Raw genomic sequence first — 41,267 nt, forward strand, 5'->3', positions numbered from 1 at the left:
CGCAAGATCGTCGATCCGCCCGCGCAGCGTGTCCGCCTTCCTGACCTCGGCCTGGAGGTGGGAAAGCTTGCTGGTGATCTTCTGCGCCTCGTCCGGGTTGTCCCACAGGGACGGCGCCGCCGCCTGCTCCTCGAGCACGGCGATATCTGCCCTCAGCTTGTCGAGGTCCAGGACGGCCTCGATCGACTCCATGGTCGAGGAGAGGGACTTCAGCTCTTCGGAAACATCGACGACTGCCACGTACCCCAGCGTAACGGCTCCGCCGGAAGACCCGCGCCGGGCGTGCAGCCCCGGTCTGCCCGGGGGCGGCGGGCACCTGCGGGCTGCGCCCCGGACCCCCCTTCGGCCCTGAAGGGGCCTTGCCCTCAGACGCCGGACGGGCTGGTGGTCGAGGGCGAGGAGGAAGGGAGGAAGAGAAGAGGGGCGTAGGGGAGGGGAGGGTCAAGGGGTCGCGGGGGCCGAGTGCTCGGTGTCGCCCGGGGTCGCGTCGCTGTCGGCGGTGGCCAGCCACGTACCGACACCCACCGCCGCGACCACCGCCACGGCCGCCGCGCCCAGGGCGACCCGGCGGCGGCGCGTGGCGACCCGGTTGCGCGCGGAACCCGGCCGGGGCGCACCCGGCGCCCTGGGCACCCGTGCCGTACCGTGCGCGCCCCCCGCCAGTTCGTCGGGCGCCGGTACCCGCATCGAGGTGTGGGTGTCCCGGTTGGAGTCCGGCTTGGCGCCGGGGACCAGTGGTACGGAGCCCCGGCGCTCGCGCGCGACCGGCGCCGGCCGCTCCCCCGCCGGGTCGGGCGCGGGCGGCTCCTCCGCCTCGGCGTCCGGCTCGTCCACGTCCAGCGGCGGCAGTCCCGCCAGCGAGGGCAGCTGTTCGTGCAACCGCGCCGCCAGCTCCGAGGCGCGCAGCCGGGACGCCGGGGCCTTCGCCAGGCACTGGACGATCAGCTGCCACAGCTCCTCGGGGATCCCCGGAAGCGGAACGACCGTTTCCGTGACGTGCCGGCGCAGCACCGCGCCGGGGTGGCCGCCGCCGAACGGGGTGAAGCCCGCCAGCAGCTCGTACAGGACGGTCGCGAGGGCGTAGATGTCGACGGCCGCGCGCGGCGGCAGGCCCTCGACGATCTCCGGGGCGAGATAGTCCGGCGTGCCGATGATCTTCGTAGCGCGGGTGCGGCGCGGGGTGTCGATCAGCTTGGCGACGCCGAAGTCGGTCAGCAGCGCGCGGTGCGAGCCGCCGGGGCCGAGCGGTCCCTGCATGTCCAGCAGGACGTTCTCGGGCTTGACGTCACGGTGGACGACGCCTGAGGCGTGCGCCGCCGCGAGTCCCTCCGCGACGTCCGCGACGATCGCGACGGCCGCCACGGGGGCCAGCCGCCGCTCGCGCTCCAGCCGGGTGCGCAGATCGGTGCCGCGGACCAGGTCCATGACCAGCGCGAGATCGTTGCCGTCGACCACGAGGTCCCGTACCGAGACGATGTTCGGGTGCTCCAGACCGAGCAGCGCGGTGCGCTCCTGGACGAAGCGCCCGACAAGCTCCTGGTCGGAGGCGAGATCCTCGCGGAGCATCTTGATGGCGACGGGTCCCTCGGGTCCCTCGCCCAGCCACACCGTGCCGGCGCTGCCCCGCCCCAGGATCTGGTTCGCGGTGTACCGGCTGCCGATCTTCCGTGCCAAGACTGCTCCTACGGACGCGGGTTGTCGCCCAAAACTACGCGTCCGACGCGCCGACCTTCACCGCGGAGGCGGAAATCACCCACCAGATGTCGACAAAGAGATGGACTCGTGTGTGTTCGAAGCGTGGCGGGGGCGGGGCCCCGGCTGGGGCCGGTGGCGTGACGTCAGGGCCTTCGCCGGCCGCCCTGGGGTCTGTCGCATCCCCCTCAGGCCCCAGAGCCCGAGCTGCCGCCGCCCAGGTCGCCGATCCAGCCCGTCACCGCGGTGAACCAGTCCGTGAGCTGGTCCCAGTAACCCTTGCCGGTGCCGATCCAGTCCTGCAACGGGCTCAGTTCCCAGACCAGCCAGCCGGCCACGAAGAGGATGACGAGGGTGAAGAGGCAGCCCTTGAGGCAGCCCAGGCCGGGGATCCGCATCGGGCTGGAGCTGCGCTGGCGCGGCTCGCGCGGCGGGCGGGTCTGCTGCGGCGGCGACGGCGGGGCGTACCGCTGCGGCTGGGGCTGCTGTGGCTGAGGGGGCGCGGGCGCGTACTGCTGGGGCGGGTGCTGCGGCTGGTGCTGGGGCAGATGTTGCTGCTGGGGCTGGTGCTGCTGGGGATAGCCGTATCCGGGCGGCGGGGCCTGCTGCGGCCGGGGCTGCGGCTGATGGGGCTGCTGGTGGGGCTGGGGCTGGTGAGGTTGTGGCTGGTGGGGCTGCTGCTGCGGGCGGGCGACCTGTCGCTGGGGGCGGCGGCGCAGCGGGTCCTGGCTGGGGTCGAGGTACTGGACCTGCGTCTGTTCGTTGCGGTCCCGCGCGGCGCGCATCTGGTTCTGCCAGGGGTGCGGCTGATCGCCCTGCGGCGGGGTGCCGGGCTGGTTCGGCGGCATCGGCGGCATGACGGCCGTCGGGTCGGCCGCACCGGTGCTCGGGAGTACGGCGGTGGGGTCGGCGGCGCCGGACGGCCCGCCGGTGTGCGGCAGCACGCTGGTCGCGGCGGCGGGGTCGTAGGCGCCCGCCGGGCTGTGCGGCAGCACCTGGGTGGGGTCGGCCGCGCCGGGCGTGCCGGGCACGGCCGCCGGGGACGGGTCGGGGGCGAGCAGCGCGGCGACGCCCTCGGCGGCGGCGATCTGCGCCGAGTTCGCGTGCACCCCGATGCCGTCGGCGACCGCGCGCAGCCCGCGCGCGAGGCTCACGGCGCTGGGCCGTTCGTCGGGGTTCTTGCGCAGGCAGCGCTCTATGACCGTCCACAGCGGTTCGGGGACGGTCGAGGGGCGGCGCGGCTCGGCGCTGAGGTGCTGGTGCAGTACTTCGAGCGCGCTGCCGCCGGAGAACGGCGGACGGCCCGTGACCAGCTCGTACAGCAGGATCCCGGCGCCGTAGATGTCGACGGCGGAGGTCTGCGGGCGGCCCTCGGCCGACTCCGGCGCCACATACGCGGGCGTGCCGACGAATTCATGGGTGCGGGTCAGGCCGGGCGAGTCGGCCAGCCGGGCGATGCCGAAGTCGGTCAGCATCGGGTGCATCTGGGCGTCGTACTGCTTGAGCAGTACGTTGGCCGGCTTCAGGTCGCGGTGGACCACGCCGTCGGTGTGGCTGGCGGCGAGCGCGTCGGCGATCTGGGCGGTCATCAGGGACGCGGCGACCGGTGTCAGCGGGCCGTTCTCCCGCAGGTAGCGGTGCAGGTCGGGGCCGTCGACGAGGTCCATGACCAGGGCCAGGAGATCGCCCTCGACGACCAGGTCGCGCACCCGGACGATGTTCGGGTGGGTGAGCCGGAGCAGCACGGAACGCTCCCTGAGGAAGCGCATCACCACGTCCGGGTCGCCGGCCAGCTCCTCCTTGAGGACCTTGATCGCGACGGTCTCCCCGGGCTGGCCGGGCACGGCCGCCTCGGCACCCGCTGTCTCACGCTGGCGGGCGCGCCAGACGGTGCCCGTGGCGCCGCGTCCGAGCGGCTCCTCCAGGAGGTACTTGCTGCCTACCGGCCGCACGTCATGCGCTCCCTGCTGCTTGCTGGCTGCTACTTGCCTGCTTGCCTGGTCCGTACACCGTGGTGGGGTGTGCTACGGGTGTTCCGACCCACTGTAGTGCCGCGCTGCCCGCCGCCGGGGTGCCGTGTGTGGTCTGGCCGGTCGGCCTGGGGGTGGGTCAGGTCGGCGTCCTGTGGTGGTCAGGTCGTCCTGTGGTCGTCTGATTCGGTCGTCATTCGGTCGTCATTCGGTCGCCATGGGGGCTCGGAGCGGTTTCGAGGCTGTGCTCGGAGCGGGGTGGAGGCTGTGTTCCGAGCGGATGGAGGCTGTGCTCGGAACGGTTCGAGGGTGTGGTGCTCGGAACGGTTCGCGGGGCCCGACGGAGATTTCCGGTCAGGGACAGAGATTCCCGCTCGTGTTCGACGGAAAGACGCTCGGGTCGGTCGCTTGGTTGCCGAAGGCGGACGTGACCGATCTCAAGTCGGTCCCAAGCCGACCTCAATCGGTCCAGGGCCGAGCATGGGTCAGGCACTTTTGCGGGCAGAGCCGACCAATCAAGATCACTTGACGGTGGGCGGCGGGCGCGTTGTCAGTGGCAGGTGCGAGGATGCGGGTCAGTACTGGCCGACGTGCTCGTGCGGTGGGGGGAAGTCCGCGGTGGGGGACCGCGGTTCGGCCCGACCCGTCCCGTGGGCGCCCGCGCAGAAGGGACCGCTGACGGCGATGCAGATCCGGCTGACCGTCGTAGACCCGCTCGGCCCGCCCTCCGAGGCCCGTGGCCGCGCCGCGCGCTGCGACGTGCTGGTCACCGCACCGGCCGGGACGGCCCTGTCGGCGGTCGCCTCGGCCCTGGCGTCGGCGGTCGCGGGGGAGGCGGGCGCCGATCGCGGGCCGGTGGTCCTCTTCGCGGGCGCGGAGCGACTGGACGCCCAGCGCTGCACCCTGGGCGAGCCGCCGCTGGTCGACGGCTCCGTGCTGTCCGTGGGCGCCCCGGCCGACCCCGAGCCGCATCCCGAGCTGGCCGACGCCCCGGCCCGCCTGGACGTCATCGCGGGCCCGGACGCGGGCGGCGTCCATCTGCTGCACGGCGGGCAGGTCACCGTCGGCCGCTCCGCCGACGCCGACGTGCCCCTCGACGACCCGGACGTCTCCCGGCTGCACTGCGCGGTGACCCTCGCCGCCGACGGCCGCGCGGCGGTGGCCGACCTGGACTCCACGAACGGCACGGCGCTGGACGGCCGCCGGGTCGGCACGCGCGCGGTGCGTTTCGCGCCGGGCGCGCTGCTGCGGATAGGCGAGTCGGCCCTGCGGATCGCTCCGCCGGGCGGGCCGGGCGCGCGGCTGCGCACGGAGCCGGACGGGGAGGGGTACGTGCGCGTGTCGCCCGCGACGGGGACCCCGGACCCCGGGGCTCCGACCACGGACCCCGTGGGCAGCGCACCGCGGGTCGCCGGGGCGGGCTCCCCGGGCGGTGACACGCCGGTGGCGCACACCACGGCCGGGTGGGACTCCCCCGGCGCCCAGGAGCACGCGCCCGTGGCACCGCCGATCGTGCCGGGGCAGAGCGGGGCACCTCGGATCGAGAACGGCCGACGGGGTGGGCATGGGGGCGGGGGCGGGGCTGCGGACGGTTCTACGGGCGGGTCTGCGGGCGGTTCCACGGGGGGATCCGCGGGTGGGCTCCTGGGCGGGGCCTCTGGCGGTCAGCCCGGGTACCGCGCTGGTGAGCGCCCCGGTGAACGCGCTGGTGAACGCCCTGGTGGCCCTTCCGGCGGAAGCGAGGGCGACACGCACGGGGCGGGGCTGGGGATGGGCACGCGCGCGGGGGCGCCGGGCTATGGCGGCGGTGGCGGGAGTCCGGTGCGGGACGGGCGCGGGGACTTCACCGCGACGTACGACGCCGCCGCTACGGGATACGCGGGCGAGTACGGCCCCGCGACGGGCGGAACCGGACCCGGTCCGGGCCCAGTCGACGGCCCTGTGGACGGCCCCGTAGGCGGACGCCGGAACACGCCGCTCCGCGACACCGACGCCCCCGCACCGGGCGTACGCAGGCGCGGCGGCCTCTCCGCGTGGGCGCGGCGGCTGGCCGGGGGCAAGGGCGAGCCGCAGCCGGGCGGGACCGACGGCATCGATCCGTACGGCGACGAGGCGCCCCACGCGCGCGGGACATCCCCGTACGCCGCCACCGCCACCCACGCCTCCGCCGCCACCGTCGCTTTCCCGTCGCCGGAGACCTGGCCGGACCCGGCGGCGCTGCTGCTCACCGCGCTGGGACCGGGCCCGCGCCTGTGGGAGCGTTCACCGGGCCACCCCGAGGCGCTCACGGTCCGGCTGGGCACGACCGACCGGGCCGCGCCGGACGGCTCCGGCCTGCTGCCCGCCGTACCCGTGACCGCCGATCTGCGCGAGGCGGGCGCGCTGGGCCTGGCCGGACCGCGCCCCCGGCTGGCCGGGCTGGCCCGCGCGGTGCTGGCCCAGCTGGCCGCGCTGCACTCGCCGGACGGCCTGGAGATCGTCCTGATCAGCGCGGACCGCGCGCGCCCGGTGCACGACCGTATCGCCGAGTGGTCCTGGCTCGGCTGGCTCCCCCACGTCCGCCCGCGCCACGGCCAGGACTGCCGGCTGCTCCTCGCCTACGACCGCGAACAGGCGACCGCGCGGACGGAGGAGTTGCTCCGGCGACTGGAGGACCGGCTCGCGGACGGCACGCTCCGGTACGACGTCCCCGCGCGCGAAGGCGACGGAAACGGTGGTCCGGGTGCGGCCAACCGGCCTTCCTGGGCGAGGGACACGCCGGACGCCGTCGGGGGCGGTGTTCCGGGGCCGTACACGGTCGTCGTGGTGGACGGCGATCCCGGCGGCTCCGGGATCCAGGAGGCGCTCGCGCGGCTGTCGGTGGAGGGGCCCCGGGCCGGTGTCCATGTCCTGTGCCTGGCGGAGACGGCGGCGGCGGCACCTTCGTCGCCGGTGACGGAGACGTTCGAGGCGGCGTGCGCGATGGTGCCGCTGTTCCGGGAGTGCGGGGCGGTGGCGCTGCTCGGCGGGGATGTGGCGACGGCGTTGCGGCTGCTGCGGGTGGCGTCGGGCGGCCAGGGGCGCGGTCCGGTGGGACAGGGCACGCTGGGCGCGGTGGACGCGGTGTCCCCGGCCTGGTCGGAGCGGTTCGCGCGGGCGCTGGCACCACTGCGGCCGGAGGGCACGGGCGGCGAGCGGCACGCGCGCGTGTCGGCTCCGCTGCCGCAGACGGCACGGCTGCTGGACGAGCTGGGGCTGGCGCGGGCCACCCCGGCGTCCCTGATGGCCCGCTGGGCGGACGCGGCCGACGACCGGCAGGCGGTCGGTGGGCGCGCGTGGGCGGTGCTGGGGGCGGGGCCGCGCGGGCCGGTCGGCGTGGACCTGGTGGCCGAGGGCCCGCATCTGCTGATCGAGGGGCCGGCGGGCAGCGGTCGTACGGAGCTGCTGCGGGCGGTCGTGGCCTCGCTGGCGGCGGCCGAGCGCCCCGACCGGCTCGGCATGATCCTGATAGACGGACGGGACGGCGTGGGGGCGGGCGAGGGACTCGGCGACGGTCTGCGGGTCTGCACCGAGTTGCCGCATGTCACGACCCATCTGACGGCCAACGACCCGGTCCGCATGCGGGAGTTCGCCCAGTCGCTGTCGGCGGAGCTGAAGCGGCGGGCGGAACTGGTGGGCCGTACGGACTTCACGGGCTGGCACGCGGGTGAGCCGGGGCAGGGCGGGCGGGCCGGGCACGCGATGCCGGGCCGGATCGTGCCCCAGCGCACCCCGGAGAGCGGCGACGCGGGGTCGGGCTCCTTGTCCGCGCCGGGGCCTGCGTACGGATCCTCGCCGGGGTCCGATTCCGGATCCTTGCCGGGCTCCGGGTCATTGTCGGGCTCTGGGTTCTTGTCGGGGTCCGGGTCCTCGCTGGGGTCCGGATCTTTGTCGGGTTCCGGATCTCTGTCGGGGTCCGGGGACATCGACACGCCGCCCAGCAGGACGCTGCGGCTGCGGCCCGCGGCGGCGCGCAGACAGTCGGAGCCCTCGCCGCCGCTCCCCCGGCTGGTGGTCGTGGTCGACGATCTGGACGCGCTCGTGTCCCCCGCGCTGGGCTCACCCGGCCGCCCGGCGGCGGGCTCGGTGATGCGCGCGCTGGAGGCGGTGGCGCGGGAGGGCGAGCGGCTGGGGGTGCACCTGGTGACGGCGGCGCACCCGGGCGGCCGTACGGCGGAGACCGAGCCGGTCCGGCGGGCGGCCCTGCGAGTGGAGCTTGAGGCACCCGTGGCGGGCCCCGAGGAGCCCGCGCCGGGGCGGGGCGGCCTCACGGCGGGCGACGGCCGGGTCACCGCCTTCCAGGGCGGCCGGGTGACGGGCCGTATCCCGCGCACGGCGACCCTGCGCCCGACGGTCGTGCCGGTGGAGTGGGAGCGGGCGGGCGACCCGCCGACCCGCCGCCCGGTCCGGGAGTTGGGGAACGGGCCGACGGATCTGGCCCTGCTGGCCAGCGCGTTGGAGCGGGCGGCACGGGAGGTGTCGGCGCCGGAGGTGCCTTCGCTGCTGTAGGGGCGGTGGGTTCGAGGTGACGGTGACTGCCCTCGTCGGTCGGGTGCGGCGGGGCGGCCCACGCCGCAGGGGCGGTCGCGCATGGCCGGAGACGCCTGTCCACGGTGCGGGCCATCGCCCTCGCAGGGCCTCGATACGCCGCCCCCGCGGGCGAGCTGTCCCCACCCCGTCAGAACCCGCCAGACCCCATCACCCCCACCGTCAAGCCCCGTAGCCCGCACAGTCACGACGCGGTCACGATCGTGCTCTTGACACTGCGCCCGCTCTTGCCGACCCCTGGCGCCCGGCGTAAACCAAACCGCACGTAGCGAACGTTCGACGAGATCCGAAGAACGGGGCCGTGATGCACAGCAGGAGCGACACCATCCGCCACCTACGGACGTCCCGCACACGCACTGCCGCCCGTCTCTGCGCCGCCTCCCTCGCGGCGGCGCTCGCCCTCTCGCTGACCGCCTGCGGTGGCGACGACGACCCGGAGGCCGGCGACGAGAACTCCGGCGGCGGGGAGACGGCAGCCTCCGTCACCCTCCCCCAGCTCGACGGCCAGAGCCTCGAAGTCGCCGCCGTCTGGACCGGCCCCGAGCAGGCCAACTTCAAGAAGGTGCTGGAGGAGTTCGAGAAGCGCACGGGCGCCTCCGTCACCTTCGTGCCAGCGCAGGACCCGATCATCAACTTCCTCGGCTCGAAGATCGCGGGCGGCGCCCCGCCGGACGTGGCGATGCTGCCGCAGGTCGGGGCGATCGAGCAGGCCGTGGAGAAGGGCTGGGCCAAGCCCCTCGGACCGGAGGCCCAGGAGCAGCTCACCAAGAACTACTCCCAGGGCTGGCAGGACCTCGGCAAGGTCGACGGCGAGCAGTACGGCGTCTTCTACAAGGCGGCCAACAAATCCCTGATCTGGTACAACAACCAGGTTTTCGAGAACGCGGGCGCCACTGAGCCGCAGACCTGGGACGAACTGCTCACCGCCGCGCAGACCGTCTACGACTCCGGCGTCACCCCGTTCTCGGTCGCGGGCGCGGACGGCTGGACACTGACCGACTGGTTCGAGAACGTCTATCTGTCGCAGGCCGGTCCGCAGAAGTACGACCAGCTCGCGGCGCACGAGATCCCGTGGACCGACCCGTCGGTCACCGACGCGCTGACCACGCTCGCCGAGATCTGGGGCAAGGAGGACTACATAGCGGGCGGCGCCGACGGCGCGCTCCAGACCGAATTCCCGGCCTCCGTGACGCAAACGTTCACCGGGGGCGATCAACCGAAGGCCGGCATGGTCTTCGAGGGCGATTTTGTTCAGGTGAACATCGCGGAGACGGACGCTCAGGTCGGGACGGACGCCAAGGTGTTCCCGTTCCCGGCGGTCGGCGACACCGCGCCCGTGGTGTCCGGCGGCGACGCGGCCGTGATCCTGGAGGACTCCGAGGCTGCGCAGGCGCTGGCCACCTTCCTGGCCTCCCCGGACGCGGCGACCGTACAGGCGAAGCTCGGCGGCTATCTGTCGCCGAACAAGAACGTCGACTCCTCGGCGTACCCGAACGACGTGCAGCGCAAGACGGCCGAGGCGCTCGTCGCGGCCGGTGACGACTTCCGCTTCGACATGTCCGACCAGGCCCCGCAGGCCTTCGGCGGCACGCCCGGCAAGGGCGAGTGGAAGATCCTCCAGGACTTCCTGACGGACCCCACCGACATCGCGGGGACACAGGAGCAACTGGAGGCGGAAGCGGCCAAGGCGTACGGGAACTGAGCGGCGATGAAATCGCCGGCGGTGGCGGGGGGCGGCGCGCCTCCTGCCGCTCCCCGTGGTCGAAAGAGCGTGACCGGGACCCGTACGACGGTGGTGGCGCTGTTCCTGCTGCCCGCCGTGGTGCTGCTCGGGGCGCTCGTGGTCTACCCGATCGGGTACTCGGTCATCCGCAGCTTCTACGACCAGTCCGGCGACGGTTTCGCCGGATTCGACAACTACCGGGCGCTCTTCACGGACGACGGCATCCGCACGGCGCTGAAGAACAACATCATCTGGATCGTGTTCGCACCGACGGTCGCGACCGCGCTCGGACTGGTCTTCGCCGTGCTGACCGAACGCGTCCGCTGGGGCACCGCGTTCAAGCTGATCGTTTTCATGCCGATGGTGATCTCGATGCTCGCGGCGGGGATCATCTTCCGGCTGGTGTACGACCAGGATCCGGACAAGGGCGTGGCGAACGCGATCTGGGTGGGCGTGCACGACACGTTCGCCGAGTCGTCGGCGTTCCCCAAGGCGCATCCGGGGCGGGAGTCGCCGCTGATCGCCGATCCCGCGTCCGAGGGCGCTTTCCTCACGCGTGAGCCGGTCCGGGCGGGCGAAGTGATCAGTCTGCCCCTGGTCGGAGTCGCCCCCGACCAGCTGCCCGACGCCGCGGCCCCCGCGGCGACGGCACGGGCGGAACCGGGCAAGGTGACCGGCACGGCTTGGCAGGACTTCACCCGCGGCGAGGGCGTCGGCACCCTGGGCGCCCCCGATCCCGCCGAACTCGGCTACGCCGGCATGACGGTCGAGGCGGTCAAGGACGGCCGGGTGGTGGCCTCCACCGAGGCCGGCGACGACGGCACGTTCACGCTGCCGGAAGCGGCCGACGGCGCTCATTTGCGGTTGCCCGCCGACAACTTCAAGGAGCCGTACAACGGCCTGGACTGGCTCGGCCCGTCCCTGGTCACCCCGGCGATCATCGGCTCGTACATCTGGATGTGGGCCGGTTTCGCGATGGTGCTGATCGCGGCGGGGCTCGCGAGTGTGCCGCGCGAACTGATGGAGGCGGCGCGGGTCGACGGGGCCGATGAGTGGCAAGTGTTCCGGCGGATCACGGTGCCGTTGCTCGCGCCGGTGCTCGCGGTGGTGACCGTCACCCTGATGATCAATGTGCTCAAGGTGTTCGACCTGGTCTTCATCATCGCGCCGGGCTCGTCGCAGGACGACGCGAACGTGCTCGCGCTGGAGCTGTACCGCAAGGGCTTCTCCGAGGACCAGCCGGGCATCGCGAGCGCGATCGCGGTGTTCCTGCTGCTTCTGGTGATCCCGGTGATGTGGTTCAACGTCCGGCGGCTGCGGCGGGAGGGCAGGCGATGACCGTTCAGTCTGAGCGAGTGAACAAAGCGTCACCCGCGCGGACGGTGGCCCGGCCGTCCCTGGGCGCACGGATCGTGGGGCGGCTGAGCGGCGGCGTGGTCAGGGTGTTCCTGATCGTCGTCGGTCTGTTCTGGCTGGTGCCGACGTTCGGGCTGCTGCTGTCCTCGCTGCGCTCCCCGCAGGACATGGCGGCGAACGGCTGGTGGAACGTGTTCACCGAGCCGTCCCAGCTCACCCTCCAGTCGTACGAGACGCTGCTGAGGAACGACGACATCACCGGCTCACTGCTGAACACCATCACCATCACGGTCCCGGCGACCGTGCTGGTCGTGGTGATCGGTTCGCTCGCGGGCTACGCGTTCGCCTGGATGGAGTTCCCCGGCCGCGACTGGTGGTTCCTCGCCGTGGTCGGGCTGCTGGTGGTGCCGGTGCAGGTGGCGCTGATCCCGATCGCCGAACTCTTCGGCGGGATCGGTCTGTTCGGATCGATCCTGGGCGTGATCCTCTTCCACGTCGGTTTCGGGCTGCCGTTCGCGGTGTTCCTGCTGCGGAACTTCTTCGCCGAGATCCCCAAGGAACTGCTGGAGGCGGCGCGGCTGGACGGCGCCGGAGAGCTGCGGCTGTTCGCCACCGTGGTGATGCCGCTCGGCGGGCCGGCGATCGCGAGCCTGGGCATCTTCCAGTTCCTGTGGGTGTGGAACGACATGCTGGTCGCGCTCGTCTTCACGGACGCCGACAGCCAGCCGATCACGGTGGCGCTCCAGACGCAGGTGCGGCAGTTCGGCAACAACATCGATGTGCTGGCGCCGGGTGCGTTCATCTCCCTGGTGATCCCGCTGGTGGTGTTCTTCGCGTTCCAGCGGCAGTTCGTGTCGGGGGTGATGGCGGGCGCGGTCAAGTGATCACTGAAAGTTGATCGAATGATCGGCGAATTCGGGAGCGGAGCGGCCGGATCGACGGTCGATCGATCACCGAAGCCGTGATCGATCCGAGCGGCCACGGGCCGAGTGATCACCTGCCCGATGATCAAGTGACCACCGGCTGAACGTCGTTGGGGCGGGTCGAAAACGGCCCGCTCCTGTCCCTCGATTGCCGTACTCCGCGTAACTCCCGTGCCCCGCGGGCCGTTGCCGGGCAGAACGCCCGCGACGACCCATGGATGCCCCCTTGCCCAGGTTCAGTGTCATCGTCCCCGCGTACCAGGTCCAGGCGTACCTGCACGAATGCCTGGAGTCGGTGCTCTCCCAGTCGTACAGCGATCTCGAAGTGATCGCGGTGGACGACGGTTCGCCGGATGTCTGCGGCGAGATCGTCGAAGAGTTCGCGGCCCGCGACGCGCGCGTGCGTGCCGTCCGGCTGCCCGAACACTCCGGCCGCGCCCGTACCGCCGGCCTGGAGCGGGCGACCGGTGACTATCTGCTCTTCCTCGACGGCGCCGACACCCTCGCTCCGCACGCGCTGCGCACGATCGCCGACCGGCTGAAGGAGACCGACGAGCCGGACGTCCTGATCCACGCGCACGCCCGTCTCGACCGCACGGGCGAGCCGCTCCCGGCCGCGGGTCCTTCCGTTCTCGGTGAGCGCGGCCCGGCGCCCTTCGCGCTCACCGACCGCCCCGAACTGCTCGGAACACCGGCCTGGAGCGGGGCGTACCGCCGCGAGTTCAGCGAAGCGCTCACGAAAACGCTCACCGGTCCCGCGCCCGCCGATCTGCCCTTCGTCTGGTCGTACGCGACACTCCTCAGCGCCGGGAGCCTCGCCACACTCGATCAGGTCTGCGTGCACCACAGGCGGCCCCGCCCCGCCGACACGCCCGGCCGGACGAGCATCTTCGATCAGTACGATCGCGTCTTCGCGTTCCTCGAACAGCACCCCGAACTCTCGTCCTGGCGACCGGCGTTGTACCGCCGCATGCTCGCCCACCTCACGGCGGAGTCCGCCCGTCTCCCGCGCCGCGCGCACACCGACTTCCTGCGCCGCGCCCGCGCCTGCTGCCGCCGCCACCGCGCCCGCGGTGCCCGGGTCGCCCCTCGTCACCTCCTGCTCCGCCTCGGCGCGCACCGCACCCGGCGCACCCTGCGCCGGATCACCGACGGCACCCGCCGCGCGGCGAGGCTCACCGCCCGCCTGACCCGCGCCCTGCGCACCAGTGCCCTGCGGCTGCACTACGGCATCCAGCGCCGCCTGCCGCTGCGCGCGGACCGGGCGGTGTTCACCGCGGAGGCGGGGTACGGGTGCGAGCCGGGCGCGCTGGAAGCCGCGTTCCGTTCGCTGGCCCCGCACATCCGGACCGCGTGGATCGCCCGCCCCGAACAGCAGCACACCGTGCCACCGGGCGCGCGCCGCCTCACCCCGGACACGGCCGCCTACTGGAGCGCGCTCGCCCGCTCGACCTACATCGTCACCAACACCGATCTCGACCCCCGACTGATCAAACGATCAGATCAGATCGTCGTGCAGACCGGCCAGGGCACCCCGCTCGGACATCTCGGCCTGGATCTCCTGGAGCACCCGGCCGCGGCCCACGGCACCGACTTCGGTCAGCTGCTCCGCGCGGTCGATCAATGGGACTACGTCGTCTCCGCGAACCGGCACTCCACGCTCACCTTCGAGCGGGTCTTCCCCGGCAGCTACCGGACACTGGAGTACGGCCGACCACGCAACGACGTCTTCCAGCAGACGGCCTCGGCGGACGTGGCCCGGCTGCGCGAGTCGCTCGGCGTCCCCGCGGACGCGGTGGCGCTCCTGTACGCGCCCGCCCACCGCGACTACCGCCGCGCCCAGGCCGCGCGGCTGGACCTGGAGGGCGTCCTGCGCCGCCTCGGCCCGCGTTTCGTCGTCCTGGCCCGCATGCCTGCGCACGGCCTCGGTGACCGATTGCCAGATCGATTGATCGACGTCAGTGATCACCCGAACATCCAGTCCCTGTGTCTGGCCTCGGACGCCCTGGTCACCGACTACGCGCCGCTGATGTTCGACTATGCGGGACTCGATCGGCCGATCGTGCTCCACATGGACGACTGGGCGGCGTACGACGCGGCCCGCGGCACCTACTTCGATCTGCGCGCCTTCCCGCCGGGCGCGATCGCCCGCGGCGAGGACGAACTGATCGACATCTTCGCCTCCGGCCACTGGTGCGGCTCCCGTTCGACGCAGTTGCGCGCGGCGTTCCGTGAACGTTTCTGCCCGTACGACGACGGACACGCCGCCGAACGGGTCGTACGGCAGGTGGTGCTGGGGCAGACGGGCGAGACGGCGGGGTGGCCGGTGGTGGTGCCGCCGCGGGACCGGCATCCTGTGCCCGCGGCGGTCTCGCTCACCCGGCTCCCGCCGACCACCGTGGCGCGGCTCTCGGCTGCGAGCACCACCGCCGCCGGCGACAGCCGCTGAACCGCCGATGTCCCACGCACTCCGGGAGTCCGTATGAGTACTTCGCGGCCCACGCCGAGCCGACCGTCCACCTGGCGACCGGCCGGACGCCCCGGCCGTCGGCGCACGGGCAAAGACGCCGCCGGCCCTCCCGAACGGGCTCGTCCATTGCGGTGACACGGGATCGGTCCCAGGGCCCGGCGGGAAGGTAGGGCCAGTGCCCCCGCCTCCGTCGCTCGCCCCGGCCGCCCGGTGAACGCCCGCGTCCTCGCCAGGCGATCCGTGCGCGGCGCGACCGCCCTGCGCGGTGGGTGTCCTCGGCGCCCGACGCCGTACCAGGTGTGCGGACTGCTCTTCTGGCTGGTGGTGTCGCTGGCGTTCTGGCGGATCCCGCTGTGCTGCGACGCCGGGCTGGACGCGGCGGTCGTCGAACGCCTCACGGCTGATCTGCTGCACCCGCGCCACCCCACGGCCGCGCTGCCGGGCGAGGGCAGCCTCTTCTACTCGCCGTACACGGTCGCGCAAGGGGTTTTCGCGCGCCTGACCGGACTGGGCGGCTGGGAGGTCGTACGGCTGGCCGGGCCGGTGAATCTGCTGGTGCTGCTGACGGGCCTGGGCCGTTTCGTGCGGATGCTGACTACGCGCCTCTGGGCTCCCGTCCTCGCGCTCGCCACGGCCACGCTGCTGTGGGGCACCGAGCCGGTGCCGGGCAGTGGATCGCCCGCTCTGCTGCCGCTGACCGGTGGTCTGGGGGACCCGTCGGTGTGCGCGATCGGGCTGACGTTCTGGGCCTGGGCGCTGACGGCGACGCGGGCGCGGAACGCCGCGCGGGTGCGGTTCGTCGGACCGAGCGGGCTGCCCGGTCCGTTCGGATACGCGACTCTGGGCGTGCTGTACGGCACGATCGTGCTGATCGACCCCGTGATCGGCGCCGGGGCCGGGGTCGGGGCGGTCGCACTGATCGCGGGAGGACGGGCCCGCGCGCTCCCGTGCTGGGGATGGGCGGTGGCGAGCGCGGGGGTGGTGATCTGGAGCTGGCCTTACTACGACGCGTTCGCCGACGGTTTCGATCACGCCGGCGTTGATCGGTTCGCCGGGGATCTGCTCGGCGTGTGCTGGCTGGCGCTGCTGACCGGGTTGCCCGCGGTGTGGCTGCGAGCGCGGCGCGGGTCGTGGCGGGATCCGCTGGTGCTGATGGCGGTGGCGGGGTGCGCGGTGGTCGCGTACGGCCTGCTGGGCCGTGCTCCGGTCGGCGGCGGAGTGCTCGCCCTCGCCCTGGTGGCGCCGCAGACCGCGCTCGCGGTGGAGCTCGCGGCGCCCCGGCCCTGGCCGTCCTGGCGGCGGGCGCTGGGGGCGGTGGCGGCGGGCGGGGCGTGCGCGGGATTGCTCACGGCTCAGGGTGGGGCGCTGATGCCGCGATCGTTCGATCAGATCGATTCTGCGCAGCCGCCGCGCGGTGTGTCGTACGCGTGGGCGGCGGCGCACATCGGGCGCGGTGAGGTGGCCCTCGCCGAGGGGCGCGACACCGTGCATGGTCTGGCCGGGTACGGGGTCGATGTGGCCGCTCCGGCCGTACCGGACCCGGCCTTGGACGAGGCCGCGCGAAACGATCGGCTGGCGGATGTTCGTACGTACCTCTCCCCCGGCTCGACCCGCGCCGAGCGCGCCGCCGTCGTGCACCGGCGGAATGTGCGCTGGGTGCTGCTGACGCGGTGGCGCACGGTGCCGGAGGGTGCGGTGGTGGTGGCGTGGAGCGAGCGGACGGGAGAGGTGCTGGCCCGGGTGCGCTGAGGCCGGCTCGGCGGGGGCGCCTGCCCAGTCCGGGTTACTCGACGACCAGTTCGACCGGGATGTTGCCGCGGGTGGCGTTGGAGTACGGGCACACCTGGTGGGCGGTCTCGACCAGCTTGCGGCCGGTGGCCTCGTCCACGGTGTCGGGCAGCTCGATGCGGAGCGTCACCTTGAGGGCGAAGCCCTCACCCTGCTTGCCGATGCCGACCTCGGCGGTGACGGCGGCGTCGCTGACGTCGACCTTGGCCTGGCGGCCGACCGCGCCGAGGGCGCTGCCGAAACAGGCGGCGTATCCGGCGGCGAAGAGCTGCTCGGGGTTGGTGCCCTGGCCGTCACCGCCCAGCTCGACGGGCGGGGCCAGCTTGACGTCGACCTTGCCGTCGGAGCTGACGGCCCGACCGTCGCGGCCGTGGGTGGCGGTGGCGACGGCGGTGTAGAGCGCGTCCATGGATGAACCATCCCTCTCGGAGTCTGTGCGATGCCGGGTTCGGCACCGGGCGACCTGCTCGGCCACCGACAGGAATAACCCAAGCACACAATTAAATTGTCCGCAACTCAATGATGGGCGAGAGGTATGCTGGCCGTATGACCCCGACGTCGACGCCGCCCCCAGCCACCACCACGCCAGTGACCGATGGGCCCGACCAGAATCTGCTCCTGCTCGAACGCCAGGTCTGTTTCTCCCTGCACGCGGCCTCGCGCGCGTTCAACGGCCTCTATCGCGTGATCCTCAAGGACCTCGGCCTCACCTACCCCCAGTACCTGGTGCTGCTCGTCCTCTGGGAGCACGGCGAGCTTCCCGTCAAACAGCTCGGCGAACATCTGCGCCTGGACTCCGGCACCCTCTCCCCCCTGCTCAAGCGCCTGGAGGCAGCCGGTCTGGTCCACCGGGAGCGCAGCGCCCGGGACGAGCGTTCGGTGGAGGTTCGACTGACGGAGCAGGGCCAGGCCCTGCGCGAACGCGCACTGGACGTGCCGCGCCGGATCGCCACCGCCACCGGCTGCGACATCGCCGAGATCCGCGACCTGAAGGCCAGGCTGGACGACCTGACGGCCCGGCTGGACGCGGCGGTGACGGACTGAGAACGACCAAGACGTGATCGATCGATCACGGAGCGAGCCATGACCGGTGCGCCCACTTCCGTCCCGACCTCCGCCCGACGTCTTCGCGCCACGTCCCCGGCGCACGGCCGTCCGCCGCCTGCTTCACTGTGTGGCGAGACCGACTGACGAGGGGATCGCGGCAGATGACCTGGCTGATCACCGGCGGCGCCGGATACATCGGGGCGCACGTGGTTCGCGCGCTGACCGAGGCGGGCGAGCGGACGGTGGTGTACGACGACCTGTCCACCGGCATCGCCGAGCGGCTGCCGGACGACGTACCCCTGGAGGTCGGTACGGTCCTGGACGGGGTCCGGCTCAGCAAAGTGATCGCCGGGCACGGGATCACCGGTGTCGTCCATCTGGCGGGGAAGAAGCGGGTCGGCGAGTCGGTGGACATGCCGCTGCACTACTACCGGGAGAACGTCGAGGGCCTGCGGGTGCTGCTGGAGGCGGTGACGGCGGCCGGGGTGACGTCCTTCGTGTTCTCCTCCTCCGCGGCCGTCTACGGCATGCCCGACGTCGAACTCGTGACGGAGGCGACACCCTGCGCGCCCCTGTCCCCGTACGGCGAGACAAAGCTGGCGGGCGAGTGGCTGGTCCGCGCGACCGGCCGGACAACGGGCCTGGCCACGGCCTCGCTGCGCTACTTCAACGTGGCCGGCGCGGCCCGCCCCGAACTGGCCGACCTGGGCGTCCACAACATCGTCCCGATGGTCTTCGAGAAGCTGACCGAGGACGCGCCCGCACAGATCTTCGGCGACGACTACCCGACCCCCGACGGCACCTGTGTACGGGACTACATCCACGTCGCCGATCTGGCCGACGCCCATGTGGCCACCGCCCGCGCGCTGGCCGCCTCCCCCGGCCGCGACCTCACCCTCAACATCGGCCGCGGCGAGGGCGTCTCCGTCCGCGAGATGATCGACCGCATCAACGCGATCACCGGCCACCACCGCACCCCCACCGTCGCCCCCCGTCGCCCCGGCGACCCGGCCCGCGTGGTGGCCTCCGCCGACCGCATCACCGCCGAACTGGGCTGGAAGGCCAAGCACGACGTCCAGGACATGATCACTTCGGCGTGGGAGGGATGGCTTCGGAGGTTCCCGGGGGCGGCGCGGCTCTGATCGAACGATCAGATCGGGTCTGATCGTTCGGGCGCACCCCAATCCCTGCGGTCTGATCGTTCGGGCGCACCTGGCACACCCGTAACCTGCTCGAATGACCTCACCGTCATCCCCAGGACGCCCCCGCCCTCCTGCCCCTCCTGCCCCTTCCACCCCTCCTGCCCCTCCGTCCCTCTCCCGCGCCACGGGAGCCGTGCTCGGTTCGGCGGTCGGCGACGCCCTGGGCGCCCCTTTCGAGTTCGGCCCCGAGGGCGCGTTCAGCGCCCGCTTCCCGGTCGCCGGGCACGGCGGGGAGATGTGCGGGGGCAGTGGCTGGGACCCGGGAGAGGCGACGGACGACACCCAGATGGCGGTCCTGGTCGCGGAGTCACTGCTGGAGCACGGGGGGCTGGAACTCCCCGACGTCTTCCGCCGGTTCCGGCGCTGGGCGGCGGCCGAACCGAAGGACATCGGCCTCCAGACCGAGGCAGTCCTCACCAGCGGCAACCCCTGGAACACGGCCGCTGGCGCCCACTTCCGGGTCAGTCAGCGCGCGGCGGGCAACGGTGCGCTGATGCGGGCCGCCCCCTCGGCCGTGTACTTCGCGCCCGAGGGCCGCGACGCCACCATGGCCGCCGCCCGCCGCCTGTCCGCCCTGACCCACGGAGACCCGGCGGCCTGGGAAGGCACGGCGATCCTCCATGAGTTGATACGCCTCGCCCTGGCCGACGCCGACCCGTTCACCGCGCTCCCGGCGACCCTGGCCGCCGTACACCCCGATCACCGCGCCCGCTATGCCAACGTCCTCGCTCCCGACTGGCATCCCGATCTCGCCACGGAGTTCAACGGAGCGGTCTGGCCCTGTCTCGGTTCGGCGGTCTGGGCGGTACGGACCACGTCCTCGTACGAACAGGCCCTCCGCGCGGCGATCGACCTGGGCGGTGACACCGACACCGTGGCGGCGGTGACAGGCGCTCTGGCCGGCGCGCTGTACGGCGCCGAAGCGATCCCCGCGCGCTGGACGCCCCCCTTGCACGTCCCCCTGCCAGGCTTCGACCGAATCCTGCGCGCACCGGACCTGACGACCTTGGCGAGAGAGCTGGCGTCCCGGCACCGCCCCTGAAGGGGGCGCGGGGAACTGCGCGCCCAGCCACACACAACCCGCACCGGCAAACGATCACGCGCCACCTGATCACCTGATCACCCCGACCGTCACCAACGCCCACAACGCCCCCACCGCCCAGGCGCACCAGCACCGGCACCGGCACCGCCTCACAGCGCCTGCAACGCCACCGCCGTCCCCCGGGCCAGCGCCCCCAGATAGCCCTTCGGCAGCTTCGGGCTGCGGATCACCACGGACCGCCAGTACAAGGGCCCGGAGATCAGATCGAGCGCCAGCTCGTGATCGAACCCGGCACGCAACTCCCCCCGCTTCGCCGCCGCCGCGATGATCGTGCTGGCCACGCCGTCCTGCCCCTCCCGCAGCGCCTTCCGCATGGCCTGGGCGATGTCGGGATTGCGCGCGGCCTCGGCCTGGAGGTCGGGAATGATCTGCGAGGCGATCGGATGCCGCAGCGCACGGGACATCACCTCGTACAGCAGCCGCAGATCGCCCTCCAGGGAGCCGGTGTCCGGCGCGGGCAGCCCCTGCACGGCGATCGCCGAGACGATGTCCAGCACCAGGTGCAGCTTGGAACGCCACCGCCGGTACACCGCCGTCTTGCCGACCCCCGCCCGCCGGGCGATGCCCTCGATCGACATGCGCGCGTAGCCGACGGCCGCGAGTTCCTCGAACACGGCCGCCCTGATCGCCTCCGTCACGTCCTCGCGCAGCACCGCCGCGCCCGCCGGAGGCCGGCGGCGCGGTCGCGACTGTGGTCCGTCGGCGTTGCTGGTCATGCCGTCCAGCATAGGGCGTTACGACGATACGGTTGCGTCCCGACGCCGAATGGCCCTACTCTCGCGTTACGACGATACGGTCCCGTCCCGACGTAAGAGAACGTGAAGAGACGCGTAAGAGAAGGCGCGTCGAGGAAGTCCGCGGAACGCACGCGCCCGAGCGACCTGCACGCGCCCGAGCGACCTGTACGCGCCGGAGCGCCGCGCGTACGGAGACGTCGAGGACCGGCCCGCGCACCCCCACCCCCGAGCGAAAGCAGCGGATGTGAGCCAGGTCCTCGACACACCGCCCCCGACGGCACAGGCCGCCACGGCCCCCACCTCCGTCAAAGCGACCCCCGCCGTCACCGCCACCCCCGCCGACATCGACCTCTCGGCGCTCGCCGCGCGTCATGGCCTCGCCGTCAGCGGCGCCCGCCCCACGCTGTCCGCATATGTGCGCGGTCTGTGGGCCCGCCGCCACTTCATCCGGGCCTTCTCCACCGCCAAGCTCACCGCGCAGTACAGCCAGGCGAAGCTCGGCCAGCTCTGGCAGGTCATGACCCCGCTGCTCAACGCGGCGGTGTACTACTTCATTTTCGGTGTCCTGCTCCAGACCAAGAAGGGCGTCCCGGACTACATCCCCTTCCTGGTCACGGGCGTGTTCATCTGGACATTCACGCAGAGTTCGATCCTCACGGGCACACGCGCGATCTCCGGCAACCTCGGTCTCGTCCGCGCCCTGCACTTCCCGCGCGCCGCGCTGCCGATCTCGTTCTGCCTCCAGCAGTTGCAGCAGTTGCTGTTCTCCATGGGCGCGCTCGTGGTGATCCTGCTCGCTTTCGGCGTGCCGCCGGCCGCGTCCTGGGTGCTGGCGATCCCGGCGCTGGTGCTCCAGTTCACCTTCAACGCCGGGATCTCCATGATCCTGGCCCGGATCGGCGCGAAGACCCCGGACATCGCACAGCTGATGCCGTTCGTGCTGCGCACCTGGATGTACGTTTCGGGCGTCATGTGGAGCATCGATCATCTGCTCGCCCAGCACGACAGCCTGCCGTCCTGGATCGGCACCGCACTCCAGGCCAACCCCGCCGCCATCTACATCGACCTGATGCGCTTCGCCCTGATCGACAGCTTCCACGCGAGCCAACTGCCCCCGCACGTATGGGCGATCGCGACGGGCTGGGCGCTGCTCGCCGGAGTCGGCGGCTTCATCTACTTCTGGAAGGCTGAGGAGACGTACGGCCGTGGCTGATCACCTGAACACCGACACCGACACCGACGAGCGCATCCCCACCGTCGTGGCCGACGGCGTCGACATCATCTACCGGGTCAACGGCACGGGCGCGGGCCGCGGTTCGGCCACCGCCGCTCTGAACCGCATCCTGCGCCGCAAGCAGGCCGAGAAGGCGTCCGGCGTGCGGACCGTGCACGCGGTGCGCGATGTCTCCTTCGTCGCCTACCGGGGCGAGGCCGTCGGCCTCATCGGCACCAATGGCTCCGGCAAGTCCACCCTGCTCAAGGCGGTCGCCGGACTGCTCCCCGTGGAGAACGGCCGGATCTACACCAACGGCCAGCCTTCTCTGCTCGGTGTCTCCGCCGCCCTCATGAGCGACCTCACCGGCGAGCGCAACGTCCACCTCGGCGGCCTCGCCATGGGCATGTCCCGCGAGCAGGTCAAGGAGCGCTACCAGGAGATCGTCGACTTCTCCGGCATCAACGAGAAGGGCGACTTCATCACCCTGCCCATGCGCACATACTCCTCCGGCATGGGCGCCCGCCTCCGTTTCGCCATCGCCGCCGCCAAGGACCACGACGTCCTGCTCATCGACGAGGCCCTGGCCACCGGCGACCGCTCCTTCCAGAAGCGCTCCGAGGCCCGCATCCGCGAACTGCGCAAGCACGCGGGCACGGTGTTCCTGGTCAGCCACAACAACCGGTCCATCCGCGACACCTGCGAACGTGTCCTGTGGCTGGAGCGCGGCGAACTACGCCTGGACGGCCCGACCGATGAGGTCATGAAGGAGTACGAGGCGTTCACGGGCGACAAGACGCCCAAGCCGAAGCCCAAGCCGGTGGCGAAACCGCAGCCCAAGCAGGCGGCGCCGACCCCACCGGAGGCGAAGCCCGACGCCCCGGCCACGGAAGCCACCCCGAAGCGGGTCACTCCCGCGAAGGGGGAAACCCCGGCGAAATCCGACGCCCCCGTGAAGGGTGAGACCCCGGCGAAACCTGACGCTCCCGCGAAGGGGGAAACCCCAGCGAAATCCGACGCCCCCGCGAAGACCGCCGCCCCCGCGAAGACCGAAACCCTCGCCAAGCCCAAGATCCCCGCCGAGCCCGACACCTCTACAAAGACCGACCCCCCGGCCAAGCCCATCCCTGCCGCCGGCCCGACTGCCCCGGCCGACCCCAAGGTCCCCCAGCCCTCCTGAGCCCCACCCCCAACCCAGTCAGCCAAGCACACCCCCCACACAAACAAAGGCGCCCCGAGCCAACCAGCCCGGGGCGCCTTCACCGTCGTACCACCACGTCAGGCCACCACGTCAGGCCACCACGTCAGACCCGCGCGTCAGACCCTCACGTCAGCCCCCACCGGCATCCGCGGAGCCCACCGCCCCGGCACGCACACGAGGGGCCACCCCGTGAACCCAACCCCACCTCAAGAATGCGTCCGCAACAACGTCCGCATCGTCCGCATCGCCACCGACAGATTCGCCAGATCGAACGTGTCCGACGACTGGATCTCCTCCAGCGTCGACCGCGCCCGCCCCAGAATCGCCAGGTTCTTCTGCTCCCAGAGCTTGAACCGCTGCTCGGGCGTCGAGGAACCATTGCCGACCGCGAGGACATCCGCGGCGACGGCCGCGTGGGCCGCGTACAGGTCCTCGCGGATGGCGGCGCGGGCCATGGACTGCCAGCGGTCCGCGCGGGGCAGTTCGATGATCCGGTCCATGAGGCGGGTGATCCGCAGCCGGTCGGCGAGGTCGTAGTACACCTCGGCGACGGCCAGCGGGTCCTTGCCCGTGCGGTCGGCCACCGACACGATGTCGAGCGCCGGGAAGGCGGAGGAGAACCCGGCGACCCGGGAGGCCACCTCGTCGGGGACGCCGGCGCCGGTCAGCTCGTCGTGGATCTGCTGCCACCACTCCAGGTCCGCGCCGCGCATCAGCTTCGGCAGCTGCTGCCAGACCTGCTCGACCCGCTCGACGAAGAACTCGACCGTCTCGGCCAGCTCCAGCGGCTGCGGCCGGTTGTTGAGCAGCCAGCGCGTGCCGCGCTCGACGAGCCGTCGCGAGTGCAGCCGGATCCGGGTCTGGACCTCGGCCGCGACCTGGTTGTCGAGGCCCTCCACGGCGTCCCACACCGGAGCGGAACGGAAGATCGCGCGCGCCGCGGTCTGCGCCCGCACGATCTCCTCCAGCGAGGCGCCGGTCTCCTCGCGCAGCCGGTGCAGATACGTTGTACCGCCCGTGTTGACCGTGTCGTTGACCAGCACGGTCGTGGTGATCTCGCGGCGCAGCGGGTGGTTGTCGATGTGCTCCGGGAACTTCTCGCGCAGCGCGCTCGGGAAGTACGCGTAGAGCAGCCCGCTCAGATAGGGGTCGTCGGGCAGCGAGGTGTGCAGCAGCTCCTCGGCGACCGTGATCTTCGTGTACGCCATCAGCACGGCCGTCTCCGGGCTGGTCAGGCCCTGGCCGGAGGTGAGGCGCTCGCGGATCTGGCGGTCGGTCGGCAGGAACTCCAGCGCCCGGTCGAGGTGCCCCTCGCGCACCAGGTGGCGCATGAAGCGCTGCTGGGCGTTGAGCATGTCCTTGGACTGGGCGAGGGCGTTGGCGATGGCGGTGTTCTGCGCGTAGTTGTTGCGCAGCACCAGTCGGCCGACCTCGTCGGTCATCGTGGCGAGCAGCTTGTTGCGCTGCTTGACGGTCATGTCGCCGTCGGTGACCAGGCCGTTGAGCAGGATCTTGATGTTCACCTCGTGGTCGGAGGTGTCCACGCCCGCGCTGTTGTCGATCGCATCGGTGTTGATCTTGCCGCCGTTGCGGGCGAACTCGATCCGGCCGAGCTGGGTCAGGCCCAGGTTGCCGCCCTCACCGACCACGCTGACCCGCAGATCCTCACCGTCGACCCGGATGGCGTCGTTGGCCTTGTCGCCGACGTCGGCGTGCGACTCGGTGGTGGCCTTGACGTACGTACCGATGCCGCCGTTCCACAGGAGGTCCACCGGGGCCTTGAGGATCGCCTTCATCAGATCGGCCGGGGTGACCTTGGCGATCTTCCCCTCGATGCCGAGGGCCTCGCGGATGTGCGCGTTGATCGGGATGGCCTTGGCGCTGCGCGGGAAGACGCCGCCGCCCGCCGAGAGCAACTGCGTGTCGTAGTCGGCCCAGCTGGAGCGGGGCAGCTCGAACAGCCGGCGGCGCTCGGCGTAGGAGACGGCCGCGTCCGGGTGCGGGTCGATGAAGATGTGCCGGTGGTCGAAGGCGGCGACCAGCCGGATGTGCTCGCTGAGCAGCATGCCGTTGCCGAAGACGTCGCCGGACATGTCGCCGACGCCGACGACCGTGAAGTCCTCGCTCTGCGTGTCCACACCCAGCTCGCGGAAGTGCCGCTTGACGGACTCCCAGGCGCCGCGCGCGGTGATGCCCATGCCCTTGTGGTCGTACCCGGCGCTGCCGCCGGAGGCGAAGGCGTCACCGAGCCAGAAGTTGTAGCTGCCGGCGACGTCGTTGGCGATGTCGGAGAAGGTCGCGGTGCCCTTGTCGGCGGCCACCACGAGGTACGTGTCGTCCTCGTCGTGCCGTACGACGTCGATGGGCGGGACGACCTCGCCGGCCACCATGTTGTCGGTGATGTCGAGCAGCGCCGAGATGAAGGTCTTGTAGCTGGCGATGCCCTCGGCGAGCCACGCGTCCCGGTCCACGGACGGATCGGGCAGCTGCTTGGCGACGAAGCCGCCCTTGGCGCCGACCGGCACGATGACGGTGTTCTTCACCATCTGCGCCTTGACCAGTCCGAGGATCTCCGTACGGAAGTCCTCGCGCCGGTCCGACCAGCGCAGCCCGCCGCGCGCGACCTTGCCGAACCGCAGGTGCACGCCCTCGACGCGCGGGGAGTAGACCCAGATCTCGAACGCCGGGCGGGGCGCGGGCAGATCCGGGATGGCCTGCGGGTCGAACTTCATGGACACGTAGTCATGCGCCCGGCCGCCGACGGCCTCCTGGAAGAAGTTGGTGCGCAGGGTGGCCTTGATGACGGTGAGGAAGGCCCGCAGGATGCGGTCCTCGTCCAGGCTCGCGACCTGGTCGAGCGCCGCGTCCAGCTCCTCCAGCAGCGCGTCCACGATCTCGCGGCCGGCGCGCTGGCGGTCCGGCGACATCCGCGCCTCGAACAGGGAGACGAGCAGCCGGGTGGTGTGGACATTGTTACGGAGGGTGTCCTCCATGTAGTCCTGGCTGAACGTGGAGCCCGCCTGGCGCAGATACTTCGCGTACGCCCGCAGCACCATGGCCTGGCGCCAGCTCAGCCCGGCGCTGAGCACCAGCGCGTTGAAGCCGTCGTTCTCCGCCTTGCCGGTCCAGCTCGCGGCGAACGCCTCCTGGACCCGCTCGCGCGCGTCGTCGCCGAGGAGCTCGCCGTTCTTGAACTTCGGCAGGCGCAGCCCGAAGTCGTAGATCCAGGCCACGCTGCGGTCGGCGCAGCGCAGTTCGTACGGGCGTTCGTCCACCACCTCGACGCCGAGGCGGTTGAGGACCGGCAGCACCGCGGACAGGGAGATCGCGTCGCCCTTGCGGTAGATCTTGAAGCGGCGCTCCTCGGGGGCGGCGCCCACCGGCTCGTAGAGGCTGAGGGCGAAGTTCTGCTCCTCGGTGAGCCGCTCCACGTTCACCAGGTCGGCGACGGCCGCGCGCGGGGTGTGGTCGGCCTTGTACCCCTCGGGGATGGAGTTGCCGTACTTGCGCAGCAGTTCGGCGGCGCGCTCCTCGCCGCACTCGGCGTTCAGCGCCTCCGCGAAGCCGTCCGCCCAGGAGCGCGCGGCCTCCACCAGGCGGGCCTCGATCCGCTCCCGGTCGCTGTAGGACAGCTCGGGCAGGTCGGTGCCCTGCGGGACCCGGACCACGAAGTGCAGCCGGGACAGGATCGACTCGGTGTTCCAGGCGGTGAAGTCGACGCTGGTGCCGTCCAGCTCCTCCTTGAGGATGTCGATGATCCGCAGCCGTACGCCGGTGGTGTAGCGGTCGCGCGGGAGGTAGACGAGGGCCGAGTAGTAGCGCCCGTACTCGTCCTGGCGCAGGTAGAGCCGCAGTCGCCGGCGCTCCTGGAGGTAGAGCACGGAGGTGACGATGGTCTGGAGCTCGTCGACCGGCGTCTGGAACAGCTCGTCGCGCGGGTACGTCTCCATGATCTGGAGCAGATCGCGCCCGTCATGGCTGTTGGGCGAGAAGCCGGCGCGCTTGAGGACCGCCTGGACCTTGCGCCGGATCACGGGGACGCGCCGCACGGACTCGGTGTAGGCGGCGGAGGAGAACAGGCCGAGGAACCGGCGTTCCCCCACGACGTTCCCGTCCTTGTCGAACTTCTTGACGCCGATGTAGTCGAGGTAGGAGGGCCGGTGGACGGTGGACCGGCTGTTGGCCTTGGTCAGGACGAGGAGCTTGTGCTCCCGGGCCTTGGCGCGGGCGTCGGCGGGCAGCCGCTCGAAGGACGGGCTGACCGGGTGCGCCTCCTCACCGGAGTGGTGCGGATCGGCGCGCAGAATGCCGAGGCCGGTGCCGGCGACGGCGGCGAGCGAGTCGTCGTCACGCAGCTCGTACTCGCGGTAGCCGAGGAAGGTGAAATGGTCGGCGGCGAGCCAGCGCAGCAGCTCGCGGGCCTCCTCGGTCTCGTCGTCGCTCAGATCGGCGGGCGCGGGTTCCGCGGGCAGCTCCTCCGCGAGCCGCACGGCCGCGTCCCGCATCTTGCCCCAGTCCTCGACGGCCTCGCGGACATCGGAGAGCACCCGCAGCAGATCCGTGGTGATCTGCTTGAGGTCGGCGCGGTCGGTCTCCCGGTCCGTCTCGACATGGATCCAGGACTCGATGTGCGCGTCATGCGGAAGATCACCGCCGGGTGGGCCGGTGAGCACCTCGATGAGCTTGCCGGTGACATCGCGCCGCACCACGACCTGCGGGTGGATGACGACATGGATGCCGCGTCCCTGGCGGGTCAGCTCATTGGTGACGGAGTCGACGAGGAAGGGCATGTCGTCCGTCACGACTTCCACGACGGAGTGACTGCACGTCCACCCGTTCTCCTCGACGGTCGGGGTGTGCACCCGCACGTTGGCCGTGCCCTGCGGGCGGTTTTCGGCCAGCCGGCAGTGTGAGTAGGCGGCTCCGAAGATGTCGACCGGGTCGCGGTCGGCGAGATCCTCCGGGGCGGTGTGCAAGTAGTAGCGCTGGAGGAACGCGAGCACGGCCGCCCGGTCAGGGGTACCGCGATCCGTCGTCCCAGTCGGTAGGTGCCCCCCGACCGGGCTGTTCTCAGCTACCCGGGCAGCCCGATCGAGCAGCTCGGCCTTGGCTTCGTCCAGCTTGGTCTGCATTGTCCTCTGGCTCCTGTCGCGCGCCGTTGCGTGACGTAGAAGAAAGTACGTGGAAGTACGGTCTCCACCCTTGCGGGGTCACGCCGAGACGCGGGGTGTCCGGTCTTTTCCGACGCTATGCCGCCAGGGGAGAGGGGCGGGGGGATATCAGCCATTCCCGACGCGCCCGAGGGATGTGACGCTGCTCTCGGCAACACCACGGCCCTGGGTACCTCCGGGGATATGTCCCGGGAGATACGGGGCGCTCCGAAGCGCCCGCGAGGACCAGCGACCGCCGCCCGAGCACGGATGTCGTCCGTGCACCTCGGGCGCAGAGCGGAGGCACGATGGCCCCCGCGAACTATCGCGCTGATCACGCCACCCAGGCTATCTCTCCCCACCGGCCCCTCGTCATGAGCCGTATGTGTACAAAACCACAGCCAGAACTTTGACGTTCTGCACAGATGTGGAGTACGCATCCCGTGTGAGCGTGGCCGCCGTACGGCGATCGGCGTAGAAAGGCCGGATGGGGGCGTGCGGAGCCGGAGGGTGTTCGGCGTATGGCGGGTGCGCGGACCGGCGCACCACCCCTGCCCGGAAATCGGCGCGTCCCCTTGGCAAGCACCCCGCGACACGGCACGTTCTCGACAGGACGAACCGATCCGAAGGAGCCCTCATGTCCCCCGCTTCCGCCACGTCCCCCCATTCCCCCACACCCCCCAAGATCCTGATTCTCACCGGCGACGCCGCGGAATCCCTCGAAGTCCTCTACCCCTACCAGCGTCTTCTGGAAGAGGGCTACGAGGTCCACATCGCCGCCCCGACCCGCAAGAAGCTCCAGTTCGTCGTCCACGACTTCGAACCCGGCTTCGACACCTACACCGAGAAGGCCGGCTACACCTGGCCCGCCGACCTGGCGTTCTCCGAGGTGGACCCCGGTCAGTACGTCGCGGTGGTGATCCCGGGCGGCCGGGCGCCCGAGTATCTGCGCAACGACGCCGAGCTGCGCAAGATCCTCAAGTCGTTCTTCGACGCCGACAAGCCGGTCGCCCAGATCTGCCACGGCCCCCTGCTGACCGCCGCGATCGACGGCCTGCGGGGACGCCGCGTCACCGCATACCCGGCCCTGGAGATCGACATGCAGTCCGCCGGCGCCACCTTCCAGGACACCGAGGCGGTCGTCGACGGCACCCTCGTCTCCTCCCGCGCCTGGCCCGACCACCCGGCCTGGATGCGCGAGTTCCTGAAGGTCCTGCGCGCGAAGTCCCCGGCGACCTGATCGGCAGGGCGGCGACGCGTCACGCAGGCAGGCGGCGCCGCACGGGGTACGCGACGCCGTGCGGGGGTACGCGACGCCGCACGGGGGTATGCGACGCGTCACGCGCCTGCCAGGCATCGCCCCTGCCGCGCGTCATTCGCATGCCGCTCGTCACGCGCATGCCACGGCATCAGGCACCAGCCGCGCGTCACGCACACGAGCGCACCCCGCACACACGACTCCCCCGCATCGCTACGTCGCTATTCGGCCCGCCTCCACAACCGCCTCCGCCAGTGTGTCCACCACCGGCACCCCCGTCTCCTCCAGGCTGGCCCGGCTGTGCGATCCCCCGGTGTAGAGCACGGCCCGCGCCCCCGCGTGCCGTGCCGCCACCGCGTCGTCCGCGGCGTCCCCGATCACGACCGTGCGCCCCGGCTCCACCCCGCCGAGGGCGGCGAGATGCCGCACCATGTGCTCGGCCTTGCTGCCCCCGGACGGCCCGGTCCGCCCGTCGACCCGCAGGAAGTGGCTCTCGATCCCGAACCCGCGCACCAGCGGGACCAGGTCCTCATGCCCGTACATGCTCAGGATCGACTGGCTGCGCCCCGCCGACCCCCACCCGGTCAGCAGGTCCCCGACCCCGTCGGTCAGCCCGCACCCGACCCGGTGCTCCGTGTAGTGCCGCTGGAAGGTCACGTCCATGACCTCCCACTCCGCCTCGGTCGGCAGCCGGCCCAGCAGCCGCTCGTAGAACTTCGGCACCGGCACGCAGTACAGCGCCCGGTACTCCTCCATCGTGAGCGGTTCCAGCCCCAGCTCGGCGAACGCCGCGTTCGTCGCCCCGATGATCGCGTCATTGTCGTGGAACAGCGTGCCGTTCCAGTCCCAGACGATGTGTGCCCCTGTCTGCATCCCCATGCCAGAAAACGTACCCCCCACCACTGACAATCATGAGAACTCCAGCTCAGAGGCGATCAGGTGGCATCCGGTAGGCGTCCAGTGGCACGGGACCCCGCCGTAGGACGGCCCAGTCCCGGCCCAGCACGCCGACGACGGCTGCCCTCCCGAGGTCCCCGCCCCCACCCGCCAAGAACCCCTCAGTCCCCCGACCCCACCAGCCCCGCGATCTCCTGCGTGGCGAACCACAGCAGCTCATGGTCCTCCGCCCCGTCCACCACGAACTGCGCGTCGCCGTCCCCGCCGGCCGCCGCGGCCAGCGCCGCCGCGGCCGCGGCCACATCCGCCACCGCGTCCCCGGCGTCGACATGCACGGCCGCCGCCCTGTCCAGCGCCACCGCGCCGGCGATCCGCACCTCGCCCAGCACGGCCGGATCCAGCCCCCGGTCGGGATCCGCGACAGCCGTCCCGTCCGGTACGTCCACGGCGACCACGACCCGCCGCCGCACGGCACCAGGGTCGGCCGCGATCAGCCGGAGCGAGGCCAGCGCCGCCCGGTTCAGCGCCGCGTACTCCAGTTCCTCGATGTCGTCGGAGAGATACCACTCCCGCAGACCGGGCGTCACCGCGTACGCGACGACCGGCCCGTCCCCCAGCTCGCCCGCTTTGTACGCCTCGGCGAGACCGGGGAGGGTCAGGGGGACGTAGACGCGCATGGCTGGCCGCTTTCGTGGTCGGAGGGCTCGCAACAGGCTCACAGCACCCCGGCAAGAGCCCGAAAAACCACCGGCGTGCCCTTCAGGATACGTCCGGGGAGCCCCCTTTCGAGTCCCTGCCCACCCACCCGGAAGCGTCAACCCGACGCCGCAAAACCACCACCCCACACCCACCCCACCAGGCATGACGCCCCACAGATCACCCTGATAGGTGAATTGTGAGACGCCCGAGCCCGGCGAGAGGCCCGCTTGCCGCCCCGGCCTCCTCCGTACAAGATCCCCAACAGGAAGTTACCGTCCAGTACGAAACAGGCGGCCGACCGAACGGGGATCACCATGAACAAGGTCATGACCAGGGCCCAGGCACACGCCCAGCGCCCCTCACGCACCCGCCCGCCGGGCCGCCGCGACTCCCGCCGCCCCGGCGCCGCCCCACCCCGCTTCCCGGGCGTCCGACGCCCGGGTCCGGGCACACCGGCAGGCACCACCGCCCCGACGTCACCACTGGCCCCACCACCGGCCTCACCGCCGGCCTCCCTCACCGACCCGGGCACAGGCACGGGAGCCACGCCCACCACCCCCACAGTCCCCCACCAGGCCCCCCACGGGCCCCGGCCCGCCCTTCCCACCGAACCCTTCGCCGAGCGCCTCCTGGCCGTCCTCAGCGGCGCCCGCCCCGTCCACTACATGCTCGGCCTCACCTCCGGCCGCGCCTACGACGAACTGGCCTGGCTCGCCGAACGCGGCCCCCTGCGCACCACCCGAGGCGTCCGCCCCGTCGTCCGTGAGATCGGCTGGTACGAGGCCGGACCGGGCGCCGTCGAGGTCTTCGCGCGGATCGGCGCCGGCGACCGCGTGCGCGCGATGGCCTTCCGCCTGGAACTGAGCGACGACCGCCGCTGGCGCTGCACCGCGGTCGACCTCGGCGGCCCCCCGCTCCCCCGGAACCAGAGCGGCTGACCACACCCGGCACCAGAACCACCGAAGCCCCGCAGAGGGGCCGACACCGAAGAGGGGGATGGCACAGGGACCGATGACAACGGGTCCGAACAGGCCGATGGCAAAGGGGCGATGACGCCCGACACAGAAGGGCCGGCCTCCCCAGGAGACCGGCCCACCCACTCCGCTACGACGCTGTGCCGCTACCCCGCCACGACGCGCGGGACGCCGCCACGATCACGCCGCACGGCGCCTACTTCTTCCGGCGCCGCCCACCCCGCGACTGCTTGCGCCGCTCCGCGCGGGTGAGGCCGTCGGCCTCCGACCGCACCGGCTCGTCGTCGTCGGTGAAGTCACCCTCGATGGTGCCGCCCTCGCCGTCCACGGTCGGCGCCGAGAAGTGCAGGTTCCGCCGCTGCGGGGCGTCCAGGCCCTTGGCGCGGATCTCGGGGCGCGCGCCCGCCTGCGCCGGCACGGCGTCCTGCTTCTCCAGGGACGGCTTGGCGTCCTCGACGGGGACCTCCTCGACCTGCTGCTCGACCTGGACCTCCAGGTTGAACAGATAGCCGACGGACTCCTCCTTGATGCCCTCCATCATGGCGGTGAACATGTCGAAGCCCTCGCGCTGGTACTCGACCAGCGGGTCCTTCTGGGCCATCGCGCGCAGGCCGATGCCCTCCTGGAGGTAGTCCATCTCGTAGAGGTGCTCACGCCACTTGCGGTCCAGCACACTGAGCACCACCCGGCGCTCCAGCTCACGCATGATCTCGGAGCCGAGCTGCTCCTCACGCGCCTCGTACTGCTGGTGGATGTCGTCCTTGATGGAGTCGGCGATGAACTCGGCGGTCAGCCCGGCCCGGTCCCCGGCCTCCTCCTCCATGGCGTCGACATCGGCCTTCACCGGGTAGAGCTGCTTGAAGGCGCCCCACAGCCGGTCCAGGTCCCAGTCCTCGGCGAAGCCCTCGGCGGTCTCGGCGCCGACATAGGCGTCGATCGTGTCGTCCATGAAGTGCCTGACCTGCTCGTGCAGGTCCTCGCCCTCCAGGACGCGGCGGCGCTCGCCGTAGATGACCTCACGCTGCCGGTTGAGGACCTCGTCGTACTTCAGGACGTTCTTACGGGTCTCGAAGTTCTGCTGCTCGACCTGTGACTGCGCGGACGCGATCGCGCGGGTGACCATCTTGTTCTCGATCGGCACGTCGTCCGGGACGTTCGCCATGGACATCACGCGCTCGACCATCTGCGCCTTGAACAGCCGCATCAGGTCGTCACCGAGCGAGAGGTAGAAACGGGACTCGCCCGGGTCGCCCTGACGGCCGGAACGACCGCGCAGCTGGTTGTCGATCCGGCGCGACTCGTGCCGCTCGGTGCCCAGCACATACAGGCCGCCGAGGTCCTTGACCTCCTCGAACTCGGTCCGCACCGCCTTCTCGGCCCGCTCCAGGGCAGCCGGCAGCGCCGCGGCCCACTCCTCGATGTGCTCCTCGGGGTCGAGCCCGCGCTGGCGCAGGTCGGCCTCGGCGAGGTCGTCGGGGTTGCCGCCCAGCTTGATGTCCGTACCACGGCCGGCCATGTTGGTCGCCACGGTCACCGCGCCCTTGCGGCCGGCCTGGGCGACGATCTGCGCCTCCCGGTCGTGCTGCTTGGCGTTGAGCACCTCGTGCTGGATGCCGCGCTTGGACAGCTGCTGCGAGAGGTACTCGGACTTCTCGACCGAGGTGGTGCCGACCAGGATCGGCTGGCCCTTCTCGTGCTTCTCGGCGATGTCGTCGACCACCGCGTCGAACTTGGCGACCTCGGTGCGGTAGATCAGGTCCGACTGGTCCTTGCGGACCATGGGCTTGTTGGTCGGGATCGGGACCACACCGAGCTTGTAGATCTGGTGGAACTCGGCGGCCTCGGTCATCGCCGTACCGGTCATGCCGGAGAGCTTGCCGTAGAGGCGGAAGAAGTTCTGAAGGGTGATCGTGGCGAGCGTCTGGTTCTCGTCCTTGATCGGCACCCCTTCCTTCGCCTCGATAGCCTGGTGCATGCCCTCGTTGTAACGGCGGCCGGCGAGGATACGGCCGGTGTGCTCGTCGACGATCATGACTTCGCCGTCGATGACGACGTAGTCCTTGTCCTTCTTGAACAGTTCCTTCGCCTTGATGGCGTTGTTCAGATAGCCGACCAGCGGCGTGTTCACCGACTCGTAGAGGTTGTCGATGCCCAGCCAGTCCTCGACCTTGCTGACGCCGGACTCGTGGATGGCGACCGTGCGCTTCTTCTCGTCGACGTCGTAGTCGCCGGTCTCCTCAAGGCCCTTGAGGGGCTGGCCGGCCTCACCGCGCTTGAGGCGCGTGACCAGCTTGGCGAAGTCGCCGTACCACTTGGTGGCCTGGTCGGCCGGGCCGGAGATGATCAGCGGTGTGCGGGCCTCGTCGATGAGGATGGAGTCGACCTCGTCGACCACCGCGAAGTTGTGGCCGCGCTGGACGAGTTCGTCCTTCGACCAGGCCATGTTGTCGCGCAGGTAGTCGAAGCCGAACTCGTTGTTCGTGCCGTAGGTGATGTCGCAGTTGTACTGCTCGCGGCGCTGGGCCGGCGTCATGTTGGAGAGGATGCAGCCCACGTCCAGACCGAGGAACTTGTGGACGCGGCCCATCATCTCGGAGTCGCGCTCGGCCAGGTAGTCGTTGACCGTGATCAGGTGCACGCCGTCGCCCGAGAGCGCGTTCAGATACGTCGGCAGGGTGCCGACCAGGGTCTTGCCCTCACCGGTCTTCATCTCGGCGACATAGCCGAGGTGCAGGGCGGCGCCGCCCATGATCTGCACGTCGTAATGGCGCTGGCCGAGGACGCGCTTGGCAGCCTCGCGCACGGTGGCGAACGCCTCGGGCAGCAGGTCGTCCAGGGTCTCACCGTCGACGTAGCGCTGCTTGTACTCATCGGTGAGGGCCCGCAGCTCGGCGTCGGAGAGGTCGACGAAGTCCTCTTCGATGGAGTTGACCTGGTCCGCGATGCGGTGCAGCTTGCGCAGGATCTTGCCTTCGCCTGCACGCATGATCTTCGAGAGGACGGACACGGGGGTTGGTCTCCTTGCCGGTCGGGCCTGGGACGGTCGGTTTCCATTGGACATGACGGAGCAACGGCCATCGTATGCGAGGACCCGCCCGCACCGGGAGGCCCGCAGAACCGACGGCGGCCATCGTCTTCACTTCCGCAGCTGAAGCCGGGCGCGGATCCCGCCATGACCCGGTCCGGCCCTGTCCCGGATCCGTCGGCGATCCACCCGTTCACAGGGCACAACGGTCGGGATGCGCGGATGGTGCCGGATCACGGCGGGCATTTTCGCGAATTGTGATCACCCGATCACGCACGGCACACACGGCCCGCACGGCAAAGCGATGGCGCGCCTTCCGCCGCCGCGCGCAGAATCTGCCCATGGAACCCGTCACGCTGAGCACCGACCGGCTGCGGCTGCGCGCGGTCGGCCCGGACGACACGGACGTGGTGCACGCCGCGTGCCAGGACCCCGACATCCAGCGCTGGACCACGATCCCCTCGCCCTACCTCCCCGAGCACGCCGAGAGCTTCGTCCGGCAGGCGTCGCCGGAGGGCTGGGCGGCCGGCTCGATGTTCACCTTCGGCGTCTTCCTGCCCGAGGGCGGCCTGACCGGCATGCTCGGCATCACCATGCGCTCCCTGGGAGTCGGCGAGATCGGCTACTGGGCGGCCAAGGAGCACCGCGGCCATGGCTACACCACCGAGGCGGCCGTCGCCGCGTCCCGCTGGGCGTTCGTCCACGCGCGCGTGGACCGTGTCGAATGGCGCGCGGAGGTCGGCAATCACGCCTCCCGCGCGGTCGCCGAGAAGGCCGGCTTCACCATCGAGGGCGTCCTGCGCTCCGGCCTGAACAACAACGGCGTACGCCGTGACTGCTGGATCGGCTCCCTGCTCCCATCGGACCTGGGCCTGCCCTCGACGGCGCCCTACCTCCCGGCCCCACTCACCTGACCTCCCCAGCGGCCGTACGATCCCGACGCCCACACCAGCCCGATTCGCGCGATCCCGAAGCCGCCAATCCCGAGGCACGCGCACTTCCGAGGCACGCGCAATCCCGAAGCCGCCCGATCCCACGGCCACCGGACCCCCACGGCCACCGGACCCCGCAGCGGCCGGGGCCCAAACCACCGAACCCGGGCGCCTCCGCCCACAAACCCGCAGCTCAGCCCGCATTGTCAGACCCACCGTCTATCGTGCGGAGGCATGACGACCCCGCGCCCCCTGGCAGAGCTGTCCGCGGCAGAGGCCCGCCGTATCGTCCTGCGCGCCCAGGGCTTTCTCGGCTCCCCCGACCGCAGGGCCGGTGTCCGCGGCATCCTGCGGCACCTCGGCGCGGTCCAGCTCGACACCATCTCCGTCCTCGCCCGCTCCCACGAGCTCGTGCCGTACGCGCGCCTGGGCGCGGTCGGCCGCAAGACGGTGGAGCGGGCGTACTGGACCGACACCCACTCCTTCGAGTACTGGTCGCACGCCGCCTGCATCCTGCCCATCGAGGAGTGGCCCCACTTCGCCTTCCGCCGCCGCGCCTACCGCGACCGCCCGCACTGGGGCCACGACCTGCCGGACGGCGTCTACGAGCAGGTGATCAAGCAACTCCGCGCGGAGGGCCCGCTCACGGCGACGGAGCTGGGCGGCGCCAAGCGCACCAGCGAGTGGTGGGACTGGTCGGGCGCCAAGGTCGCCGTGGAGCGCGCGCTGATGTACGGCGAGGTGGTGTGCGTCGAGCGCCGCGGCTGGAAGCGGCTGTACGACCTGGCCGAGCGCGCGGTCCCCGAAGCGCTGCTCCACGACGATCTGGACGACACGGAGTGCCTGCGCCGTCTGGTCCGTCTGGCCGGCGAGGCCCTCGGGGTCGGCACCCGCGCGGACATCGCCGACTACCACCGCCTCAAGGGCGAGCAGGTGGACGCGGTGATCGCCGACTCCGGCCTGGTCCCGGTCTCGGTGGCGGGCTGGGGCAAACCGGCCTGGGCGGACCCGGCGGCCCTGGCGACCACACCGCGCGGACGGCACCGTACGACGCTGCTGTCCCCGTTCGACTCCCTGATCTGGGAACGGGCGCGCACGGAGCGGATCTTCGGCTTCACCCACCGCCTGGAGGCGTACGTCCCCAAGCAGAAGCGGATCCACGGCTACTTCGCGATGCCGGTCCTGTCCGGCGGCACGCTCGTCGGACGCGTCGACCCGGCCCGCGAGGGCCAGACCCTGGTCGCCAGACAGATCACCCTCGACGGCCCCAAGGCCGTCCCCGCGGTCGCCCAGGCCCTGGTGGAGGCGGCGAGCTGGGTGAACTGCACGGACGTACGGGTGGAACGCGTCGACACCCCGGACCTGCGCGACGCCCTCACGAGCGAACTGACGGGACTGCTCGGCTGACCACCGGGAAGCGCACGCGGACCCGGTGACCCCGCGCCACCGGGTCCGCGGTCACCGAGCCCGGAACCGCCCGGCCCGCAGAACCCGTGAGATCCGCGACATCCGCGAGGCCACCGTCAGCGGATCTCCAGGATCTTCTCGCGCATCGCGTACACCACCGCCTCCATCCTGGAGTGCAGCTGAAGCTTCTCCAGGATGTTGCGCACATGGTTCTTCACGGTGTTCTCGGAGATGAACAACTCCTTGGCGATGTCCCGGTTGTTCATCCCCGTGGCGACCAGCTTGAGCACTTCCAGCTCGCGGTCGGTGAGCCGCGGCGCGGGCACCAGCCGCCGCTCGTCGGTGCGCTGGATCATCGACTTGAACTCGGTGAGCAGCTTGGACGCCATGGACGGACTGATCTGGGACTGCCCGTCGGCCACCGCGCGGATCGCCGTGGCGACCTCGTCCGTGGAGATCTCCTTGAGGAGATAGCCGGTCGCGCCCGCCTTGATCGCGTCGTAGAGATCCGCTTCCTCGTCGCTGATCGTCAGCATGATGATCTTCGCGCTGGGTGCCACCTCCTTGATGGAGGTGCACGCCTCGATCCCGCCGCGCTTGGGCATCCGTACATCCATCAGCACGATGTCGGGCAGCAGATCGGCCGCCTTGTCGACGGCCTCGGCGCCGTCCCCGGCCTCTCCGATGACCTGGATGTCCTCCTCGGCCGCGAGCACGATCTCCAGTCCGCGCCGGAAGAGGGCGTGATCATCGACGACCAGGACACGGATCGGCTCCTTGCGTGACGCGCCCGTGTCCGGGCTCTCGGCGGCGACGCCTACGTGGGCGCCCCCGTCCTGCATGGGTCCGAAGCTGTCCGCCATCGTTCCTCCCCCTGAAGGCTGTGGCCTGTGGTTCTGTGCCATCGCCAACCCAAGGCAACGGCCCACCGGTTGAGCCGTTGCGGCCATGATTTCATGCCTGGACGACACCGCGGTCACGCAGCGGGGCGCGAACCGGTCGCACCGGTGCCCCTGGGGGCGCACACGCGCTCCAGGGGCACCGGCATCGCTGCCGTCCGGGGAGGTCAGCGACCCAGCGACCCGCCCGCGTCGGGCGCGGGCGCCTGGGTGACCATCGTGTCCGTACGCAGGTGGATCACGCCGTAGTCGTAGGCGTGCCGCCGGTAGACGACACTGGGCTCCTTGGTCTCGGAGTCGACGAACAGATAGAAGTCGTGCCCGACCAGCTCCATCTCGTAGAGGGCCTGGTCAAGGGTCATCGGGGAAGCGACGTGGGTCTTCTCACGGACCACCAGGGGCCCGTCGCCCTTCACTTCGAGCGAGCCGAACTTCTTCGTGGGCACCTCCGGCTCGTCCGCCTCGAAGATGCTGTCGTTGCCGTTGAGCGTCGCCGCGCCCGGAACATGGTCGGCGACCTCCGCCGCCGTGAGCCGGCGGACGCCCCGGCGGGTGTGACGCTTGTCGTGCTCCCTGCGCAGCCGCGCATCCAGCTTCTCCGCCGCGAGGTCGAGCGCGGCGTACGGGTCGCTGGCCGCCGCCTCCGCCCGGATCACCGGGCCGCGGGAGCGGAGCGTGATCTCCACTCGGTCACTGCGGTCGGCCTGTCGGGGGTTGGGCTCCTTGGACACCTCGACGTCGAGGCTGATCACCTTGCCATCGAGCTTCTGGATCTTCTCCAGCTTCAGCTTCTCGGCCACGTGCTTGCGGAACCGCTCGGGCACCTCGGTCTTGCGGCCCTTGACGACGATGTCCACGCAGAACTCCGTTCCCGGATCGCTCCGCTTCGGTGGCGGAGCATCTCCCTTGTGCACCCGATCCCGGGAGGCCCCGGAACCTCGGACTCGGTGACTTCCACCTCCTCCTCCCCCATGGGCGAGATCTCCACCCGCAGGCCCCGGGTCATTGCAGAAAACCCGCGGCACGGCATTCGGATATGCGAGGGAGGGCCCGCGCCTTTCTCTCACAACCGAACATATCTCGCCCGGACGGATGTCGTCACCCTCTACTGCCGCGTACCCCCGTTCCTTGGAATTGACCCCTTCACTACCTGCAACGATGCAACTTTGCGGTCAGTTCCTGTTTATTTCGAAAGAATCAGGCGGCGCCGCGACCACAGCCGCGCAGATCGTGTCTCCGGCTCCTTTCTCCACCGGCCTTCCCTGCCCCATCGACTTCCCACCCACACTCGCTGTCATGCCCCCCGTTTCGGTCCGGACGGTCCTCGCCCCCAGCGCCGCCCGCACCGCGCGGGCCGCCTCCGCGAGGGACGCGCCCGTGGTGATCAGGTCATCCACCAGCACAATCCGGCCATCCGCCAGCAGCTCACCCGCCCCTCGCGCCACCGTCAGCGCCCCCGCGAGGTTCTCCATCCGCCGTGCCGCACCCAGCCCCGCCTGATCGGCCACCGGCCGCCGCTGCCGCAGCACCGAGAGCACCCGCGCGGCCACCCCGCCCCGCCGCAACTCACCGGCCGCCGCGAGCGCGATCCGCCGCGCGGGATCATGCCCCCGGGCCCGCACGGCCCGCCGCGCGGACGGCACAGGAACGAGCAGCACAGGCACCTGCGCCCCACCCCACATCTCCCGCTCACCCCACACCGCAGGCCCACCCGACGCCCCCGGCCCACTCCACACCCCAGGCTCACCCCGGACCCCGCACCCGCTCCCGCTCCCGCTCCCGACCACCCCCCGCACAGCCCCCGCCAGTGCCACACCGAGCGCCCCGGCCAGCGCCAGCGCACCCCGCTCCTTGTGCGCCAGCAACGCGGCCCGCACCTCGTCCTCGTACCGCCCCGCCGCAAACACCACCGGCAGCCCGCGCGGCTGAGGCACCGGCCGCACCCGCCTCGGCACGCCCCCGCTCAGCGCCGTACGGCACCGCGCGCACAGCACCGCACGAGGCGCACCGCAGCCCCCGCACTCGGCGGGCAGCACCAGATCCGTGAGATCCCGCCACCAGCTCCGCATACGCACCACTGTGCCCACGCCGAAGCCGCCCCGCCACCCCTGTGGACAACGCCTGTGGATAACTCGACACGGGCGTCACACCCAGACCCCGCCCCGCGCCATCGCACACCCGCCCCCACCCGGCCGACCCGTCTCACCCCGGATAAACCGGCGAAGACCCCTCCTTGACCACCTTCTGCCACTGCGCCCCGCTCGCCATCCGCACGATCCCGTCCTCCGAGAACGCCACCAGCGGCAGACGCTCGTCCTCGGACGCGGCGATGTCCTCCACCCCGCTCAGGGCGTCGGGGGCGGCCACCTCGGGCGTGGAGCCGTCGACCTGGACGTACGACATCTGCTGGACGCCGTCCTGCTCGCGCCCGACCACGACGAGCCGGCTGTCACCCGCCCAGGACATGGTGGTGATCTGCGACAACTGCGGGGTCGCGGACCGCATCTCCCGCACCGTCACGGAAGGCGGCTGCCCGGCCGCACCCTCCCGCTCGATCCGCCCGATGACCAGCGACTGCTCGCCGTCCTTCTCCACGACCAGCGCGACGCGCACACCGTCGGCGGCCACCCGCACGGACTCGATGCGGCCGTCGAGCCCCGGCGTCGCCACCGGAATCGGGTCGCCCTCGCCGTCCTGGAGGAGCAGCAGTCGCGGGTTCGCCGGGTCACGGTCGGCCACCCACAGGTCGCCGTAGATGTCCCAGCTCGGCGCGGTGAGGCGGTCGTTCTCCGTCCTGCCCTGGCTGACCACGACGGGCTCGGCGAGCGGCTCCTGTGCGGTCAGGGAGCCCACGTAGAGCCCCTTGCCGTCGCTGCCGACCCCGGCCGCCGTGTCCTCGTCGCGCGAGACGGCCACCGAGCGCAGTTCGCGGCTGCCCTCGCCGAGCGCGCCGGGCACGGGTTCGGCGGTGGTGGTCTTGCTGCCGCTCGGGATACGGACGAGCCGGTGGTCGCCGTCGAGGAAGTACAGGTACTG

The 41,267-nt window shown here is 71.5% G+C and carries 27 protein-coding genes and 1 pseudogene (1 of these 28 cut by a window edge); 15 read left to right on the forward strand and 13 right to left on the reverse strand.

Features of this window, described 5'->3' with window-relative positions; genetic code table 11:
- The 3 genes from prfB to ACFRFC_RS04075 all read right to left on the reverse strand — a co-directional run.
- On the reverse strand, positions 1-240 hold the start of the coding sequence (gene prfB / locus ACFRFC_RS04065; protein WP_382681210.1) for a peptide chain release factor 2. Its footprint begins 867 nt before the window's first position; only the first 240 of its 1,107 coding nucleotides appear in the window; the start codon lies at positions 238-240; its stop codon lies off the left edge, out of view.
- A gap of 201 nt (positions 241-441) precedes the next feature.
- Positions 442-1,674, reverse strand: a complete 1,233-nt coding sequence (locus ACFRFC_RS04070; protein WP_382681208.1) for a serine/threonine-protein kinase — start codon at positions 1,672-1,674, stop codon at positions 442-444.
- Positions 1,675-1,880: 206 nt separating this feature from the next.
- On the reverse strand, positions 1,881-3,644 hold the full coding sequence (locus tag ACFRFC_RS04075) for a protein kinase (RefSeq protein ID WP_382681206.1): 1,764 nt from the start codon (positions 3,642-3,644) through the stop codon (positions 1,881-1,883).
- A 702-nt stretch (positions 3,645-4,346) separates the two neighbouring features.
- Between ACFRFC_RS04075 and ACFRFC_RS04080 the strand changes: the two genes are divergently transcribed.
- From ACFRFC_RS04080 to ACFRFC_RS04105, 6 genes are all read left to right on the forward strand, one after another.
- A complete protein-coding gene (locus ACFRFC_RS04080) occupies positions 4,347-8,189 on the forward strand; it encodes an FHA domain-containing protein (RefSeq protein WP_382681202.1) in 3,843 nt (1,280 codons plus the stop codon).
- Between the two features lie 343 nt (positions 8,190-8,532).
- Complete coding sequence (locus tag ACFRFC_RS04085) at positions 8,533-9,930, forward strand: ABC transporter substrate-binding protein (protein WP_382682050.1); 1,398 nt, start codon at positions 8,533-8,535, stop codon at positions 9,928-9,930.
- A gap of 69 nt (positions 9,931-9,999) precedes the next feature.
- Complete coding sequence (locus ACFRFC_RS04090) at positions 10,000-11,289, forward strand: carbohydrate ABC transporter permease (RefSeq protein ID WP_382681199.1); 1,290 nt, start codon at positions 10,000-10,002, stop codon at positions 11,287-11,289.
- The gene (locus tag ACFRFC_RS04095; RefSeq protein ID WP_382681196.1) at positions 11,286-12,191 is read left to right on the forward strand and encodes a carbohydrate ABC transporter permease; all 906 of its coding nucleotides are present in this window, start codon (positions 11,286-11,288) and stop codon (positions 12,189-12,191) included. The genes ACFRFC_RS04090 and ACFRFC_RS04095 overlap by 4 nt, the downstream gene beginning before the upstream one ends.
- A 265-nt stretch (positions 12,192-12,456) precedes the next feature.
- Positions 12,457-14,679, forward strand: coding sequence for a CDP-glycerol glycerophosphotransferase family protein (locus tag ACFRFC_RS04100; RefSeq protein ID WP_382681194.1), 2,223 nt, complete (start codon positions 12,457-12,459; stop codon positions 14,677-14,679).
- A 231-nt stretch (positions 14,680-14,910) separates the two neighbouring features.
- On the forward strand, positions 14,911-16,449 hold the full coding sequence (locus ACFRFC_RS04105; RefSeq protein ID WP_382681192.1) for a hypothetical protein: 1,539 nt from the start codon (positions 14,911-14,913) through the stop codon (positions 16,447-16,449).
- A gap of 34 nt (positions 16,450-16,483) precedes the next feature.
- Here ACFRFC_RS04105 and ACFRFC_RS04110 read toward each other — a convergent pair whose 3' ends face one another.
- Positions 16,484-16,897: an organic hydroperoxide resistance protein gene (locus ACFRFC_RS04110; RefSeq protein WP_382681189.1), complete on the reverse strand. Its 414-nt coding sequence runs from the start codon at positions 16,895-16,897 to the stop codon at positions 16,484-16,486.
- A 137-nt stretch (positions 16,898-17,034) separates the two neighbouring features.
- Between ACFRFC_RS04110 and ACFRFC_RS04115 the strand changes: the two genes are divergently transcribed.
- The 3 genes from ACFRFC_RS04115 to ACFRFC_RS04125 all read left to right on the forward strand — a co-directional run bounded on the left by ACFRFC_RS04115 (position 17,035) and on the right by ACFRFC_RS04125 (position 19,779).
- Positions 17,035-17,532, forward strand: a complete 498-nt coding sequence (locus tag ACFRFC_RS04115) for a MarR family winged helix-turn-helix transcriptional regulator (protein WP_382681187.1) — start codon at positions 17,035-17,037, stop codon at positions 17,530-17,532.
- Between the two features lie 164 nt (positions 17,533-17,696).
- Positions 17,697-18,677 (forward strand): UDP-glucose 4-epimerase GalE, encoded by a 981-nt coding sequence (gene galE / locus ACFRFC_RS04120; protein WP_382681185.1) that lies wholly within the window; start codon positions 17,697-17,699, stop codon positions 18,675-18,677.
- A 193-nt stretch (positions 18,678-18,870) separates the two neighbouring features.
- A complete protein-coding gene (locus ACFRFC_RS04125; RefSeq protein ID WP_382681182.1) occupies positions 18,871-19,779 on the forward strand; it encodes an ADP-ribosylglycohydrolase family protein in 909 nt (302 codons plus the stop codon).
- Between the two features lie 149 nt (positions 19,780-19,928).
- Here ACFRFC_RS04125 and ACFRFC_RS04130 read toward each other — a convergent pair whose 3' ends face one another.
- A complete protein-coding gene (locus ACFRFC_RS04130; RefSeq protein ID WP_382681180.1) occupies positions 19,929-20,555 on the reverse strand; it encodes a TetR/AcrR family transcriptional regulator in 627 nt (208 codons plus the stop codon).
- A gap of 265 nt (positions 20,556-20,820) precedes the next feature.
- Here ACFRFC_RS04130 and ACFRFC_RS04135 point away from each other — a divergent pair, with 265 nt between their 5' ends.
- Together ACFRFC_RS04135 and ACFRFC_RS04140 are read left to right on the forward strand one after the other, a co-directional pair.
- Positions 20,821-21,789 carry an ABC transporter permease gene (locus ACFRFC_RS04135; protein WP_382681177.1) on the forward strand — a complete coding sequence of 323 codons (969 nt, stop codon included), beginning with the start codon at positions 20,821-20,823 and terminating at the stop codon, positions 21,787-21,789.
- Positions 21,782-22,648, forward strand: a pseudogene (locus tag ACFRFC_RS04140) (ABC transporter ATP-binding protein); the annotation flags it as partial. The gene ACFRFC_RS04135 and the pseudogene ACFRFC_RS04140, both read left to right, overlap by 8 nt.
- Before the next feature lie 548 nt (positions 22,649-23,196).
- On the opposite strand, the gene ACFRFC_RS04145 reads toward ACFRFC_RS04140, so the two are convergent.
- Entirely contained in the window at positions 23,197-28,122 is a 4,926-nt protein-coding gene (locus ACFRFC_RS04145; RefSeq protein ID WP_382681175.1) for an NAD-glutamate dehydrogenase, read from the reverse strand.
- A gap of 655 nt (positions 28,123-28,777) precedes the next feature.
- Here ACFRFC_RS04145 and ACFRFC_RS04150 point away from each other — a divergent pair.
- Positions 28,778-29,380: a DJ-1/PfpI family protein gene (locus tag ACFRFC_RS04150; protein ID WP_382681172.1), complete on the forward strand. Its 603-nt coding sequence runs from the start codon at positions 28,778-28,780 to the stop codon at positions 29,378-29,380.
- A 231-nt stretch (positions 29,381-29,611) separates the two neighbouring features.
- On the opposite strand, the gene ACFRFC_RS04155 is transcribed toward ACFRFC_RS04150, so the two are convergent.
- Together ACFRFC_RS04155 and ACFRFC_RS04160 are read right to left on the reverse strand one after the other, a co-directional pair.
- Complete coding sequence (locus ACFRFC_RS04155) at positions 29,612-30,277, reverse strand: HAD family hydrolase (protein WP_382681170.1); 666 nt, start codon at positions 30,275-30,277, stop codon at positions 29,612-29,614.
- Positions 30,278-30,456: 179 nt separating this feature from the next.
- Entirely contained in the window at positions 30,457-30,972 is a 516-nt protein-coding gene (locus ACFRFC_RS04160) for a DUF6912 family protein (protein WP_382681168.1), read from the reverse strand.
- A 336-nt stretch (positions 30,973-31,308) separates the two neighbouring features.
- Between ACFRFC_RS04160 and ACFRFC_RS04165 the strand changes: the two genes are divergently transcribed.
- Positions 31,309-31,932 carry an Rv3235 family protein gene (locus ACFRFC_RS04165; RefSeq protein ID WP_382681166.1) on the forward strand — a complete coding sequence of 208 codons (624 nt, stop codon included), beginning with the start codon at positions 31,309-31,311 and terminating at the stop codon, positions 31,930-31,932.
- 232 nt (positions 31,933-32,164) lie between these two features.
- Here the strand turns inward: ACFRFC_RS04165 and secA are convergent, their stop codons facing one another.
- Positions 32,165-34,975 carry a preprotein translocase subunit SecA gene (gene secA, locus ACFRFC_RS04170; RefSeq protein ID WP_382681163.1) on the reverse strand — a complete coding sequence of 937 codons (2,811 nt, stop codon included), beginning with the start codon at positions 34,973-34,975 and terminating at the stop codon, positions 32,165-32,167.
- Positions 34,976-35,334: 359 nt separating this feature from the next.
- On the opposite strand from secA, the gene ACFRFC_RS04175 reads away from it, so the two are divergent.
- Together ACFRFC_RS04175 and ACFRFC_RS04180 are read left to right on the forward strand one after the other, a co-directional pair.
- Positions 35,335-35,907, forward strand: a complete 573-nt coding sequence (locus ACFRFC_RS04175; RefSeq protein ID WP_382681160.1) for a GNAT family N-acetyltransferase — start codon at positions 35,335-35,337, stop codon at positions 35,905-35,907.
- Between the two features lie 252 nt (positions 35,908-36,159).
- A complete protein-coding gene (locus tag ACFRFC_RS04180) occupies positions 36,160-37,332 on the forward strand; it encodes a winged helix-turn-helix domain-containing protein (protein WP_382681157.1) in 1,173 nt (390 codons plus the stop codon).
- A gap of 116 nt (positions 37,333-37,448) precedes the next feature.
- Here ACFRFC_RS04180 and ACFRFC_RS04185 read toward each other — a convergent pair whose 3' ends face one another.
- From ACFRFC_RS04185 to ACFRFC_RS04200, 4 genes are all read right to left on the reverse strand, one after another.
- A complete protein-coding gene (locus ACFRFC_RS04185) occupies positions 37,449-38,195 on the reverse strand; it encodes a response regulator (RefSeq protein WP_382681155.1) in 747 nt (248 codons plus the stop codon).
- Positions 38,196-38,398: 203 nt separating this feature from the next.
- A complete protein-coding gene (hpf, locus tag ACFRFC_RS04190) occupies positions 38,399-39,088 on the reverse strand; it encodes a ribosome hibernation-promoting factor, HPF/YfiA family (protein WP_382681153.1) in 690 nt (229 codons plus the stop codon).
- A 315-nt stretch (positions 39,089-39,403) separates the two neighbouring features.
- Positions 39,404-40,300, reverse strand: a complete 897-nt coding sequence (locus tag ACFRFC_RS04195; protein WP_382681150.1) for a ComF family protein — start codon at positions 40,298-40,300, stop codon at positions 39,404-39,406.
- 133 nt (positions 40,301-40,433) lie between these two features.
- Positions 40,434-41,267, reverse strand: an 834-nt coding sequence (locus ACFRFC_RS04200; RefSeq protein WP_383112583.1) for an LpqB family beta-propeller domain-containing protein, incomplete at its 5' end; no start/stop codon positions are given.

It is taken from the genome of Streptomyces sp. NPDC056734 (genome assembly GCF_042790455.1).
Taxonomy (GTDB): Bacteria; Actinomycetota; Actinomycetes; order Streptomycetales; family Streptomycetaceae; genus Streptomyces.

What these genes read in the sequence shown, in the direction of transcription:
- ACFRFC_RS04080 (WP_382681202.1), top strand. Translation starts at nt 4,347, where the DNA reads ATGCAGATCCGGCTGACCGTCGTAGACCCGCTCGGCCCGCCCTCCGAG.
- ACFRFC_RS04085 (WP_382682050.1), top strand. Translation starts at nt 8,533, where the DNA reads ATGCACAGCAGGAGCGACACCATCCGCCACCTACGGACGTCCCGCACA.
- ACFRFC_RS04095 (WP_382681196.1), top strand. Translation starts at nt 11,286, where the DNA reads ATGACCGTTCAGTCTGAGCGAGTGAACAAAGCGTCACCCGCGCGGACG.
- ACFRFC_RS04110 (WP_382681189.1), bottom strand. Translation starts at nt 16,897, where the DNA reads ATGGACGCGCTCTACACCGCCGTCGCCACCGCCACCCACGGCCGCGAC.
- ACFRFC_RS04115 (WP_382681187.1), top strand. Translation starts at nt 17,035, where the DNA reads ATGACCCCGACGTCGACGCCGCCCCCAGCCACCACCACGCCAGTGACC.
- galE (WP_382681185.1), top strand. Translation starts at nt 17,697, where the DNA reads ATGACCTGGCTGATCACCGGCGGCGCCGGATACATCGGGGCGCACGTG.
- ACFRFC_RS04130 (WP_382681180.1), bottom strand. Translation starts at nt 20,555, where the DNA reads ATGACCAGCAACGCCGACGGACCACAGTCGCGACCGCGCCGCCGGCCT.
- ACFRFC_RS04145 (WP_382681175.1), bottom strand. Translation starts at nt 28,122, where the DNA reads ATGCAGACCAAGCTGGACGAAGCCAAGGCCGAGCTGCTCGATCGGGCT.
- ACFRFC_RS04150 (WP_382681172.1), top strand. Translation starts at nt 28,778, where the DNA reads ATGTCCCCCGCTTCCGCCACGTCCCCCCATTCCCCCACACCCCCCAAG.
- ACFRFC_RS04155 (WP_382681170.1), bottom strand. Translation starts at nt 30,277, where the DNA reads ATGGGGATGCAGACAGGGGCACACATCGTCTGGGACTGGAACGGCACG.
- ACFRFC_RS04160 (WP_382681168.1), bottom strand. Translation starts at nt 30,972, where the DNA reads ATGCGCGTCTACGTCCCCCTGACCCTCCCCGGTCTCGCCGAGGCGTAC.
- ACFRFC_RS04165 (WP_382681166.1), top strand. Translation starts at nt 31,309, where the DNA reads ATGAACAAGGTCATGACCAGGGCCCAGGCACACGCCCAGCGCCCCTCA.
- ACFRFC_RS04175 (WP_382681160.1), top strand. Translation starts at nt 35,335, where the DNA reads ATGGAACCCGTCACGCTGAGCACCGACCGGCTGCGGCTGCGCGCGGTC.
- ACFRFC_RS04180 (WP_382681157.1), top strand. Translation starts at nt 36,160, where the DNA reads ATGACGACCCCGCGCCCCCTGGCAGAGCTGTCCGCGGCAGAGGCCCGC.
- ACFRFC_RS04185 (WP_382681155.1), bottom strand. Translation starts at nt 38,195, where the DNA reads ATGGCGGACAGCTTCGGACCCATGCAGGACGGGGGCGCCCACGTAGGC.
- ACFRFC_RS04195 (WP_382681150.1), bottom strand. Translation starts at nt 40,300, where the DNA reads ATGCGGAGCTGGTGGCGGGATCTCACGGATCTGGTGCTGCCCGCCGAG.